The following is a 56,078-nucleotide window of genomic DNA, read 5'->3' on the forward strand; positions in this document are numbered from 1 at the left end:
CGCACCGGGTTGCCGGAGTGGAACTTGACGCCCTCGCGCATGGTGAAGGTGATGGTGCGGCCATCCTCGGAGACGGTCCAGCTTTCGGCCAGATCGGGCTGGAAGCCCGCGTCCAGATCGGCCGGGTCAAAATTGACCAGCTTGCCGTAGATGTTGCGGATCACGTCGGCACCTGCAAATTCAAAGCTTTGCGCGGGATCCAGGGTGGTTATGTCGTCGATGCGGTTGGCGATCACCAGCATGTTGTCCGGCGTCGCAGCCAGTGCAGGCATCGCGGTCACGCCCAGGGCAAGCCCCAGTGCGGCGGATCCGAGCAAGCGGTTGAATGCGTTCATTTCAATACTCCCTGTTTTGGTTATCTTGTTGGTTCGTTGTTGTGCCTGCCGACTCGCGGCAAATGCCCGCCCAGGGGCGGGTTAGCTCCAAGTCTTGTCCAGAACCCGCAGCCAATTCTCGTGGCAAAGCTTGGCCATCAGCGCATCGTCGTACCCATGCGTCCGCATCGCCTGCCGCAATTTTGGCAGCCCCGCGACGGTGCCGATTTCGGCGGGCACGGTGGCCCCATCGAAATCGGACCCCATGCCGACCCGGTCCTCCCCCAGCACGTCCATCAGGTAATCGAGATGCCGGATCATCTGCTCGATCGGCGTGTCGGCCTCCATTCGTCCGTCCTGACGCAGGAAGGCCACCGCGAAGTTCAGCCCGACCATGCCATCGCTGTCGCGGATCGCGTGCAGCTGGCGGTCGGTCAGGTTGCGGCTGTGCGGGCAGAGGGCATGGGCGTTGGAATGGGTGGCCACCAGCGGCGCATCGCTGTGTTCGGCAACGTTCCAGAAGCCTGCCTCGTTCAGATGTGACAGGTCCACCATGATCTTCATCTGGTTGCAGGCCTTGACCAGTCGGATGCCATCCTCGGTCAGCCCTGGCCCGGTGTCGCCGGTCGACGGATAGCGGAACGGCACCCCGTGGCCAAAGATCGTCGGGCGGCTCCAGACCGGGCCGAGCGAGCGCAACCCGGCGGCGTAAAGCACCTCCAGCATGTCGAAATCGCGGTCAATCGCTTCGGCCCCCTCCATGTGCATGACGGCGGCGAGGGTGCCTTTGGCCATCGCGGTGCGGATTGCATCGGTGCTGCAGCAGATGCGAAGCGCGCCGCTGCGATCCAGCCGGTGCAGGATTGCGGCCTGCGAGAGCGCGGCCCGTGTGGCGGCTGACAGCTCGACCATCGGGGGCAGCGGCAGGTCATAGGTTTCGGACATCATTTCTGAATCGTCCAGCGCCTTGTCCGGGCTGGGGACGTAGATCGCGAAGAACCCGCCGCCAAATCCGCCCGCCCGTGCTTTCACCAGATCGATCTGGTTGCCGCCGTCACCAAGAAACCCGTCTGTTTCGCCGGAGACGTCCCCGTTGTGAATGCGCAGCAGAAGATCATTGTGCCCGTCGAAAATCAGGGGAGCTTGCATCAAATCTATCCATTCCATTCAAACTGTCGGTCGCGCCCTCGGACCGCTGCGGCCCGGTAAAGCGAACAGTCATTCTCTAATTGCGACATAAAGTCTTACGCAGATCGGCAAACGGAGCAAGAGAGAGATGAAACTTGTTAAGTATCGTGAGGGGCTACGGACCAGCGCGAAACGATTTGCCTTGCTCCGGCGCAATTCGACACAGGAGCCCCGTGTCTGATGTCATCAGGGGGGCGGGCGGGTGGCCTTCGCAACAGCCTGTGACGAGGCGAGGTATGCAAATTTACCCGTGTGAACCCAATATCCGGGCAGGTTGTGACCGGTGCGTGATCGCACGCCTATCGCTAACGGCCTGCCGGACGTCAGATCCTGCAATTTGCTTGTTTTTCGGTGCGAGAGAATAAATGCGAATTTTGGTGTCTTTTGGGCTTGCGACTCCCTCGCGCTGCGCGTAAACCCCGCCGCAGTGGACCGATAGCTCAGCTGGATAGAGTACTTGACTACGAATCAAGGGGTCGGGGGTTCGAATCCTCCTCGGTCCGCCACTACCTCCCCTCCGAAAATTTAGTGACAGATGCACGCCACGTGCCGTTCGGTGCTCCGGGCATGCGCGTTTGTTGCGCTTTGCAGTGATGCCTTCTGCTGCCGGAAGGGCAGGGGCCTAGGGCTTGGCCACCGCTGGATTTCGTCACATGTGGGATTGACGGTGGGGTAAGCGACTGCTCACGCAGGGATATTTGACTACTGCATAGCTCCAATGCCTGCGCTGCATACCCTATGCGATATCGGCATTTCACATAATTTCTTCTGCGCAGTAGCGTGCCGTCATAATCACAGGGAGTATGCCTAATGACGAAACTTGTCAGAAGCCTGGCGGCCGCGGTCGCTGTGGCGGCGATGGTACCTATGGCTTATGCCGAGACCACCGTTCGCGTTGCCTATGACGCGGACCCGGTCTCGCTTGACCCGCACGAGCAGCTGTCTGGCGGTACATTGCAGATGTCGCACATGGTGTTTGATCCGCTGGTGCGCTGGACGCAGGATCTGCAGTTCGAGGCGCGCCTGGCCGAGAGCTGGGAGCAGATCGACGAAACCACCATGCGCTTCAAGCTGCGCGAGGGTGTGACGTTCCACAGCGGCAACACGCTGACGGCCAAAGACGTTGACTGGACCTTTGACCGCCTGAAGCGCAGCGACGACTTCAAGGGTATTTTCGCCCCGTTCACCGACGTGGAAGTCGTTGATGATCTGACTTTCGATCTCAAGACCTCGGAACCCTATCCGCTGGTCCTGCATACCGCGACCTACATCTTCCCGATGGACAGCGCCTTCTACACCGGCACCAGCGAAGACGGCAAAGACAAGTCCGAGCTGGTCAAACATGGCGACAGCTTTGCGTCGCGCAACGTTTCCGGCACCGGTCCGTTCGTGGTTACCGAGCGGGAACAGGGCGTGCGCGTCGTGTTCGAGCGTTTTGACGGTTACTGGGACGCGGATGCGGGGAACGTCGACAAGATCGTGCTGACCCCGATCAAGGAAGACCCGACCCGCGTGGCGGCCCTGCTGTCCGGCGACGTCGACTTCATCGCGCCGGTTCCGCCGACCGACCTCAAGCGGGTTGAAGGGGCCGATGGCGTCGAGCTGATCACCATGCCCGGTACGCGCATCATCACCTTCCAGATGAACCAGGAACGGGTCGAAGCCTTCAAGGACGCGCGCGTGCGCAAGGCGATCGACTACGCCGTCAACAATGCCGGCATCGTTGACCGCATCATGCGTGGCTTCGGAACCGTGGCAGGTCAGGCCAGCCCGGATGGCTACCTGGGCTACAACGAAGCCTATGCACCGCGCTACGACCTCGAAAAAGCCAAGGCCCTGATGGCCGAGGCAGGTTATGCCGACGGCTTCTCCATCACCATGATGGCGCCAAACAACCGCTACGTGAACGACGACAAGATCGCGCAGGCGGTGGCCTCGATGCTGGCGCAGATCAACATCAAGGTTGACCTGCAGACCATGCCCAAGGCGCAATACTGGCCCACGTTCGACGAGCGCGCGGCGGACATGATGATGATCGGCTGGCACGCGGACACCGAGGATTCGGCCAACTTCCACCAGTTCCTGACCGCCTGCCCGGACAAGGAAACCGGCAACGGCCAGTACAACTCGGGCAACTACTGCAACGAAGAAGCTGATGCGCTGATGAACCAGGCGAACGCGGAAACCGATCCGGACAAGCGCGCCGAGCTGCTGCAGAAGCTGGAAGGCATCCTGTACGACGAGGCCGCCTTCATCCCGCTGCACTGGCAGAACCTGGCCTGGGGCGCGAAGTCCGGCATGAACGCGGCAGAGATCGTGAACGCGCTGAACTTCCCCTACTTCGGCGACCTGGTCGTCGAGACCGGCAGCTAAGCCAGCCCTGCAAAAGACACACCGGGGCGGCGCCGCTGCCGCCCCGGCCACCCAGCCAGAAGAACTGCAGCCACCGGGCTGCGCATGCGGGAGCCGTGCCAGATGGCGCATCCTGCGTGCTGAACAAATTCTACAAAGGTCAGGAAGATGTTTGCCTATCTCGCCAAGCGAGTGATTCAGGCGATTGCCGTGATGTTCGTCATCTCGCTGATCGCCTTTGCCATCCAGGGCAACCTGGGCGACCCGCTGCGTGAGCTGGTCGGCCAGTCCGTCTCTGAGGAAGTGCGCCAGCAGCTGCGCGATGAGTTGGGGCTGAATGACAGCTTCGTGACCCAATACCTGCGCTTTGCCGGCAACGCCCTGCAGGGCGACCTCGGCACCTCGTATTTCTTCAAGGAACCGGCCCTGGACGTGATCCTGAAGAAACTGCCCGCCACGCTGGAGCTGGTGTTCGGCGCGACGCTGATCATCATCGGCTTCTCGGTGCCGCTCGGCGTCTATACCGCGATCAAGCCGGACACGATCATCAGCCGCATCATCATGGGCCTGTCGATCGTCGGCATTTCGATCCCGGTGTTCCTGACCGCGATCCTGATGATCTTTGTGTTCTCGGTCGAATACGGCTGGCTGCCGTCCTACGGGCGCGGCGATACCGTGCATGTCTGGGGCTATTGGGAGACCAATTTTGCCACCGCTGACGGCTGGACCCATATCATCCTGCCCTCCTTTGCGCTGGCGTCGATCATGCTGCCGCTGTTCGTCCGCCTGATCCGGGCCGAGATGATGGAAGTGCTGCAGTCGGAATACGTGAAATACGCCAAGGCCAAGGGCATCAAGCCGTGGCGGATCTACTTCGTGCACGCGCTGAAGAACACGCTGCTGCCGGTGATCACCGTGGGCGGCGTGCAGATCGGCACCATGGTGGCCTACACCATCCTGACCGAGACCGTGTTCCAGTGGCCGGGCATGGGCTTCATGTTCCTTGAGGCGGTGAACCGCGTCGATACCCCGTTGATCGTGGCCTACCTGATCGTCGTCGGCTTCATCTTTGTGGTCACCAACACCGTGGTCGACCTGATCTATGGCCTGGTCAACCCGACCGTGAACATCGCGAGGATGGGCGCATGAGCGAGACAGTGATCCCCAACGACCGCCCGTCGCGCTGGTCGCGGATGTGGAACTCCAACATGGGTTACAGCTTCCGCCGCAACCCGGTGGCGGTGGTCAGCATGATCGTCTTCCTGATGATCGCCTTCGCGGCCTTCCTGGCGCCGGTGATTGCACCTTATGATCCCTATGATCCCGCCAACATCGACATCATGAACTCGGAATACCCGCCGATCTGGGTGGATGGCGCGCTGCCGGAGTTCATGCTGGGCACCGACGACCAGGGCCGCGATCTGTGGTCCACCATCCTGTATGGCACGCGGCTGTCATTGCTGATTGGCATCTGCGCGGTTGCGCTTCAGGCCTTCCTCGGTATCTCGATTGGTCTGATTGCGGGCTACGTGGGGGGGCGCCTCGACAGCCTGCTGATGCGGCTGGCCGACATTCAGCTGTCCTTCTCGACGCTGATGGTGGCGATCATCTTTCTGGCAGTGACGCAGGCGATGTTCGGGTCGGATACCTTCAATCGCTACGCGGTGGTGTTCCTGATCGCGGTGATCGGCGTCGCCGAATGGCCGCAGTACGCCCGCACCGTGCGTGCAACCGTGCTGGCGGAGAAGAAGAAGGAATATGTCGACAGCGCCCGGGTGCTGGGCTTTGGCCCGCTGCGCATCATGGTGCGGCACATCCTGCCAAACTCGCTGTCGCCGATTTTCGTGATCTCCACCGTGCAGGTCGCCAATGCGATCATCTCCGAGGCATCGCTGTCCTTCCTTGGCCTTGGCATGCCGCCGAGCCAACCGTCGCTGGGCTCGCTGATCTCCTCGGGCTTTGACTATATCTTCTCGGGCAGCTGGTGGATCACTGCCATTCCCGGCGTGGTGCTGGTGGTGCTGGTCCTTGTCATCAACCTGCTGGGCGACTGGATGCGCGATGTCCTGAACCCGAAACTTTACAAGGGGTGACGTGATGAGCCTTCTTTCCGTACGTGACCTGACCGTGAAATTCGCCATGCGCGACCAGACGGTGACCGCGCTGAATGGCATCTCCTTTGACCTTGCCAAGGGCGAGCGCCTGGGCATCGTCGGCGAAAGCGGCGCGGGCAAGTCGATCACCGGCTTTTCGCTGATGAACCTGCTTAGCCGCCCCGGCTATATCGACAGCGGCAAGATCGAGTTCGAGGGCGAGGATGTCGTCAAGATGTCCGACAAACGCCTGCGCGATCTGCGCGGAAACCGCATGGCGATGATCTTTCAGGACCCGATGGTGACGCTGAACCCGGTGCTGACCATCGGCCAGCAGATGATCGAGACCCTCATGGCGCACCGCAAGCTCAGCCGTGAAGAGGCGCGTCAGATCGCCATCGTCAAGCTGCGCGAGGTCTATATCCCGTCGCCGGAGGAACGTCTGGAGCAATACCCGCACGAACTGTCGGGCGGCATGCGCCAGCGGATCATCATCGCGATTGCGCTGCTGCTTGATCCGCAGCTGATCATCGCGGATGAACCGACGACGGCGCTGGATGTGACCATTCAGGCCGATATCATGGAGCTGCTGCTGGAACTGTGCCAGTCCAACCAGGTGGGGCTGATCCTGATCACCCACGACCTCGGCGTGGTCAGCCAGATGACCGAGCGCACGCTCGTGATGTATGCCGGCCGCATCATCGAACAGGGCCGCACCCGCGAGATCATCAACGATCCGCAGCACCCTTATACGCAAGGGTTGATCAACGCGCTGCCGCAGCAGACGGTGCCGGGTCAGCGGCTGAAGCAGATCCCCGGCAACATGCCGGGGCTGGCCAGCATCCCCACCGGCTGCGCCTTCCACCCGCGCTGCAAATACGCCACCGATCTGTGCCGCAGCCAGATCCCCGAGGTGGTGCAATACGGCGACCTCAAGGTCGCCTGCCACGAGGTGCAGCGCCTGCAAGCAGATGAAGACCGCCAGGAGGTTCGCGCATGACGGCCGCCAAGACAGAGACCCCGCTGTTGGACATCCGCAACCTCGAGAAACGGTTCGACCTGGACCATGGACTGCTGGAGACGCTGAAGTTCCGCAAGGGAAAATTCGTCCGCGAGACCCGCTCGGTTCACGCGGTCAACAACATCTCGCTGCAGGCCCGCAAGGGCGAGGCGCTGTGCGTGGTGGGCGAATCCGGCTGCGGCAAGTCCACCGTGGCGCGGCTGGTGGCCGGCCTGCTGACCCCGACCGCGGGGGAAATCCACTATGACGGCCAACGCATCGACAACCTGTCGCGCGCGGGCATCCAGCCCCTGCGCAAGAAGATCCAGATGATCTTCCAGAACCCCTATGCCTCGCTCAACCCGCGCATGACCATCCGGCAGGCGCTGGAAGAGCCGGTGCGCCACCACAACCCCAACGCCTCGGCGGCGGAAGTGCGCGACAAGGTGACCGAGGTGATGCTGTCGGTGGGTGTCGACCCCAGCTGGGCCAAGCGCTACCCGCATGAATTCTCCGGCGGCCAGCGCCAGCGGATCGCAATCGCGCGCGCGCTGACGGTGGACCCGGAGTTCATCATCGCGGATGAGCCGATCAGCGCGCTGGACGTGTCGATCCAGGCGCAGGTGCTGAACCTGATGCTGGAGGCCAAGGAAAGCCGCGGCCTCACCTATCTGTTCATCACCCACGACCTCAGCGTGGTGGAGCATTTCGGCACCCGCGTTGCGGTGCTTTACCTCGGGTCGGTCTGCGAGGTTGCCGACACGGCGACCCTGTTCTCCAATCCCAAACACCCTTATACTCGGGCGTTGCTGTCCGCGGTGCCGCAGCTGAAGGACGACCGGCCGAACCATATCCGCCTCAAGGGCGAGATCCCGACGCCGATCAACCTGCCCAAGGGTTGCCCGTTCCAAAGCCGCTGCGCCTTTGCGGATGCACGTTGTAAAAGTGAAAAGCCCAACGCCATTCACCAGCCCGACGGCAGCATGGTCGCATGCCATGCCGTCGAGGAAAACAGGCTGGACGAGATGGCGGCCGGTTAAGACGGGACGCCCAGTTGGACATCATCTGGCTCAGAGATTTTGAGGCTTTGGTCGCGTGCAAGAATTTCTCGCGCGCGGCCGAAGAGCGCAATGTAAGCCAGCCTGCCTTCTCACGCCGGATCCGGGCGCTGGAGAATGAAATCGGCGTGCGGCTGATCAACCGCGAGACCCTGCCGCTGACCCTGACCCCGGCGGGGGAGGTGTTCCTGTCGCAGTCGCGCATCATGCTGCGCACCTACGAGGAAACCATCGAGCGCTGTCAGACCATCGATGCGGCAAGCGAAAACGTGATCCGATTTGCCGCCTCGCAGTCGCTGTACATGACGCACTACAAGACCCTGATCGCGCCGCTGGTCAGCGAGGATGGGCTGGAGACGGATCTGAACTCGACGTCCTGGGCGGCGGATCAGTTCGTCAGCGCGCTGCAACAGGGCTATTGCGACGTGATCCTGACCTACTGGCATCCATCGATGGACTTCCTCGGCCCGCTCGAAGTTGCCAATTTCGAATATCTGACGCTGTCCACCGACCGGTTTGTCCCCGTGTCCCGCACGCTGCCGGACGGCACCCCGGAATTCAATTTCTCGGCGTCGGGCAAGGACGCTGTGCCGTTGCTCTCTTATGGCGCCGTGTCGGCGTTGCGGTCGGTTCAGGAGTTTGCCTTGGAACAGCTGCTTCCGCGGCAAAAGGTCTTCGTGGTCAATCAGAACGCGCTGGCGAACAGTGTAAAGGCGATGATCGAAGAGGGCTTTGGCATGGGGTGGCTCCCGCTGAGCCTGTGCCGCCGCGAAATCGGCACCGGCCGTTTTGCGGTGGTTGATGATCGGCTGTCCACGGACCTTGAAATCCGGCTCTACCGCGATCCGCGCAGCACCAAGTCGACGCTGGACGTCCTGTGGAAACAGCTGCGTCAGGCGGCAGTGGACGCCGCCTGACGGCCCTTGCACAAATGCGATGAGTCGGGGCCTGTCGAACATCCTTAAACTCCGCGACATTTCTACCCAGGATTGATCTGGAGTAATTTAGCCAAATCTGGCATTGCTGAGTGAAGCAGTGGTTCGTGCTGCCAAGGCGGGCACGCCTTTCACCCGCTCCCGTGGGGCGTTTGCAAGGATGGAGCTGAATGCATTATCTCAAGCAAGAGTTGTATGATCTGGTCAAACGCGAGGACACGATCTTCGAGTTCCTGCAACTCGGTTCGCTTGACGGCTTGTGGTACTGGGACCTGGAAAACCCCGAGAACGAGTGGATGAGCCCCGAGTTCTGGCGCCTGTTTGGCATCGATCCGGCCACCCGGGAGCACCGGGCAGAGGAGTGGCAGGACCTGATCCACCCGGACGACCTTGCCCTCGCGTTGGACAATTTCAACAAACATCTGGCAGACCCGGATCACCCCTATGACCAGATCGTGCGCTATCGCCATGCCGAGGGCCATATGGTCACGGTTCGCTGCCGCGGTCTGGCGATCCGCGACGAGACCGGCAAACCCGTGCGGATGCTTGGTGCCCATAACGATCTGACACAGTTGCGGGCCAGCGAGGCCAGCGAGGCCCGGTTTGCCGAGTTGAATGCGATGCTCGCGTCCGAGGTGGTGCGGGCGAATACGGCGGTGGAGGCCCGGACCGCCTTCCTGGCAACCATGAGCCATGAAATCCGCACGCCGCTGAACGTGATTCTCGGGCTGTTCCACCTGATCAAGACTGACGAAAGCGCCTCGGACAAGACGCGGGAGCGGGCGGATGTCGGTCATCGGGCGGCGGAACTGCTGCTGTCGCAACTCGTCAACGTGCTGGAGGCTGCGCGTCTCGACTCCGATGCGCTGAAGTGGAACCCTCGCCCGACCATGGTCGCGGATCTGGCACGGCAATGGCGCGAGATGCTGACCGCAAATGTCAGTCGATACGGCAAACCGCTGGAAACCACGGTGGACGTGGTCGCAGGGGTTCCGACGCAGCTGGTCGTGGATCATGGGAAGGTGTCGCAGATCGTCAACAATCTTGCCGACAACGCGGTGAAATTTTCCGATCAGGGGCGGGTTTGTATCCGCGTGCAATATGAAGCGGGCGACCGTCTGCCGATCCGTGTCACCGTGCTGGACACTGGTCTGGGCATCGCCGTCGACGACCGCGAGCGTGTGTTCGAGCGCTTCACCCAGTTGGAAACAGCCCGTGTTCAGCATCGGGGTGGCTCCGGACTGGGGCTGTCCATCTGTCGCGAACTGGCGGCGCTGATGGGGGGCAGCCTGGAGATACGCGATGATCCAACGGGGGAGTTCAACCTCGCGGTCAGCCTGTTGCTGCCGGAGCCCGACAGGGCGCCGCCCACCGCCTGACGAGGCGCGTCAGCGTTTCAGCCAGCTCGCGGCCGAAATGGTGCCAAGCGCATTCCGTGAAAACAAAAAAGGCGCCCGAAGGCGCCTTGTTTTATTGGTCGGAGCGAGAGGATTCGAACCTCCGGCCCCTGCCTCCCGAAGACAGTGCTCTACCAGGCTGAGCTACGCTCCGACCGTGGAGGGCGAAATAGCTCAGGGCGGGCGATTTGACAAGGGTGATTTGACAGAAAGATGCCGATTTCGGCAAAAGATTTCGCCGCGCGCCATCAGGGAAGTGGGCCAACGCAAAAGCCCCGCACCGGCGACCGGGCGGGGCTTTCATGAGGTTGTGATTAGCTCTCTGATATCAGAGGCTTGCGTCCAGCGCTGCGACGATTGCGTCACCCATCTGGCTGGTGGAGACCGGCTCCACGCCTTCTTCTCCCAGAAGGTCGGCCGTGCGCACGCCGTCGGCCAGGACCTTTTCGACCGCGGCTTCGAGACGCGCGGCCTCATCGCCCAGATCGAAGCTGTAGCGCAGCGCCATGGCAAAGCTCAGGATGCAGGCAATCGGGTTGGCCTTGCCCTGGCCCGCGATGTCGGGCGCAGAGCCGTGCACCGGCTCGTACAGCGCTTTCGGACGGCCGTTGGCCATCGGCGCGCCAAGCGAGGCGGAGGGCAGCATGCCGAGCGAGCCGGTCAGCATCGCGGCGCAGTCGGACAGGATGTCGCCGAACAGGTTGTCGGTCAGGATCACGTCGAACTGCTTGGGCGCGCGCACCAGCTGCATGGCGCCGTTGTCGGCATACATGTGCGACAGCTCGACTTCCGGGTATTCCTGGCCGACGCGGGTCACCACCTCGCGCCACAGGATGCCGGATTCCATCACGTTGGCCTTCTCCATCGAGCAGAGTTTCTTGTTGCGGCGCATTGCCAGCTCAAAGGCCGAGCGCGCGGCGCGCTCGATCTCGCTCTCGGTGTAGCGCTGGGTGTTGATGCCGACGCGCTCGTTGCCTTCCTCGAAGATGCCGCGCGGCTCGCCGAAGTACACGCCCGAAGTCAGTTCGCGCACGATGACGATGTCGAGCCCGGCAACTACGTCTTTTTTCAGGGAGGAGAAATCCGCCAGCGCGTCAAAGCACTGTGCCGGGCGCAGGTTGGAGTAGAGGTCCATTTCCTTGCGCAGGCGCAGGAGGCCGCGCTCGGGCTTTACCGAGAAGTCCAGCGCGTCATACTTCGGGCCGCCGACGGCGCCCAGCAGAACCGCATCCACTTCCTGTGCCTTGGCCATCGTTTCGTCTGCCAGCGGCACCCCGTGTTTGTCGTAAGCTGCACCACCGACCAGGTCTTCGCTGACGTCGAACTCCACGCCGCGCTTGTCGCCGAACCAGGAGATGACCTTACGGACTTCGGTCATGACTTCGGGACCGATCCCGTCGCCGGGCAGAATCAGAATAGATGGGTTGGGCATGGATATCCTCCTAAAATCAGCTGTCACGGGCGTAGCGGCAGCGGGGGGCGGGGTCAAGAATATGGGGCTTGGGGATTGGCCTTTGCGCGATTTTCAGGCGGCAGGCCCGCCGGGCAGCATTCAGGGCAGGGTGATGTCGGTCCAGACCAGCCGGTGACGGCTGGCGCGGTGTGCCGCGTCCTGTGCGTCGTGTGGCCAGTCGACACCGGAGCCGGTGATACGCAGTCCGGCCGATGGCAGCACGTAGCTCACCCGCATCTTCCCGACGCTGGCCCAGTCCACGGTCGCTGTGCCCGCCTCGGCGCTTTCGGGTACCGGATCCTGCAGGCGCGGGTCGCTCAGCAGGTCACGGATCGCGGAGCGTCTTCCCGCGCCGCGGTCCGGGTCCAGGTTGGCATCGCCAACGATCACGAAGGGGGCGGGCGGCACCGGCCCCAACTCTCCATTCAGAAGCAGTTGCCAGAGGCGGATCTCGTCGTGGTTCCGCCTGCCGTTGCGGTCTTCGGGGCCATCAAAAACCGGAGGTGTCGCGTGAAAGCCCAGCACATGCAGCCGCGTGCCGTCCGGCAGCATGAGCGGCACAACCCAATGTCCGGTGTCCGACAGCCGCTGAACCTGCTGCGCGTCGCGACTGGGGTAGGGGGTTCCATCGGGGTGATGCGGCAGCTGTGCCTGGGGCAGTTCGCGCCACAAAAGATCCGACAAGTCGCGCACCGCCGTCACATCAATCGGCAGTTTCGACAGAAGTGCCATGCCGCCTTGTCCGCGGAAGCGGCCATAGCCCTGGTTGTCCCGCGGTTCGCCGCGTTTTCCGTCGCCGTCCAGATCCAGCGGTTGAGCGGGGGGGCGACCGGCATTGGGTTGCAGGGACAAAAGATGGGGGTAATCCGTGCCAGCCTCGGACAGGCGGCGGCGCAGTGCCTGCACGGCTCGGTTCTCCAGATCCCAGTCGATGCCTTGCAACAGCAACACATCGGCATTGTTCGCGGAGATGACGTCGATCACTGCGGCGATTTGGGGATCCTCGCCGCGGTCGATATCCCGCAGCAGCAAACCGGGGCCGTCGCGGGAAAGCTCGGTGTTGAAAGTTGCGATGCGCAGCTGTTGGGCAAGGCCCGGTGCGGCGGCCAGGAGCAGAACCAGTACCGCCGCCACCGCCTTCATGCGGTTTGCAGCGCGTCTTCTTCGGCCTCGTCCCGGCAGGCGGCCTGGCGCTTCTGGGCGATCAGACCGGCGATCCTCAGCATTGCCATGCCGCGCATCACCATGGACGCCGGTACCAGCGCCCAGCCGCCCGCGATCCAGATCAGCATCTGGGGCGAGGTCAACAGGGCGGGACCGACCCAACCGGCTGTCATCTGCACCGCAGCAGGCAGGGCAAAGGGCAGCAGAACGCCGCCGATGATGTTGATCCGCCCATCCCGTTGCAGCCGCTGCACCACGTCGCCGCCCGTGGTGGGGTCGAACAGGGGCAGATTGACCCAGACATTGAACGGGCCGTTGCCGATCGGCCAGTGACCGAAGCGGATGACCAGGGCAAAGATGCCTGTTGCCGTTGCGGCCAGCGTCGCCGCCAGCGCCGCCGCGTTCCGCACCATCACAACCGTGTCGAGGGGTACCTGTCGTGGCAGCATCAGCATCGTCAGCTGCACCGGGGAATAGGCAAAATCCAGCTGCCCGCCGAGCCAATGGGCAAGCTGCTGAACCAGCGCGGTCAGGCCGGTCGGGGCCAAAGGATGGGCCAGCAGCAGGCTGAGCCCGCCGATGACGGCGACTGCCATGGCAAACCGCAGCCGGTTTATGGGAGGCGCGTTCCGGAATTCCACGAAGCTGGGGAAATGGGCGGCATATTCCGTCACGACCAGCGCCGCCGCGAGCAAGGCGATAAAGAGGGTGATTTCCGGAGACGTGGTAACGCTGGCAGGCAGGATCAGTGCCGGCGTGGCAAACAGCAGTGCCACCATTGATCCGCGGAGAACCGCGCCTGTGATACGTGCAATCACCGTTTTCATCCCTTCAAACCGGAACGGGTATTTGTACCTCTGTGTCCGGCTGTGAAGCTCCCGGTCCAACTTGCCGGGGGCTCTGCCTCATTTTTGCCCCAATCTGCCGTTTGGCGGCTTTCCGCTCAAGAGGCGGACGGGATGGAGGGCGCAGGTTGGTGTCAGCACTGGTGCGAGATTGCATCAATATCCAGCGTCAGCACCGCGGCTGCGTCGGCTATGATACTAGATAGTGTGGATGGTCGGGCTTCCGCCACAATGGGCCAGATGCCGGGGCGCGGCGACCGAATTGTGTCAGAACTGCGGCAGAATCAACTGCGATGGCGGGCAGCCGCCCCGATCAACAGGGCGGCCACCTCTATTCTCAGACCCAGGGACGCGCTTGCGACGCCTGTTCTTCGAAGGTCTTGATTGCGTCGGCCTTCTCCATCGTGAGACCGATATCGTCGAGGCCATTCAGCAGGCAGTGCTTCTTGAAGGGGTCGACGTCAAACGTGATGACCACGCCGTCCGAGGTGGTGATCTCCTGTGCTTCGAGGTCCACGGTCATGCGGGCGTTGGCGCCTTTTTCGGCGTCGGCCATCAGGATGTCGACCTGTTCCTGCGGCAGCACGATCGGCAGGATGCCGTTCTTGAAACTGTTGTTGAAGAAGATGTCGGCAAAGGAGGTGGACACGATGCACTTGATGCCGAAATCTGCGATCGCCCAGGGCGCGTGCTCGCGCGAGGAGCCGCAGCCGAAGTTGTCGCCCGCGATCAGGATCTCCGCGTTGCGGTACTGCGGCTTGTTCAGGACGAAATCCTCGATCTCGGTGCCGTCGCGGTTATAGCGCATCTCGTCGAACAGGTGCTTGCCAAAGCCGGTGCGCTGAATAGACTTCAGGAACACCTTGGGGATGATCATGTCGGTGTCGATGTTCACCAGCGGCATGGGCGCGGCGATGCCGTGAAGTTTCTGGAACTTTTCCATTACTCGTTTCCTTGTTTCTGGTGCTTCAATCCGCTGAGGTCAAAACCGATTTCCTGTGCGAAGCGGTAAATGAAGCTGTGTTTTTCGGGCCGGTGCGCCTTGTGATAGCGGCGCACCATGGAGGCATAGAGGTGGATGGCCAGGGTATTCTGCGTCAGCCAGCCGTCTTCCTGGCAATGGCCGCTGAAGAAGACGTCCGTCAGTACGCCGCGGATCGGGTAGAACACGTCCGGCTGGCGGACGTGCTGCACCTCGCCGGTCAGGTTCAGCGTATGATCCAGCGCCCGTGGCCCCAGCGAAGGGCGTTGCAGCTCAAAGGCCTTGAGCAGCCGCTTGCCGGGCGGGGCGGCCTCCACTTCCTTGCGGATCTTGCGGGGCAGCCATGGCGGCACGAACTCGGGATCCTCGAACCAGTCCAGCAGATGGTTCAGCGTCGCCGATCCCTTGGGCAATCGCAGCACCGCGCCGTTGATCGACCGCGTGGGCTCATACCCCACGTGGTAGTCCGCGTCCGGCAGCGGCCGGTAGCAGAGCATGTCGGTGTCGATCCAGATCATCTCTGTCTGCTTCAGCAGATAGAGCCGGAACAGATCCGACAGCATCGAGGCAGGCGCCTCTCCATGGCCCGCGGCAGCGGCATCCCAGATCTCTGGCGCCGGACAGGTGCGGACACCTGCCGGAACCGGCGGCGGGGAAGGGGCGGTGTGGAACAGGACAACCTCGTGGCCGCGCTGCACGAAACTGGCCAGAGACAGTTCGTGCAGCCAGTTGAGGCGATCCCCGATCCACAGGCTGGCTACCGCAGGAAGAGAGGTGCTGGACGCCATGGTCTGGCCTCTCCTGCTCAGATCAGCTCACGTACGTCCGTCAGCTTGCCGGTGAGAGCTGCTGCGGCTGCCATTGCCGGGCTGACCAGGTGGGTGCGCCCCTTGTAGCCCTGACGGCCCTCGAAGTTGCGGTTCGAAGTGGCCGCGCAGCGCTCGCCGGGGGCCAGCTGGTCGGGGTTCATCGCGAGGCACATGGAGCAGCCCGCGAGGCGCCATTCGAAGCCGGCGGCCTCAAAAATCTCGGCCAGGCCTTCTTCCTCGGCCTGCGCCCGCACCAGGCCGGAGCCGGGAACGATCATGGCGCGCATGCCGTCCTTGATCTTCTTGCCCTTCACCACTTCGGCCACGGCCCGCAGGTCTTCGATGCGACCGTTGGTGCAGGAGCCGATGAACACGGTGTCGATCTCGATGTCGGTCAGCTTCTGGCCCGGGGTCAGACCCATGTATTCGATCGAGCGGCGCGCCGCCTCGACCTTGCCACCGGTGAAGTCCTCGGGGTTCGGCACCACGCCGGTGATCGGCAGAACGTCCTCGGGGCTGGTGCCCCAGGTCACGACCGGCTCGATGTCTTCGCCCTTCAGGGTGACGACCTTGTCGAAATGGGCCCCTTCGTCGGTGTAGAGCGTCTTCCACCAGTTCAGCGCGGCTTCCCACTGCGCGCCCTTCGGCGCGTGCGGGCGGCCCTTGACGTATTCAAAGGTGGTCTCGTCCGGGGCGATCAGGCCCGCGCGGGCGCCGCCTTCGATTGCCATGTTGCAGACGGTCATGCGGCCTTCCATCGACATGTTGCGGATCACTTCGCCGCAGTATTCGATGACATAGCCGGTGCCGCCGGCGGTGCCGGTGGCGCCGATCACGGCCAGCGTCACGTCCTTGGCGGTGACGCCCGGCTTCAGCTTGCCGGTGATCTCCACCTTCATGTTCTTGGACTTCTTCTGGATCAGCGTCTGGGTGGCCAGCACGTGCTCCACCTCGGAGGTGCCGATGCCATGCGCCAGCGCGCCGAAGGCGCCGTGGGTGGCGGTGTGGCTGTCGCCGCAGACCACGGTCATACCGGGCAGGGTCCAGCCCTGTTCGGGGCCGACGATGTGCACGATGCCCTGGCGGATGTCATCCACCGGGTAGTAGTGCACGCCGAACTCCTTGGCATTCCGGTCGAGCGCTTCGACCTGAATGCGGCTTTCCTCGTTCTCGATGCCTTTGGCGCGGTCGAGCGTGGTGGGGACGTTGTGGTCCGGCACCGCGATGGTCTTGTCCGGGGCATGCACCTTGCGGCCGGCCATGCGCAGACCCTCGAAGGCCTGCGGGCTGGTCACCTCATGGACCAGGTGGCGGTCGATATAGAGCAGGCAGGTGCCGTCCTCTGCTTCATGCGCGACATGCGCATCCCAGATCTTGTCATAGAGTGTTTTGGGGGACATGGGTCCACTCCCGTAATGTATTGGGTATGCTGGCTGTTGGGCTGGGCAAACGCCTTATAGGCGCGCCAGGACCGTGCGGGCGGCGCCAAAGAACCGTTCGCGTAGCCGGGCGCGGTCTTGCAGTTCAATCTTTTGGGCCAATACGAGGGTCATGGCTGTCAGATACATCCGCGCGGGCCGGCAATCAAGATTCGTTCTCTCTGACGCCCGTTCGGCGGTTCCGTTCCATCGCGGCCTGTCCCCGTCTTTTCTTGATCCCGACCGGTCACAACGGCAGACTGTCTGAAAAGGGGAGGCATGATGGAGCCCGAGGAGCAGGTCCAACCCAAGGATGCCCTGGCAGAGGGGGCCGCAGAGGCGATTGCGCTTGGTCAGCAGCTGTGGACCTTCGCCATCGACACGATCGAGCACCTGCTGCGGCCGTGGAATGCCTACCAGATCGGTATCGCGGTGGGGCTTTTTGTCCTCGCCACACTGGTCGCGCGCCCGCTGAGTGCTGCGTTCCACAACTGGCTGCGCAGCCGCGAAGGCTGGCCGCGCTGGCGGATGCGGGCAGGGCTGGTGCTGCACAAGCGGATCCGCGGCATCGTTTTCGTGGTGCTGATCTGGCTGGTGGTGCTGATCATGCAGGAGGTCACCTGGCCCAGTCGCTCGCGGTTGCTGACGGTGATCGCCAACCTGTCCCTGGCCTGGCTGATCGTGTCTTTCGCCACCCGGCTTGTGGCCAATCCACTGCTGCGGAATCTGGTCAAATACGGCGCCTGGATCTGGATCACCTTGCGCATCCTCGGGGTCACGGAGGAGGCGACTGCCCTGCTGGATGGCGTCGCCATCGATTTCGGAGACCTGAGGATCTCGCTGTATCTGGTGGTGCAGGCGGCGGTGATCCTGGGGGTCATGCTGACGCTGGCACGGGTGATTTCCTCGGTGGCGGCGAACCGCATCCGTGGCAACCCCGATATTTCGCCATCCATGCAGGTTCTGGGGGCCAAGCTGGCGCAGATCCTGCTGTTCGGTGCGGCGTTCTTCATCGGGCTGAAGGCGATCGGTATCGACCTGACCGGGTTGGCGGTGCTGTCAGGGGCCATCGGCGTGGGGCTTGGCTTTGGCCTTCAGAAGGTGGTCTCGAACCTGGTGTCGGGCCTGATCATCCTGTTGGACAAGTCGATCAAGCCCGGCGACGTGATCTCGCTGGGCGACACCTTCGGCTGGATCAACGCTTTGGGCGCGCGCTATGTCTCCGTGGTCACCCGCGATGGGCGCGAATACCTGATTCCGAACGAGGATCTGATCACCTCGCAAGTGGTGAACTGGTCGCATTCCAACAAGTTTGTGCGGCTCGACCTGCATTTCGGCACCGGCTACGGCGATGATCCGCACCGGGTGCGCAACATCGCGATCGAGGCCGCGCTCGGAGTGGACCGGGTGCTGCAGGCGGGCAACCGCCGCCCGGTGTGCCACATCACCGGCTTCGGCGACAGCAGCGTCGACTACGTGCTGCGCTTCTGGATCGACGATCCCACCGGCGGGCTGACGAATATTCGCGGCAATGTCTACCTGGCGCTGTGGGACGCCTTCCAGGCTGAGGGCATTTCCATCCCCTTCCCGCAGCGCGAGGTGCGGATGCTGAACGACGAACTTCCGGTCAGGGTTGCGCCTGCGGGCAAGGAGGGATAAAGCACATGGCTTGCATCACAGGTGGGGGATTCATTGAAATTTTACCCACTGGTTGCTACATTATTAATAGGCCCGGCGCCGGGGCTTGGCGGCGCGTTGTAAGGAGGACTATGTCCTGTCACCCGTACCTCAAGCGGCGGATGCCGCTGTTTCTGGGGCAGCCGTGATGGCCGCCCAGTCCCAGCCCACCAGCGAACAGCTGCTGGAGCGGATTCTCTCCTCACTCAGCGATGACAAAGCCGAAGATGTTGTGCAGATCGACCTGCGCGGCAAGACTTCGATCGGGGATTACATGGTGCTGGCCTCGGGCCGCTCCACCCGTCAGGTCGCGGCCATGGCTGAAAAACTGACCGACCGGCTCAAGCAAGAGTACCGGATTGTCAGCAAGGTCGAAGGCAAGGATGCCGGCGACTGGGTTCTGATCGACACCGGCGATGTCATCGTGCATATCTTCCGCCCGGAAGTGCGCGAGTTCTATCAGCTGGAAAAGATGTGGATGCCCGCAGGCACTGCCGCCGCCGCTCAGACCGGCGACGACTGAGCCGGGGCACTTGCCTCTGATTGCGGCCCGCGCAAAGGGTGCGGGCCATATGGTGTGGAGCCTCTATGCGTCTGCATATCTGTGCGGTTGGCCGCCTGCGCGCTGGCCCCGAAAAATCCCTGATCGATGATTACCTTACCCGGTTCGACCGGACCGGCCGCGCCCTTGGCCTGGGCCCGGCCCGTGTGGTTGAAGTCGAGGACAAGAAGAACGGCGGCATGGCGGCCGAGGCGGCGCTGTTGCGCAAGGCCTTGCCGCGCGGCGCGGTGATCTGCACCCTGGATGAGCGTGGCAAGGTGATTTCCTCCCCGGATTTTGCCGACAGGCTGGCCGGTTGGCGCGACAGCGGGCGGCAGGATCTGGCGCTGATCATTGGCGGTGCAGACGGCATCGATCCCGGCCTGCGCGCCGAGGCCGATTTCTCGATCTCCTTTGGCAAGATGGTCTGGCCGCATATGCTGGTTCGGGTCATGCTTGCCGAACAGGTCTACCGTGCCGCGACAATCCTGAGCGGCAGCCCGTACCATCGGGTGTGACGCCACCCCGATCGCGTCGTTTCGACCTTTTTCACACTACGTGCCAGCGGCCTAGGGCAGGTTGAGCGGATAAGTCACCTGCGCCCAGCCGTCGATCAGGCAGCGGGCCTGAATCTTTACCTGAGTGGTCTGGGCCGGGATCTGAATGTTGCTCAGTGAACGGGTGAAGGGTTGTTCGCGCACGTGCGGATGGGCCAGCACCCGCAGGCCCAGTTCATTGCCATCCATGTCAAGCACGCGCCAGCCATCGGCATAATGGTCCCAGCCAGTGTCGGGATGGGACAGGGTCACGCTGATTGTCCAGCCTTCTGCCGATGCGCGCGCGCTTGCGTCCTCAATCACCGGGGGGTCCGCCTTGGCGGCAGGGGGCGCCAGAAAGAGCGGGCAAACGGCAAGGGTGGCGAGTCGCAGGAGCATGGCGCCAGTCTGACACTGGCTCAGCGCATTGGTATAGTCACGATGCCGTGTCACCCTTGCTTTCGGGCGGGGTGCGCAAAAGGATGCTACGCGATTGCGAGGCAAACTCGCGCCGGTACAACACTGCCATGGTGATGAGCGCCGCGGCTGCCAGCGCGGCTGCACCGGCCAGCCAGGCCACGGCTGCCAGCGCAAAATAGGTGGCCCGCATGCCGCGATTGAAACTGCGCGCGGCGGTGATGTTGATCTCGGCGGCCTGTGCCGCCCGCGGATAGGCCTGCGGATCCGCCCGGTCGTTCGGCACCGCCGCCATCAGCACCGCGCAATAGCCGAACAGACGGTGTGACCAGACAAACTTCAGGAAGGCGTTGGAAAGGAACAGGACCACCAGCAGCACCTTGATCTCCCAGACGAAAGCGGGGGCGCTGTCCTGCATCAGGTCTTCGGCCACCCCTGCCAGCTGCTCTGTATTGCCGATCAGCGCCAGCCCGCCGCCGATGGCGATCATCGCGGCAGAGGCGAAAAAGGCGGTGGCCTGGCGCAGGTTGCCCACCAGCTGGGCGTCAAAGATCCGCGGGTCGCGTTCGACCATGCGTTTCATCCAGTCGCGCCGGAAATCCGCCATCAGCCACGACACCGAAGGTCGCCCCTTGGGCGGGTTTTCGATCCGCCAGCCGATCCACAGCCAGCCGCAGACCAGCAGCGCCAGCGCGGCCAGGTCAAAGAGTGAAAAAAGTGTCAAACGGTCGATCCAGGTCATGGGCGCACCCTAGCGCGGCAATCCGCCACTTGCCAGATGGGGTAAATTGGTAATATTAATTGACCAAAGAGGAGAGCCCCATGCAGATGCCATCCCCGAACCCCGCCATTCTGGCCCGCAAGGACGCGCTTGTGGCGCGGTTGGCAGAGGTGCTGCCTGCCGATGCGATCATCCAGGATGAGGCCGAGACCCGCGTCTACGAATGTGATGCGCTGACGGCCTACAAGTGCCCGCCGTTGCTGGCGGTGCTGCCGCGCAGCACTCGGGAGGTTTCGGACGTGCTGCGCATCTGCCACGAAGAGGGGGTGCCGGTGGTGCCGCGCGGGGCAGGCACCTCGCTGGCGGGTGGGGCCTTGCCGACGGCCGACTGCGTGATCCTCGGCGTTGCCCGCATGAACGAGGTGCTGGAGACGGACTATGACAACCGGTTCATCCGGGTCCAGGCGGGCCGCACCAACCTCAGCGTGTCCGGCGCCGTTGAGGAAGAGGGGTTCTTCTACGCCCCGGACCCGTCCTCGCAGCTGGCTTGTGCGATTTCTGGCAATATTGCGATGAACTCCGGCGGGGCACATTGTCTGAAATACGGCGTGACCACCAATAACCTGCTCGGTGTGACCATGGTGATGATGGACGGCTCGGTGGTCGAGATCGGCGGTGCGCATCTTGATGCAGGCGGTCTCGATTTGCTGGGCGTGATCTGTGGCAGCGAAGGGCAGCTGGGTGTGGTCACCGAAGCAACCCTGCGCATCCTGCACAAGCCCGAGGGCGCGCGGCCGGTTCTGATCGCGTTTGACAGCAACGAAGTGGCCGGAGCCTGTGTCAGCGATATCATCAAGGCGGGTGTCCTGCCGGTTGCGATCGAATTCATGGACCGCCCCTGCATCGAGGCTTGCGAGGCCTTTGCGAAGGCAGGCTACCCGATGTGCGAGGCGCTTCTGGTGATCGAGGTGGAGGGCAGCGCGGCGGAGATCGACCACCAGCTGGCGCTGATCGCGGAGATCGCTCGCGCGCACAACCCGGTGGAGCTGCGCGAAGCCCGCGATGCCGATGAGGCCGCCCGCATCTGGCTGGGCCGCAAGTCGGCCTTTGGGGCGATGGGGCAGATCAACGATTACATGTGCCTCGACGGCACGATCCCGGTTTCGGCCTTGCCGACGGTGCTGCGCCGGATTGGAGAGTTGAGCAAGGAGTTCGGGCTGGATGTGGCCAACGTCTTTCATGCAGGCGACGGCAACATGCACCCGTTGATCCTCTTTGACGCCAACAAACCGGGTGATCTGGAAACCTGCGAGGCCTTTGGTGCCGAGATCCTGAAGCTTTGTGTCGAAGTGGGCGGCTGCCTGACCGGTGAGCACGGTGTCGGTATCGAGAAACGCGACCTGATGCTGCATCAGTACAGCGCTGCCGATCTGGAGGCGCAGCTGAGGGTCAAGGACGTGTTCGATCCGAAGTGGTTGCTGAACCCGGCCAAGGTCTTCCCCCTGTCGGTGACCGAAAGCCGTCGCGGCGTGGTGATGTCCGCTGCATAATTGGGGCTTTGCCCCAAACCCCAGAGTATTTGGACAAAGATGAAGATGATGACACCAGAGACAGAGGCGGAGCTGGCCGAAGCCATCGCCAACGCCGAGGGTCCTTTGACCATTCAGGGCGGCGGCAGCCGCGGGCTGGCGGTGGCGGGCGATGTGCTCAGCACCCAAGGGCTGACCGGCGTGGAGCTGTATGAGCCGGGCGCGCTGACGCTCGTGGTGCGGGCGGGAACGCCGGTGGCCGAGGTCGAGGCGCTGCTTTCTGCGGAGAACCAGCAACTGGCGTTTGAGCCGATGGATCATCGTGGTCTTCTGGGCACGGCCGGTGCGCCGACGATTGGCGGGGTGATTGCCGCGAATGTGTCAGGTCCGCGCCGCATTCAGGCGGGGGCTGCACGGGACCATCTTCTGGGGGTGCGGTTTGTCGACGGAAGCGGGCAGGTCCTCAAGAACGGCGGCCGGGTGATGAAGAATGTCACCGGTTATGACCTGGTCAAACTGATGTGTGGTGCCCATGGCACGCTGGGGATGCTGAGCGAGGTGTCCCTGAAGGTGCTGCCGCGGCCCGAAGCTGTCGTCACCGTGGCTGTCGAGGGCGGCGATCTGTCGTCTGCCGTGGCGGCCATGTCGGCAGCCTTGGGGTCGCCCTATGATGTGACCGGGGCGGCCTATGATCCCGATCGGTCGGTCGCTTACGTGCGCGTCGAAGGCTTTTCCTCCTCGGCGGCCTACCGGGCCGAACGGCTGGTGGCGGAACTGGGCCGGTTCGGCTCGACAAGGCTGGCGGAGGACAGCGAGGCAGTGTGGCAGGGCATCCGTGACGTTGCGGCGTTCCACGGGCGCGCGGGCGATGTCTGGCGGATTTCGGTCAAACCGTCGGATGCCGTGGCGCTGGCCCCGCAGTTGCAGGCCGAGGCGCTGCAGTTCGATTGGGGCGGCGGGCTGATCTGGGCGCTGGTGCCGGAAGGCACCGATCTGCGTGCCTGCATCACCGTGCCGGGCCATGCAACGCTGGTGCGCGCCAGCGCCGAGACCCGCGCCCGGCTCGGGGTCTTCCAGCCGCAGTCCGGGCCGCTGGCGGCGCTGTCGGCGGGACTGCGGCAGCAGTTCGATCCGCGCGGCATTCTGAACTCAGGCCTGATGGGGTAGGACATGCAGACCACTTTCACCGAAGAACAACTGCAGGATCCCGGCATCGCGCGGTCCAATGAAATCCTGCGCTCCTGCGTGCATTGCGGGTTCTGCACCGCCACATGCCCCACCTACCAGGTGCTGGGGGATGAGCTGGACAGCCCGCGCGGCCGGATCTACCTGATCAAGGACATGCTGGAAAACGAGCGGGTGCCGGACGCCAAGACCGTCAAGCACATCGACCGCTGCCTGTCTTGCCTTGCCTGCATGACCACCTGCCCCTCGGGTGTGCATTACATGCATCTGGTGGATCACGCCCGCGCCTATATCGAGAAGCATTACGACCGCCCCTGGAGCGACCGCGCCCTGCGCTGGCTGCTGGCGCGAATCCTGCCCTATCCGACCCGCTTCCGGCTGGCGCTTCTGGGGGCAAAGCTGGCGCGGCCCCTGCGCGGGCTGATGCCGGATGCGCGGCTGCGGGCGATGCTGGACATGGCGCCGAAACAGATCCCTCCGGTCAGCCGCAATGACGATCCGCAAAGCTTTGCCGCCGCCGCACCGCGCCGGAAACGGGTCGCGCTGATGACCGGCTGTGCCCAGAAGGCGCTGAACACCGACATCAATGACGCCACCATCCGCCTGCTGACCCGGCTGGGCTGCGAGGTTGTGGTGGCCGAGGGCGCAGGCTGCTGCGGGGCGCTGACCCACCACATGGGGCGCGAAGAAGAAAGTCACGCGACAGCGGCGAAAAACATCCGCGCCTGGACCGCCGAGATGGACGGGCAGGGGCTGGACGCCATCGTCATCAACACCTCCGGCTGCGGCACCACGGTCAAGGACTATGGCCATATGTTCCGCAACGACGCGCTGGCGGCGGATGCCACGCGGGTGTCGGGGATTGCCATGGATATTTCCGAGCTGCTGATGCAGCTGGAACTGCCGGAGGGCACGGAGAAGGGGCTGACTGTGGCCTATCACGCGGCCTGCTCGCTGCAACACGGCCAGCAGATCAAGACCCACCCCAAAACGCTGCTGAAGCGCGCCGGTTTCACGGTGGTGGAGCCTGCTGACAGTCACCTGTGCTGCGGCTCGGCGGGCACCTACAACCTGATGCAGCCGGAAATCTCGGGCCAGCTGAAGGCGCGCAAGGTGAAGACGCTGGAGGCAAAGCAGCCCGACCTGATCGCCGCGGGCAATATCGGCTGCATGATGCAGATCGGCTCCGGCACGCAGCTGCCGATTGTCCACACGGTCGAGCTGCTGGACTGGGCCACCGGCGGGCCGCAACCACCCGCGTTGACAGCGCCCGGCAAGATCGTGCCGGAGGTGCCGATCCTGCGCTGAACAAATGAAAAGAATCCCCTCATACGGGGCTGCCTTTGTCCGCCGCTTGCCGTAATTTCGCCTGAAGAGACAGGTAATCTCCCGGTTGGTGGACAAGAGGAGACGCGAGTGAGGCAGTGGGTTCTGGCGGGTCTGGCAGCGGTGCTGCCAGCCGTGTCTTTGGCGCAGGACAGCCGTCTGCAGCGGATGGATACGCTGGATGCAGGCCGCAAGTGGGAAGCCGTCGGGCGGCTGGACGTCAATGGCGAAGGTTTTTGCACTGGCGCGCTGATCGCGCCCGATCTGGTGCTCACGGCGGCGCATTGCCTTTACGACAGCCGCACCAAGGAACGGATCGACCCCTCGACGATCGAATTTCTCGCAGGGTGGCGCAACGGTCGCGCCTCGGCGTACCGCTCGGTGCGCCGGGCGGTCGAGCATCCTTCCTACGTGTTCGACGGTGCCCTTTCGACGGATCGCGTGCGCAATGACCTGGCACTGCTGCAATTGCAACGCCCGATTCGAAACACCACCGTCACCCCTTTCGAAACCGATGCCCGCCCGCGCAAGGGGGCCCGGATCGGCGTGGTGTCCTATGCCCACGACCGCTCGGAAGCGCCCTCCCTGCAGGAGGTCTGCGCGGTGATGGCGCGGCAGGAGGGGGTGCTGGTGATGTCCTGTGATGTGGACTTTGGCTCCTCCGGGGCGCCGGTGTTTTCCTTTGACGGGGATAAGCCGCGGATCGTTTCGGTGGTGTCGGCCAAGGCCGAGGTCAGTGGCAAGCGGGTCTCGCTTGGCTCTGCGCTGGCGGAGGAGCTGGCCCTGTTGCAGGCACAGCTGACCGGCGTTGCCACTAGCAGCCGCATGCCGCCCGGCGTCGGTCGGGTACGGGTCGGTGAGGGGCGTGGCACCTCCGGCGCCAAGTTCATCCGGCAATGAGCTGGCGGGGGCTGATGCTGGCGCTTGTCGCCTGCGGCGTCAGCGCGGCAGCGATGGCCCAGGACACCGGCCTGCGGCGATTGACAGACCGCGAGGACGTGTTGGGCTGGGAAGCCGTGGGGCGGCTGGAGCTGAAGGGGCAGGGGTTTTGCACCGGGACCCTGATTGCGCCGGAACTGGTGCTGACCGCGGCGCATTGCGTTTATGGGCGCGACGGGATGCTGCGACCGGCAGAGCAGATCATCTTTCGCGCCGGGCTGCGCGACGGTGTGGCCATTGCCGAGCGGCAGGCGTTGCAGATCGCCGCGCATCCGGGTTTTGACCCACACCGTCGGTTGGACATGAACAACATTCGCCACGATGTTGCGTTGATCCGTCTGGCGCAGCCCATTCACAGCCACGAGGCCGATGCCTTTGCGCTGCACGCGGCGCGAGATTATGGCCAGGACATATCCGTTACCTCCTATGGCATGGGGCGGGCCGAAGCGCCGTCACGGCAGCGTCACTGCAACCTTCTAGGGGAGCAGAACGACGTGATGGTGATCGATTGCAACGTGACCTTCGGGTCTTCTGGTGCGCCGGTGTTCTCGCAGGTGGGCGGGCGGGGACGCATCCTGGCGCTGGTTTCGGGCGGCGGCAGCTACAATGGCCGAAAGGTTGCCTTTGGCATGAAGCTGCCAGAGCGCGTCGCGGAATTGAAGGCGCAGCTGCGCCGCAATCCGGTGGCGCCGCCAGGCCCACGGATCAAGCGTATCCGGGTCGGCAATGGAAGCTCATCCGCGGGCGGGGCAAAATTTGTCCGCCCCGAAGGCTGACATCCCTCTTGAACCCCTCTTCTGCTTTCCTATCTCAGCATTGTCGGGGCCGCCGCTGATCGGGGCCCGGACGTGACCCGCCTGTCCCAAAAGGGAAGGCACCCTTGAAATCGCTCAACTTATGAGGATGACACATGCGTACCTTCGATTTTACCCCGCTGCACCGGGCCACCATCGGCTTTGACCAGATCGCAAATCTGATGGACCGCGCCTTGAGCGCCGATTCCACCCAGTCCAGCTACCCGCCCTACAACATCGAAAAGACCGATGCCGACAGCTATCGCATTTCGGTGGCCGTTGCCGGTTTCTCCGAAGACGACCTGAGCGTCGAGGTCAAGGAAAACGCGCTGGTTGTTTCGGCCAAGAAGGCTGACACGGACGACGAAGAGCGGACGTTCCTGCACCGTGGCATTGCCACCCGTGCCTTCGAGCGTCGCTTCACCCTTGCCGACCACGTGCGGGTGACAGGCGCCACCCATGAAAACGGCATGCTGCATATCGACCTGTATCGCGAGGTGCCCGAAGCACTGAAACCGCGGCGGATCGAAATTGCCTCGTCCCGCACCAAGCATCCCGAGATCGAGGCCAAATCGGTCAACTGATCCGGTCGATGCATCACGGAAAAGCCCGCCAGAGATGGCGGGCTTTGTTGCTTTTGGCGGTTCCTGCGCGGGCTTAGCTGGGCTGGCCCGCCGTGCCGATGGAAAAGAACATGGTCTCGCCCGAGCTGTCATCGACGCCGTCATTGTCGGTGGAGACATAGATCTCGCCCGAGGGCAGAATCGCCAGGCCTTCGACCTTGTCCAGCACGTAGCCGCCGGTGGATTTCAGATCCGGCAGCAGATCGCGCACCAGCTCCTTGGTGACCACGGGCAGCTCGCCGCCCAGCGGTGCGGGCACCATCTCCGACAGTGGAATGCGGTAGACCTTCTTGGTCACGGCGCGCATGTCATGCTGGTTGTCGCGTTCCACCACATAGGCATAGCCGTCATGGGCGGCGATTTCCGACAGGCCGACCCAGCCGGTCTGCGGCTCTGCCTTCTGGTAATGCACTGCGCTCCATTCCTTGGTGTCGAGGTTATAAGCCACCAGTTTGACGTGGTTCTTCGGATCATCCTTCCATTCGCGCTGGACGGCCATCCACAGGGTGTTGCCGACCTTGGTGATGCCCTCAAAGCCAAAGCGCCGCTCCACCGCCTGCAGCTCCGGCGGCAGGGCGATTTCGCCCGATTTCGCCTTGATCAGGCCGTTTGCGTCCACGTGGTAGATCGCATGCGGGACAAGCCGGTCGCTGCGCCCCTCCGAGGCCACGTAGAAACCGCCTTCGCCATCAAGGGTGATGCCTTCCAGATCCAGTTTCTGCGCCGGGTTGCCGTCGGCGCGGTGGATGCGGATCACGTCGACAATGCGGGCCGGGGTCTGGCTGGGATCAATTTTGAAGATCGAGGGCTGAAAGCCGTAGAAGCTGTCGTTCACCGCCCAGATCATGCCGTCCTGATCGGCCACCATGCCGGAGATCGCGCCCCAGCCGATCAGCTCGTCCGCGCCGGCGGAGGTCAGATGCGGATAGGCGGCCGGTGCGTTTTGCAGCTCGAACAGGCTGACATGCGCCCGCGCGCCGCCGTCCTCGATCAGGTCTTTTTCATTGGCCGAAACCAGCAGGTTGCGCTCCGGGATCACCGCGTAGCCTTCAGGGCCAACACCCGAGGGGAGCAGCTGCTTTAGCACCGGTGCGGCGGGATCGCTCACGTCATAGACGCCGACGACCGAGGCACGCTCGGCGCCGACAAACACATAGGGCGTGCCGTCAAACTTGCCGAAGGTGACCGATTCCGGCTCCACGCCCTTGGCGTCCGAGCGTTTGTCCGGGTAATGGCCGATCTGCACGATGGCATGTTCAAAGCTGGTGCCGCTGTCGTAGACCACGGTGCCGTCCTTGCGGAAGATCGTCCAGCCGCGCGAGCCGCCCTGGTAGTCGCCTTCATTGGCGGTGGCGAAATGGTCGTCATCGATCCAGGCAACCGCATCGGGCTCGCGCAGGCGGCCCTTCTGGCTCTCGTCAAAGATCAGCGCGCCGCGTTCGTCCGTGGCGTCGATGCCCTCTAGGTCCACCGCCCCGGCGGAGAAATGGCTGACGACGCTGCCATCGCGCGCGACCACGACGATGTGGTTGTTCTCCTGCAGGGTGACGACCGTCTCCCCAAGGCCGTTGATCGAGACATATTCCGGCTCCGGGTCGGAACCGGCAATCTCGGCCAGTCCGGTCAGGCCGACCACCTTCATCGACGCGCAGTCGAGGCTGTCCTCGGCCAGCTCCAGCATCACCAGATTGCCCGCAGGCATCTGCGGGATCTGGCCGCCGTTCAGATCTTCGTCGCGCTCATTCTCGATCGCCACGGCGATAAAGCTGCCGTCCGGCGCCTGTGCCACGCTGTCCGGCTGACCGCCCAGATCGCAGGAGGCCAGCGTGTCGCCGCTGGCGATGTCGATGGCCATCAGCATTCCCGACGGCGCGGTATAGCTTTCCGATGTGTTCACCCCGACAAATGCGGTCTGGCCCTTGATGGCAACCGAGGTCGGCTCTCCCGGCAGGGCGATGTTGCCCAGCGGCTTGGGATTGGCGGGATCGGTGATGTCGATGCGGCCCAGTGCCTTCAGCGGGCTGTCGGTATAGGCCAGCGTCAGCCCGTCCGCGGTGGCGGCGATGATCTCGGGCGAGGTCTCGCGGCTGGTGTCTTCGCCAGCGGCCATGTTGGCGACCACGGGGAAAGAGGCGATACGGTTGAAATTCATCTCGGCCAAGGCCTGACCGGCGCTCAGGGCGAGGGCGGAGGTCAGGCAGATCATGCGCAGCGGCATCGGGTGTCTCCCAGTCAAAATTGATGGGCGGAACAGACCCGCTGCGCGTCACAGGCGCATGACGGCGGCGTTGCGGTTTTATGACAGCGGGGGCGGTGCCGTGGCCCGCCCCCCCGTGCAAGCGCGGTCAGACCGACATGCAGATGTATTTCATCTCCAGGTAGTCCTCGATGCCGTGGTGGCTGCCTTCGCGGCCGAGGCCCGACTGTTTCACGCCGCCAAACGGCGCCAACTCGGTCGAGATGATGCCGGTGTTGACCCCGACGATCCCGTATTCCAGCGCTTCCGCCACCTTGTAGACACGGCTCAGATCCTTGGCATAGAAGTACGACGCAAGGCCGAAGATGGTGTCATTGGCCATCGCGATCACCTCGTCCTCGTCCTCGAACTTGAACAGGGGTGCCATCGGGCCGAAGGTCTCATCGGTGGCAAAGACCATGTCGGTGGTCGCGCCGGTGATGATCGTGGGCTCAAAGAAGGTGCCGCCCAACTCGGACGGGTTGCCGCCGAGGATTACCTCTGCGCCCTTTTCCTTGGCATCGGCAATATGGGCCTGCACCTTTTCCACGGCTTTCTGGTTGATCAGCGGGCCGAATTGCACGCCCTCTTTCAGCCCGTCGCCAACGGTCATCTTCTCAACCGCGGCCTTCAGCTTGGCGGCGAATTCGTCATAGACCCCGGCCTGCACGTAGATCCGGTTGGCGCAGACGCAGGTCTGGCCGTTGTTGCGGAACTTGCACATGATCGCGCCCTCGACCGCGGCGTCCAGATCGGCATCGTCAAACACGATGAAAGGCGCGTTGCCGCCCAGCTCCATCGAGCATTTCATGACAGTGTCCGCCGCCTGCCGCATCAGGATGCGGCCGACCTCGGTGGAGCCGGTAAAGGTCAGCTTGCGCACCGCGCTGTTCTCGCAGAATTCCTTGCCGATTTCCGACGCGTTGGAGGAGGGCACAACGTTGAACACGCCTGCGGGAATGCCCGCACGGTCCGCCAAGACCGCCAGCGCGGTGGCTGACAGCGGTGTCAGCTCCGCCGGGCGCGCCACAAAGGAACAGCCCGCCGCCAGCGCCGGGCCCGCCTTGCGGGTGATCATCGCGTTGGGGAAGTTCCAGGGCGTGATCGAGGCGGCGACGCCGATGGGCTGCTTCAGCACGGTGATGCGCTTGTCACGCTGGTGGCCGGGGATGGTCTCGCCGTAGACGCGCTTGGCCTCTTCGGCGAAGAATTCGATGAAAGAGGCGCCATAGGCGATTTCGCCGCGCGCCTCGGCCAGCGGCTTGCCCATCTCGGCGGTCAGGATCACCGCCAGGTCTTCCTGGTTCTCCATCATCAGGTCAAACCACTTGCGCAGCACGCCCGCGCGCTCCTTGCCGGTCCATTTGGCCCAGTCCTTCTGCGCGGCTTCGGCCTGGGCGATGGCGCCGGCCACCGCGGCGCGGTCCAGATCGGCCACCTGCGCGATCACGTCGCCGCGGGCGGGATTTGTCACGTCAAAGGTGCTGCCGCCCTCGACGAACTTGCCGCCGACATAGGCGCGGGTTTCCAGCAGGCTGGGATCGTTCAGCAGGGATTTCAGGTCAGTGGTTGCGTCAAGCATGGCAGGCCTCCCGGGTTTCTGTGTCGCTGGAATGCAAATCAGCTGCGCCCAGTTATGTCCAGAGGGAACCATAAGTCCAGAATTTGATCAAATGATGGGCGCGCGAAAACCATGCGGAATTTGACACGGGCTGTGCGACACTGTCAGGTAGCCGCAAATAAAAACTTCAGGGGAGACCGGGCATGGAATTGGATGATGCCTATGCCAATGGCGCGTATATCGAAAATGCGGCGGACTACCCGCCGCGCTGGGCGGCGTCGGCCGAGGATTTCCGCAACAGTCTGCATGAACGGGCCCGGCTGGACATAGCCTATGGCGAAGGCGAGCGGCACAAGTTCGACTTGTTCCTGCCCGAGGGGACGCCGAAGGGGCTGTTCATCTTTGTGCATGGTGGCTATTGGCTGGCCTTCGACAAAAGCAGCTGGTCGCATCTGGCCCGCGGCGCGCTGAAGCACGGCTGGGCGGTGGCGATGCCGTCCTATGACCTGTGCCCTTCGGTGCGGATTGCCGACATAACCCGCCAGATTGCTGCCGCAGTGACCCGCATCGCGGCTGAGGTCGAGGGGCCGATCGCCCTGGCCGGGCATTCCGCCGGCGGCCATCTGGTGGCGCGGATGCTGGACAAGACGCTGCTGCCAGCGGAGGTGGGCACGCGGATCAAGACGGTAATCCCGATTTCGCCGCTGTCCGACCTGCGCCCCCTGCTGCGCACCTCGATGAACCAGAAGTTCAAGATGGATTCCGCCGCGGCGATCGCGGAAAGCCCGGTGGAGATGCAGGACCGCTACCCGGCGGAGGTCACCGTCTGGGTCGGTGGCGAGGAACGGCCTGCGTTTCTGGACCAGGCGATCTGGCTGGTTGAGGCCTGGGACGCGGATCACGTCATCGCCTTTGGCAAGCATCATTTCAACGTGATCGAGCCGCTGGCGGACCCCGAAAGCGATCTGGTGGCGCTGATCGTGAACTGAGCCGCCCCTTCCGCCCGTCAGACCGGACGGCACGCGCCACTCCCTCGCATGGGGGAGGGCGCTTTTCGTTTCTCGGCGCAGACTGCGGCGCGGTCCTTGGCGACGATCTGCAGAAGCCGTCCGTCTTTTTTCTTGCCAGCCACGCGATTTCGCCCCATCTTCGCGGCATGGGCCGGGCGATGGCGTCGCCGCATGGGATTCATGGTGCCCTGACATTCCAAAAACTGTCCTGAACGCCGGGACCTTTCTTGTAAGAAGGAAGGGTCTGATATGACTTCACGTCCTGACATGTACCGTTTTCACAATGGCGAAAAGGCGCCGTTGCAGTTTTCCGTTTCGGAGTATGAGGCGCGCATCGCGGGCCTGCGCAAGATCATGGCGGACGCTGGGGTGACGGCTGCGGTCTTCACCTCGATGCACAATATCTCCTATTACTCGGGCTTCACCTACTGCGCGTTTGGCCGCCCCTACGGCCTGGTGGTGACCGAGACCGAGGCAGTGACGATCAGTGCCGGCATTGATGCGGGCCAGCCCTGGCGGCGGTCGTTCTGCGACAACATCACCTATACCGACTGGCAGCGCGACAATTTCTGGCGTGCGATCAAATCGGTCAGCGGTGAAAATGCCGTCGTCGGATACGAGAGCGATCACCTGACGCTGCTGCAAAAGGACAAGCTGGAGAGCTTCCTGAAACCTTCGAGACTGGTTGACCTCTACCTGCCGACGATGGAGCAGCGGATGCGCAAGTCGGCGGCCGAGATCGAGCTGATTCGCGCCGGTGCCGCGGTGGCCGACGTCGGCGGTTTTGCGATCCGTGATGCGGTCAGGGAAGGCGTGCGCGAGATCGACGTGGCGATGGCCGGGCGCGACGCGATGGAACTGGAAATCGCCAAACGCTTCCCCGATGCGGAATACCGCGACACCTGGGTCTGGTTCCAGTCCGGTATCAACACCGATGGGGCGCACAACCCGGTGACGAGTCGCCGCCTGCAGCGCGGCGATATCCTGTCACTGAACACCTTCCCGATGATCTCGGGCTACTACACCGCCCTGGAGCGGACCATGTTCGTCGGCGAAGTCGACGATGCCAGCCTCGAGATCTGGGAGGCCAATGTGGCGGCGCATGAATATGGCATATCGCTGCTGCAGCCGGGCGCCAGCTGTGCCGAGATCACCCACAAGATCAACGCCTTCTTCGAAGAGCGCGACCTGCTGCAGTACCGCACCTTCGGCTATGGCCACTCCTTTGGCGTGCTGTCGCATTACTATGGGCGCGAGGCTGGGTTGGAGCTGCGCGAGGACATCGACACGGTGCTGGAGCCGGGCATGGTGATCTCGATGGAGCCGATGCTGACACTGGCGGAAGGGCAGCCTGGGGCCGGTGGCTATCGGGAGCACGACATCCTGCTGATTCAGGAAGACGGCAACGAGAACATCACCAAGTATCCCTACGGCCCGGCGTTCAACGTGGTGGGGTGATGGCTGCGTACGGTCAAGGGCAGGGGGACGCGTCCCCCTGCGGCTGCGCGAAAATGCACTTAGTGGTAGGGTTGCACCGGGGGTGTGACCGTCTCGCCTGAAGGCAGCCAAACGGGGGCCTCCGGCGCTGCGGGCGTTGGATGCGGCTGGCGGGTGAGCCATGCATGGTTCATGCGCATTGCCGTGGTCTGCGCATTTGCGATTTCCGGATGCACCGAAAGGCTGAGATTCGCGGCGTCATGCTGCGCGGTGACCGTAACGCGGTCGCCTGGGAGGGCCTGACGCGGCTGGTCCAGCAGGAACGTCGTGCGCCCCCAATGGCCGTCTGAGGTGAGGCCATTGTCCACCGCAATGCCCGCGGCCAGCTGCATTTCAAAACTGACCAGCACCGCCTGCAGCGTACCGCCGAGGTCGCAGGCCAGCTCGCGGGTGATGCGACCGGGATCGATGGTCGGGCGGGTGAAATCAAAGCGGAACAGGTCGCAGTCTGGCCCGAGCGCCCGCATGCCGCTGGCGGCAAAGTCGCCCGGTGTGATCTGAGCCACCCGCGCAAACTGGTGAAACGCGCTGAGGTCGAACCCCTCGGCCTGCGCCGGGCGCCATTGGTTCATCAGCCCGTCGCATTGCACCAGGCGAGCGCGGAGCGTGCCATGTTCCGGCACCGCGCGAGCCCCCGGCTTGGCCAGGGCCGCCATCGCGTGGGTCAACGTGGCCAGCGCGCCTTCGCCCAGCAGGACGGTGTCCACGATCTCCGAGATCACCACGTCGGCGGGTTCTGGCATATCTTCGCCGATGACGATGTCATGGGACCACTTCGAGATGACGGTAACCCGGTCGGCAAGGCCATTGTCGGCGATCACCCGCCGTGCCGCTTCGGCAATCAGCGGCTGTTGTTCGCAGGTATAGACATGTTTCGCGCCGGCGCGCGCGGCCAGCATCGCGGTCAGCCCGGCCCCGCAGCCAATGTCCAGAACGATGTCGCCGGGCCGCACTTTGGCGGCGATTGCCTCGGCATAGGCGCGATTGCGGGCGGTGTCGGCGAGCATCGGGAAATGCCACCGCGGCACGAAGGTCTGGTGCAGGCGCTCGCGCAGCACCTGCGCCTCGTGGTGGTGTGGGTCCTGCTGCAACGCCCGCGACAGCAGGCAGGCGGTGCGGATGCCGCCATCGGCCAGGGATTCGGACTTGGCCAGGGTGACAAAGCCTTCGGCCTCCGGCGCTGCCTGAGGCTGGGATGTGCGGTCGGAGACGGGAGATTGGCGGTCAGGCAATTTTTAGTTTTCCTCATTTGAAGCAAATGCTGCTGATTGGACTATTCACCGGACGGCTCTAAGAATTGGTAAAGGACAGGCCAGCGCGCAGGCGGTGTTCGGGACGTTGCGCCGGAGCGGGTCTTGGGGCATATGTGCCCATAGGCCGAAAGTCTGCTTCCTGCTTGTCACTGGCCGCACCGTGCCCTGCGCCCGGCAGGAAATGCTCGGCGAGCAAGAGAGAGCCACCGCCATGTATGACGCCCAGGAAAAAAAGAAATCGGAGTTCGCGCTGATCCAGCTGATGCCGAACATGATGACCATCGGTGCCATTTGCGCCGGTCTGACGGCGATCCGCTTTGCGATCTTCGGCAGTTTCATGCCAGCGGTGCTGATGATCATTCTGGCCGCGCTTCTGGACGGTCTGGACGGGCGGCTGGCCCGCGCGCTGCGCAGCCAGAGCAAGATGGGCGCGGAGCTGGATTCGCTGGCGGATTTCCTCAATTTCGGGGTGGCGACGCCGATGGTCATCTACCTGTGGGCGTTGCAGGACGTGCGCGGCGCAGGATGGATCTCGGTGCTGGTGTTCTCGGTCTGCTGCGTGGTGCGCCTGGCCCGGTTCAATGTCAGCGCCAAGTCCGAGGAGGAAGCCAAGGTGCGCAGTGGCTTCTTCGAGGGCATCCCGTCCCCGGCCGGTGCGCTGCTGGCGCTGCTGCCGATGTTCATTTCTTTTGCCTTCGACGGGGAAATGGTCCTGCCGGGGCTGCTGATCTGCCTGAACATGGTGGTGATCGGTCTGTTGATGATCAGCCACATTCCGACCTGGTCGCCCAAGGCCATGAAAATTTCGCGCGAACATGTCAAATATCTGCTGGTGGGCTTCGCGTTCATGGCTGCGGCCTTGCTGACCTATGCGTGGACCGTGCTGGTGGTTCTGTGTCTTGGGTATGTTGCCATCGTGATTTGGGGGCTGATCTTTCAGTCGCGCGAATGACAATTTTTCGAGGAGGTACTTTTGGATATCAAGGCTGTCGAGGAATCCTACGCGCGCTGGGCGCCGGTATATGACAGAACATTCGGCGCGGTGACCCGCGCTGGTCGTCGGCGCGCAGTGCAGTTCATCAACGCGCGCGAAGGCAATGTGCTGGAGGTCGGCGTCGGTACCGGACTGTCGCTGCAACATTATGCGCCGCATCTGAAGGTCACCGGCATCGATTTCAGCCATGACATGCTGAAAAAAGCCGAGGCAAAGGTACAGGAGATGAACCTGAGCCACGTCGAGGTGCTGCGCCAGATGGACGCGCGCCAACTGGATTTCCCGGACAATGCCTTCGACACGGTTGCAGCAATGCACGTGCTGTCGGTGGTGCCGGAGCCGGAACAGGTCATGCGCGAGATCGCCCGCGTTCTGAAGCCCGGTGGCAAACTGGTTGTCACCAACCATTTCAAGAGCGGCAAGGGGGTGCGTGCATCGCTGGAGCGGCTGTCCGCCCCGCTGGCCAATGTGATCGGCTGGCATTCCGATTTCGAGCTGGAAACCATCCTGAAGGACGACCGGCTGCGCATCGAGCAGCAGGAAAGCTTGCCGCCGTTGGGCATGATGACCTTTCTGGTGCTGGAAAAGCATCAGAATAACTGACCTCTCGTCGCCGCCCCAGCCTGTCGGTTGCGGGCGGCGAGCTTCGTCTCTGTCCTCGAAAAGCTCCAGGAGATTTTGCCGAAGGGCGGTTCGTGGCGCCGAAGATTGGGCGGGGAGGGGATGTAAGTCGCGTTCACATGCCCATATCATTATATGGCATCTTGGCATGATGGGACGGGCATATGAGCGTTACCCGGTTTGAACGGACACGGCTGTCCCCGGGCGGGCCGACGCGCGCGCCCGCGTCGGGGCACTGTGATGCCTGCACGCTGGGAGGCTTTTGAATGTTCGGTTTTCTGCGCCTGATCCTGATTCTGCTGGTGGTTCTGACCCTGGTCTACGGGGCGGTGTCACTCTACTCCCGCGAAGCGCGGCGGGCGAAGCTGAAGCGTCGCTGGAAAGACAAGGGGTTGACCGGAGACCGCGCGGCCTTCATCCAGCGGGGGCTGAAACAATACGACCGGTCCTTTCGCCGCCGACTGATCCTGCTGGTTTACATCGTTCCGCTGGGGGCGCTGGCGCTCCTGATCTACGTCATTAACTTCATGTGAGGCTCCTCCCATGCGTTTCATCAAATGGGCATTTCTGATCACCTTCTGGGGGCTGTTTGGCGCCTTCCTGCATTATACCTTGCCGCAGTATGATGTGGTGCGCATAGTCAACACCTACGAGGAACGTCAGGAGCTGAACGACTGGACACGCATTTTCTGGTCCAGCCCGGATGATCGCTCGGCGCAGCTGATCAATCGCGATGTGCAGTTCATCCAGGGCGTGCGGCCGAATGGCCGCGCCATCGTCTACCGCAACGAGGATACCGGCTGGAACTGGCCGCCGTATTTCAAGTTCGACACCGCCAACCTTTACACCGACGCCAACGACAGCATTTCGACCAAGGCCAACCCGGAATGGGTGGCGGTGCTGCATTATGGTTGGCGCAACGAATTCCTGTCGGCCTTTCCCAATGCGGTCTCGATCAAACCGGTGGCCGGTCCGGATGATAAGCCAACCAATTGGTTCACAATCATCTTCCTTGTGTTCCTGGCGGCGTTTCTCTGGGCGATATGGGTGCGCTGGCGGCGCTTCCGCCGGGCGCGCATCGATCCGATGCTCGAGAGCGCAGAGGACAGCCTGTATGCCGCGGGCGATGCTTTTGCCGAGCGGCGCGGTCGGTTCCGGCGCTGGCTGCAAAGCTGGAGATCAAATTGACCAAGGGCCGCCGTCGAGGCGGCCCTTTTTGCTTTCCGGGCCGGGAATGCAACGCGCCGTGCAGTCGGGATTCGCCACAGGTCAGGCGGCGGTCCCCTTGGCCAGATACAGGTCCTGACGCATTTCGAACGCGTCGCACGTTTTGCGGCATTGGACAGGTTTGTCCGCGCCAAGGGTTCTGGCATGCATGTCTTTTTCCGGTTTTTGCGGGTCGGTTTTGGTTCCGCTGGATAGTCGCAAATCGGGCAGTTTCCGCTTCAGCAAGGTGCCGTCCTTCGGGGCGGAAAATTGGGAAGCTGGTGGAACAACGACACTGCCTGCGCAACGAAGACCCTGTTTGGGGCATGGCTGAAAGCCGCTGAAGGAGCCTTCAGACAGCTGCCATGCGCCATCGGTCGAAACGCTGCGGGCCGTCCGACCACCTGCCTTGCCAGAAACGTCAACCGCGGATGCGGCAGGACGGTTGCGGGCGTGTGGCCAGCAATCTCTCCAGTCGTGCCCGCACCCAAGCCAACCCGCCGCGGGGCCGCGGCGAAGGAGAGAGACAGATGCTTCAGGACAGCGAAATTCTGGCCAAGCTGATGGCCCGGCAGGAAAATCATTCCCTGGAACAGGCGTTCTACACCGATCCGGGTGTTCTGGATCTGGACATGCGGCAGATTTTCTACCGCGAGTGGCTGTTTGCCATCCCCGCCTGTGAAGTCCCGAAACCCGGAAATTACGTCACCCACCAGGTCGGCAGCTACAACGTTATCATCGTGCGCGGCACCGACGGCGAGGTGCGGGCCTTCCACAACTCCTGCCGCCACCGCGGTTCGGTGGTCTGCAAGGCCAAGAAGGGCAATTCGCCGAAACTGGTCTGCCCCTACCACCAGTGGACCTATGAACTGGACGGCTCACTGCTGTGGGCGCGCGACATGGGGCCGGATTTCGACGCCTCCAAGCACGGGCTGAAGCCGGTGCATTGCCGCGACCTCGCAGGGCTGATCTACATCTGTCTCGCGGATGAGGCTCCGGATTTCGACGCCTTCGCCGACGTGGCCCGCCCCTATCTGGAGCCGCACGACCTGGCCAATGCCAAGATCGCCCATGAAAGCGCGATCATCGAGAACGGCAACTGGAAGCTGGTCTGGGAAAACAACCGCGAGTGCTATCACTGCGGTGGCAACCACCCGTCGCTGTGTCGCACCTTCCCCGAAGATCCTTCGGTCACCGGGGTGGAGGGCGGCGAGACCCCGCCGCATCTGCAAAAGCATTTCGACCGGATCGAGGCCGCAGGCTGCCCGGCGCAGTTCCGCATCGATGCGCGCGGCCAGCACCGGCTGGCACGGATGCCGCTGAACGAGGGCGCCGAGAGCTACACCATGGACGGCAAAGCCGCCGTCGCCAAGCCGCTGGGCCGGGTGCCCTTTGCCGACGCAGGCACGCTGTTGAAATTCCACTACCCGACCACCTGGAACCACTTCCTGCCAGATCACTCCATCGTCTTCCGCGTCACCCCGATCAGCCCGACGCAAACCGAGGTCAGCACCAAGTGGCTGGTCCACAAGGATGCGGTGGAAGGTCAGGACTATGACCTGAAGCGGTTGACCGAGGTCTGGATCGCCACCAATGACGAGGACCGCATCGTGGTCGAGGACAACCAGCGTGGCATCAACTCGCCCGCGTACCAGCCTGGCCCGTATTCCAAGGTACAGGAAAGCGGCGTGATCCAGTTCTCCAACTGGTATGCCGAGCATCTGACCCGCGCCCTGACCGGGCGCCATCTGGTGGCGGCGGAGTAAACCGATGGGATTGCAGGCCAACTTCGAGACCCTCGATGAAACCCTCGCGTGGAAGGACGACGAGATGCTGGAATGCGTCTCGGTGGTGCCGGAAGCGCCGAACACCGCGACCTTCAGCTTCCGCGCGCCCTCTGGCGCGTGGTTCAAGTACCAGCCCGGCCAGTTCCTGACGCTGGAACTGCCGGTGCCGGGAGAAACCGTCTGGCGGACGTATACGATCAGCTCGTCGCCGTCGCGGCCGCTGTCGATCTCGGTCACCGTGAAGGCGCAGGCAAACAGCATCGGCACTCGCTGGATGCTGGACCATCTGCGCCCCGGCATGAAGCTGCGTGCCTCTGGTCCGGCGGGGGTCTTCACCCTGCCCAAACGCCCCAGCGGCAAGTTCCTGTTCATCTCGGCCGGCTCCGGCATCACCCCCAGCCTGTCGATGACACAGTACCTGTTTGACCGTGGCCAGTCGCCCGACATCTGCTTTATCAACTGTGCCAAGCGCCCGAGCGAGATCATCGCGCGCCAACAGTTGGAGAGCATGGCCTCGCGGGTGCCGGGCATCAAGCTGCACTTCGTGGTCGAGGAGGACGACCCCTACCAGGTCTGGACCGGGTATCGCGGGCAGCTGAACCAGATCATGCTGGGCCTCATCGCGCAGGACTACCTGGAGCGCGAGGTCTATTGCTGCGGGCCGGAACCTTTCATGCAGGCTGTGCGCGACATGTTGAACGGCCTCGGCTTCGACATGGAAAACTACAACCAGGAAAGCTTTGGCGCGCCGGTGGAAACCGCTGCGGATGCGCCTGAACTGGACGATGTGGTGCCGGAGGAAACCGCCGCCGCAGAGATCCTGTTTGCCGCTTCCGGCGTCACCTCTGCCTGCACCGAGACCGATACGGTTCTTGCCGTGGCCAAGGCGTCCGGCCTCAACATCCCCTCCGGCTGCACCTTTGGCATCTGCGGCACCTGCAAGGTCAAGAAGACCGCGGGCGATGTGCATATGGTGCACAATGGCGGCATCTCGGAGGAAGACGTGGAGGCAGGCTATATCCTCGCGTGCTGCTCCAACCCCATCGGCCGCGTCGAAGTGGACATCTGAGCTGAGCGGCGCGCATCCAAGCGGTTGCGCGCCGTCGACTTGTCCTGGCCTGTGGCTGTCAGATGCCGATCAGTCGCAGAACAGGTGATCGACGCGAAGTATCTCTGTCGCCTGTTCCTGCGGAACACTCAGAAACCGGGCAAGCTGGGCAGCGTTCTGCTCTGTCGTCGCATTCTCGTTCAATTGCGAAAGATGATCGAACCCGGCGTCGCGGATGCTGTCGGCCTCGTACGTAATGTCGTTGCGGATGGTCGGCAGCAGAGTGTTCAACGCGGTTTTCGGCGTGCGCTCACCGGCAAGCCCGACCCGTTGCGCATGGCCGACCAGATAGTCGTCGCTGAAATTGCACTCGATATGCAGGAAACGGGTGGTGCAGCGGTCGGAATGGAAGTCGTGCATCAACTCGATCGCCGAAGGGTCGAGGCAGATCAGCAACCTGTCTGACTGGTAGTAGTCATACAGCATGCGCAGCAGGGCCCGACGGTGGCGTGTGCGCTTGAACAACGCGGCTTCGATGCCGCCCAGGTCCGGCAGCGGCGTGTGTTCCTCGTGAAACAGGTAGTCGATGGCGGGGATGTTCGTCGCGTGGCGGATTTGCTCCAGCAGACGCTTGGCGACATGCCATTTCTTGCAGGTCACGACCAGCAATTCGCGCTCGCGACCCAGGCTGCTTTCGGTCTCCCAGAACCGGGGCGCAAACCTGCGCCCGGCGCGGCCCCGCTGGGTGAGGAATTTGTAGAGGTTGCTTCCCTCGTTGGAAATCTGGAAGTCCACGTCCTCGGCCGCATAAAGCCGCCCCAGGCGCGATTTCAACTCGCGGGCTTCCGGGCTGATCTTGCGGGCAAAGAGGAAATCCTGGCTAAGCAGCAGATCATAGTGGTCGTTGTAGAAATTCACCGGCATGCCGTAGTCGGTGAACATCAGAAAGGTAAGCGTCCGCGTCTCGATCTCGGCTTCCGGGATCAGGTGGCGCACCAGGGTCTGGAAAAACGTCTCGTCCGGGATCCAGGTGGTGCGAAAGAAGCGCAGCACATCTTCGCGCTGCCGAATGAACTTCAGAAGGGTTTCGACGGTTCTGCGGCGCAGGCACCACCATTGGCTACCGATCTGTACCTGGATGTCGGCTGGCAGTCGGCGTTGCAACCCCAGCCGCTTTTGAACCTCGTGGCACAGGTAGAACAGACGCTTGTGTTTGCGCTCGTTGAAATAATGGCGGTAGATCAGCCGGTCTTCCTTCATGCCGGTCTTGATCCAGTCGCTTTCGAAGAAATCGAAACTCTCGATGAAGTCGCAGTCGTGGCTGTCCAGAAAATGGTGGGCGTATTCGGCGGTTTTGATCGGCATGCAGTCGCCCGACAGCATGTAGAAATGCGTGGCGCGCGGGAAGGCGGCAACAGCACTGCGGAGGGAGTGTAGCGTGGCTTCGACCAGGGACCACTCGCCCCAGCCGCATTTGACCCGCCGATTGGCGAAGGTCACGTTGGGGTTGTCGTCCAGGGCTGCGCGGATCTGTTGATAGTCCTGCGCCGCGGCGCGGCCGTCAAAATGGATGGCCACGCAGTCGCCGACGGCCGTCAGCCGTTCCGCCTGCTGAATGATGGCCTCCGGGTCTTTATGGCACAGCAGGATGTACGCGATTTTTGCCATACTCGTGACGGTCCGCCTTGTCTTGCCTGATTGTATCTCTTGATACGCATGCAATCCCTGCGAATAAACCAGATAGTTCCGGTTTTCGTAAACTTGTGCCATTACTGGGGCCGATGACAGTGCAACAGAGAGAAGACAGTACATGGGGTTCCCGGGCACCTGGATGACGGAAAGTGAGAGCGTGGTGTATCGGGTGGTGCCAAAATGCGCCTGCTCGACGATCGGGCAGATCCTCTACTACTCGGACCATGGCAGGTTCTACGACGGCGACATTCACGACTCGACGACCGGGTTGCACAAATGGGCGCAGGAGCACAGCCAGGAGCCGATCACCCGGAACGTGCAGGCGCAACGGTCTTATGCCTTCACCTGCGTGCGCAACCCCTACACCCGTATCCTGTCGTCGTTTTTCGACAAGATCTGCGGCATCCAGCGCAACGGCAAACGCTATCGGGGCAACCTGGTTCCAAAGCTGGCCTATGACTATGGCATTGAAGTCGGCGGCGAGGATGGCAGGCAGGAGTTCGACCAGATCGCCAGCTTCCGTCGGTTCCTGCTGTTCGCGCGCGACACTATCCGCTGGCGCCGCCCGATGGACCCTGACATCCATTGGTCGGCCATGTCGGGACATGTCTCGACCTTTATCCTGAACGGCGGCCGGTACAACAAGATCTTCTGGACAGAGGCGTTCAATGACGGGATGCAGCAGGTGCTCGACGCCGTCGACACGCCGCATCCGGTAAACCTGGACGCGATCCCCCGCTTCAACGAAAGCGAAGGCCACGGCCCCAAGCGCGCGCACGCCGTAGAGGACTATTTCGACGACCTGTCGATGCACCTGGTCTATGAGATCTACAAGCGCGATTTCGAGCTGTTCAAATATGATTTCGAAAACCCGGCCAACAAGATGCCGGTCGGAGAGATTGACCTCGACGAGGTCCACGCCAAACTGGGGGAGTAGGCGGATCGGCGCCAGGGAGAGCTCCCGCGCCTTTGCGCAGCATCAAAGATGCAGCGTAAAGCCTTGGGCCGGGCGCCGCTGGCGCGGCGCGGGCGGGTGCCTCATCTGGCAGAGCAGTTTCTCCTTTCCTGAAATACTCCCGCCGGAGGCGCGCCGTGCCTCGGCACGGCGCCAAGCCCAACGCCGCGTGGCGTGCTGGCGCCAGCCAGCGGGCCGACGCGGGGGCGGGAGAGCCGCGCAGATGAAGGAAGTTTGCTGAGAAGCGGTTCAGGGGCAGGTACGCGCCTGGTCCATTGTATGGCGCCTGAAACCGCCTCAAGGGCAAGCGGCTGCGCCGCCGCGCCCTGCGCGGCCCTTGACCCGGTTTCAGGCTCGGGCGCTACAAGAAAACCCGCCGCGTGAGGGCGGCGGGTTTGGCATTTTTCTGGGCGTGTCCGGCCTCAGTCCTCGTCGGGCAGCGCGCGTACGGCCCCCTTGGCGGCGGAGGTGGCCAGCATGGCGTAGGCTTTCAGCGCCTTGGAGACCTTGCGCTTGCGCGGCTCGGCGGGTTTCCAGCCCTTGGCGTCCTGCTCCTCGCGCCGCGCCGCCAGCTCCTCGTCGGAGACCGCGAGGTGGATGGTGCGGTTCGGGATGTCGATCTCGATGGTGTCGCCGTTGCGCACCAGGCCGATTTCGCCGCCCTCGGCCGCCTCGGGCGAGACATGGCCGATCGACAGGCCCGAGGTGCCGCCGGAGAAGCGCCCGTCGGTCAGCAGCGCGCAGGCTTTGCCCAGCCCCTTCGACTTCAGGTAGGAGGTCGGATACAGCATCTCCTGCATGCCCGGACCGCCGCGCGGGCCTTCGTAGCGGATTACCACCACGTCGCCTTCCTTGACCTTGCCGGTCAGGATGTCGTTCACCGCCTGGTCCTGGCTCTCGCAGACATAGGCCGAGCCGGTGAACTTCAGGATGTTTTCGTCCACGCCCGCGGTCTTCACGATGCAGCCGTCCCGGGCAATGTTGCCGAACAGCACCGCAAGGCCGCCGTCCTGGCTGAAGGCGTGTTCCTTGGCGCGGATCACGCCGTTCTCGCGGTCGGTGTCCAGCTCCTTGTAGCGGTTGGCCTGGCTGAACGCCTGCGTGGTGCGCACGCCGCCGGGGGCGGCCTTGAACAGCTCCAGCGCCTTGGGGTTGTCGGTCACCTTGATGTCCCATTTGGCGATCGCTTCGCCGATGGTCGGGGTGTGCACGGTGTGGCAGTCCTCGTGCAGGAGGCCCGCACGGCTCAGCTCGCCGAGAATCGAGAAGATGCCGCCCGCGCGGTGCACGTCTTCCATGTGAACGTTGTGGATGTTCGGCGCCACCTTGCACAGGCAGGGCACGCGGCGGCTCAGCCGGTCCATGTCGGCCATGGTAAAGTTGACTTCGCCCTCGTTGGCAATCGCCAAGAGGTGCAGAACCGTGTTGGTGGAGCCGCCCATGGCGATATCCAGGCTCATCGCGTTCTCGAAGGCCTCAAACGTGGCGATCTCGCGCGGCAGGAAGCCTTTTTCCTCGTCCTGGTAGTGGCGCTTGGTGATCTCGACGATCTTGCGGCCCGCTTCAAGGAACAGCTCCTTGCGGTCGGCGTGGGTGGCCAGCGTCGAGCCGTTGCCCGGCAGCGCCAGACCCAGCGCCTCGGCCAGGCAGTTCATCGAGTTGGCGGTGAACATGCCCGAGCACGACCCGCAGGTGGGGCAGGCGTTTTCCTCGATGTGCTTCACCTGCTCGTCGGTGAACTTGTCGTCCGCGGCGGCAACCATCGCGTCGACCAGGTCGATCTTCTTCATGTCGAGATCGGCGATGTCGATCTTGCCCGCTTCCATCGGCCCACCGGAGACGAAGATCGCCGGGATGTTCAGCCGCATCGCGGCCATCAGCATGCCGGGCGTGATCTTGTCGCAGTTGGAGATGCAGACCATCGCGTCCGCACAATGCGCGTTGACCATGTATTCGACGCTGTCGGCGATCACCTCGCGCGAGGGCAGCGAGTAGAGCATGCCGTCATGGCCCATGGCGATGCCGTCATCCACCGCGATGGTGTTGAACTCCTTGGCGACGCCGCCGGCGGCTTCGACCTCGCGGGCGACCATCTGGCCGAGGTCCTTGAGGTGGACGTGGCCGGGCACGAACTGGGTGAAGGAGTTGACGATGGCGATGATCGGCTTGCCGAAATCATCGTCCTTCATGCCGGTTGCGCGCCACAGTCCGCGCGCGCCCGCCATATTGCGGCCATGGGTGGAGGTTCTGGATCGGTACATCGGCATGGTAGCGCTTCCCTTTGAATTTGGCCCTAGGGACACGATTTGCGCAATAAAGGCAACCGGCCAGGGGTGGGTTGGGTAATTTATGGCGCATTTTGCGCCGGATTTGGAGGGTCTGATGGTTTCTCTTCAGGGTGATTTTGGCGGCTCAGGCCCGTGCTGGCGCAGGGACGGGGCGGCGTAGCCAGTGATTCACCGCCAGCCCCAGCAGCAACGCCCAGAGTGGCGCGCCGATACCGGCAAAGCTGATGCCGGACACCGTGACCATGAAGGTCACCAGCGCGGCCTCGCGCCCGTTCGGCGCTGCCAGCGCTGCGGAGAGGCTGTTGCCGATGGTCGACAGCAGGGCCAGCCCGGCGACCGTCGCCACCAGCGCCGCGGGCGCGATCAGGAACAGGCTGATGACGGTGGCACCGCCCAGCCCGACCAGACTGTAGACCAGCCCTGTCATCACCCCGGCCAGATAGCGCGTGCGCGGGTTTTCATCCGCCTCGGGTCCGGCGCAGATCGCGGCGGTGATGGCGGCAAGGTTGAAGGCAAAGCCCCCGAACGGTGCCAGCAGCAGCGAAGCCAGACCGGTCACGGTCAGGCAGGCCGAGACCGGCGGCTGGTAGCCCGCGGCCCGCAGCGCCACGACGCCGGGCATGTTCTGCGAGGACATGGTGACGATATACAGCGGCAGCCCGATGCCGATCAGCACCGGCAGTGAAAAGGCGGGCATCACGAACTCGGGACGCGCCAGCGTCAGGTCCAGCGCCTCCAGGCTGCCAAAGCTGTCGGTGGCGGCGCAGTACAGTACGCCCGCGGCCAGAACGGCGGGGATGCAGTAGCGGGCAAACAGGCGGCGGCCTGCCAGAAAGGTCAGACCCATCACCGCCACCAGCGCCGTGTCGGTCTGCAGCGCGGTAAAGGCCGAGAGGCCGAACTGGAACAGGATGCCCGCCAGCATCGCGCTGGCCAGGCTGTCGGGGATCAGCCGCGACAGGGCGGCGAACCAGCCGGTCACCCCGGTCAGCACCAGCAGCGCGGCGCACAGCAGGAACGCGCCCACGGCCTGCTCCATCGGCACCCCGGGCAGGCTGACCGCCAGCAGCGCCGCGCCCGGTGTCGACCAGGCCGTCAGGATCGGCATCCGGGAGAGCAGCGACAGGATCAGGCAGGTGATCCCCATGCCCAGCCCCAGCGCCAGCATCCAGCTGTTGGCCTGCGCCTGGCTGGCGCCCGCCGCCTCGATCGCCTGGAAAATGATCGCGACAGATCCGGTATACCCCACCAGCACCGCCACCGCGCCGGAGACAAGATGCGAGAGTTTCAGATCCTTGAGCATGTGGGTTTTCCTTGGCTGCCGGGTGGCATAGGGTGGCCGTGCGTTATAGCGCACACTGGCACACGTGCGTTATAGCGCACAAGCGTTTTCTGGCGGCGGCGGTTGGGGGCAGGCAAGGACCATGAGTGACGACAGCATTACCCTGAATTTGCGGGATATTCGCACGGCAGCGGGGCTGAGCCTGTCAAAGGCGGCCGAGGTGACGGGCGTCAGCAAGGCGATGCTGGGCCAGATCGAGCGCGGCGAATCGAGCCCGACCATCGCCACCCTGTGGAAGATCGCCAAGGGGTTTCACCTGCCGCTGACCGCGCTGATCGGCCAGGCGACCCGGCCCGCGGGCGAGGGCGACGGGGTCTACGAGACGGTGCAGTTCCCCGGCAGCATCGCGGTCAAGATGGTGTTCCCCTTCGATCCCTTGCTGGGGGCCGAGACCTTCCAGGTGACGCTGAAGCCGGGCCAGTGCCACCAGTCGCAGCCCCATGATGCCGGCGTCACCGAAGAGGTGTTCGTGCTGCAAGGCCGGATGGAGCTGCTGCGCGATGGCGCCTGGGTGGCGCTGGACACCGGTCAGGGGCTGCGCTTTGCCGCCGACCAGCCGCATGGCTACCGCAGCGGAACCAGCGGCGCGGTGTTTCTGAACATGCACCACTACCGTCAGGCGGGTTTGCCGCAGCCGGGCTGACATCGCTTCACTTGTGAATTTTCTGCGCGGGGCCTACCAATCGGTGCAGACATTCAGTTGAAGTGATTTTTGCGGAAAGGTCTTGCATGGATACGCTGCGCGGAAGCCTGTTGATGGTGCTGGCGATGGGGGCCTTTGCGCTGGAGGACATGTTCCTCAAATCCGCCGCCGCCGCGTTGCCGGTGGGGCAGATCCTGATCCTGTTCGGCCTGGGCGGCATGGCAGTCTTTGCCGCGATGGCGCGTGCGCAGGGGCACCGCCCGTGGCACCCGGCCTTCGGCACGCGCCCGATGCTTCTGCGCTCGGTTGCGGAGGTGGTCGGGCGGCTGTGCTTCACGCTGGCGATCGCGCTGACGCCCTTGTCCTCGGCTTCTGCCATCCTGCAGGCAACGCCGCTGGTGGTGGCAGCCGGGGCGGTGGTGTTCTTTGGCGAGACCGTGGGCTGGCGGCGCTGGCTGGCAATCGGCCTCGGCTTTGTCGGCGTGCTCCTGATTCTGCGGCCGGGTCTCAGCGGGTTTGAGCCCGCCTCGCTGTTTGCGGTGGCTGGCACGCTGGGCTTTGCCGGGCGCGACCTGGCCACCCGGGCCGCCCCGCAGGACATGCGCAACAGCCAGCTGGGGTTCCTCGGCTTTGCCATGCTGGTGGTGGCGGGCGCGCTGGCGCTGGGCTGGACCGGCGGCGCGGTCTGGCCGGAGCCGCGCCAGTGGCTGCAGCTGGCCGCCGCCACGGTGATCGGCGTGATTGCCTATAACGCGCTGTCGGGCGCGATGCGGGCGGGCGAGATCGCGGTGATCGCACCGTTCCGCTACACCCGGCTGGTCTTTGCCATGGTGCTGGGCGTGCTGGTATTCGGCGAGCGCCCGGACCTGCTGACCCTGATCGGCAGCGCGGTGATCGTCGGCAGCGGCGTGTTCACCCTGCTGCGCAGCGCCAAGGCGTGACGGGCCATCTTGCGCCTGCCGCCCGCCCGCCTTACATCTGCCTCCCATGGCCAAGAAAAAACAGACATCAGACCCGAACTACAAGGTGATCGCCGAAAGCCGTCGCGCGCGCTTCGATTACGCGATCGAGGACGATATCGAATGCGGCATCGTGCTCGAAGGGTCCGAGGTCAAGGCGCTGCGCGGCAATGGCACCAATATCGCCGACAGCTATGCAGCCGTCGAAGATGGCGAGCTGTGGCTGGTGAACGCCTACATCCCGCCCTATGAGCAGGCCAAGGTGTTCAAGCACGAGGAGCGCCGCCGCCGCAAGCTGCTGGTGTCGCGCAAAGAGCTGTCCGATCTGTGGAACCTGACCCAGCGCAAGGGGATGACCCTTGTCCCGCTGGTGATGTACTTCAACCACAAGGGACGCGCGAAGGTGAAACTGGGCATCGCCAAGGGCAAGAAGCTGCACGACAAACGCGAAACTCAGGCCAAGCGTGACTGGGGGCGTCAGAAACAGCGGCTGCTGAAGGACGCCCGATAACACAGGCCAGAGCGGCATCATCGCTGTCCCCGACCCGTTGTCCAGCAGCTGCTGATGGCCTCTGGCTAACGGGTGCGGCCTTGGCAGTCTTGCGGCGCTTTATTGGGGGCTTGCAAATCCTGACAATATGAGTCAGATACTACTCGCCCAGCAGATACCCTCGTGGATCAAGCCCGGTTCCTCCCTGCGGCACTCGCGCCGCTGTTCTCTTGGTGACTGGATCTGCTGATGACTGTTTCTGTATTTGATGCTGCCCCGCAGCGCGCTGACTCCCCGTCTGTTTCGGCACAGGATGCCGCTTCGCTGCCCGCGCCGGTTGCGTCGCTGGGGGTCGATGAGTTTGAGCAGGGGCTCCTGCCAGTGCTGCGCCATTTTCTGCTGGCGCATGCTGATCCTCGGCAGCAGGCATGGCAAAGCGCCTATACGATTGCGGCTGAACGCTGGGGAGAGACCCTGGGGTTGGCGGCTGCCCATATGGCGATGAAACTGCTGCGGGCCGTGCTGGAGTGCCGGGACGGGCAGTTCGCCTGCATCAGCCCCTTTGATCTGGAGAACCGTGCCTGCGTCACGGCGGATGAGGCGGCGTTGCTGCGGATGCTGCATTACATGCGCCGGGACGAGACCCCGCCGGCGCGGGACGCGGTGGTTGAGGTGACTCAGGGCCAGATGGACCCGCATGTGATTCGTGCAGGCCTGGCCCTGGCGCACCGCTTTGCCGTGGGACGGCCGGGCAGGCGACCGCAGGCCCCAAGGCTGCAGGTGGTCGGATGAGCCGCGTGGTTTAGAACTGCGCTCCGAAATGGGCGCGGATCTGCTCCTGCCCAAGCAGGCGCTTGGGCTTGCCGTGGCCGGTTCCGGTCACCAGGATGCGCAGGCTGTCCATCTCGACGACCGGCGCCAGGGTTTCTCTCGGCAATCCGACAGCGCGCAGAATGGCCAGGTTCTTCAGACCGGTCAGGGGCGACAGGTCGCTCACGGCGGTGCCGGACAGGCAAAAATCCCGAAGCTCCGCCAGATGCTCCACCCCGGAGAGGTCGCCCAGCGTGCTTTGGGTTACCGACAGTTTCCGGATGCCACTGCCCGCCAGCGGTTCAAGACTGCTGATCGGTGTGCCCGTCAGGTCCAGCTTGCGCAGAGAATGCAACCCTGACAGCGGCGCCAGATCCTGCACCTCCGTTCGGTTCAGCGCCAGTTCCCGCAGGCTTGTCGCTCCGGCCAGCGGGCCGAGATCCGCAACCGGCGTGTCGGACAGGATCACGGTGCGCAGCGCCGGTTTGTTGGCCAGCCCGTCCAGCGACTGCAACCGGGTGCCCTCGGCGCGCAGCATCTCGAGGCGTGTTGACCCCGCCAGCGCAGCCAGGCTGGTCACCGGAGAGTTCGAGATCCAGGCGACCCGCAGGTTCGCCGCCGCCAGCGGCGACAGGTCGGTGATCTCGGTGTTGAACGCCAGGAAGACCTCCAGCGTGTCGAGGCCGGTCAACGGTGACAGGTCGGTGACACCGGAATCCGCGATGTTCAGGCTCTGCAATTGGCGCAGGTCGCGGGCGAATTCCAGGTCGGTTACCGCGTCGATCCCCCAGACAGACAGGTGTTCCAGGGAGGTCAACCTGGCAAGGGGCGTGAAATCCGGCGCGGAGACGGAATCAAGACTGAGGCGTTTCAGCTTGGGCAATTGCAGCAGCGGTGACAGATCCACCGCATGGATGCCGACAAGGGCCAGCTTTTCCAGGTTCGGCAACGCGGCCAGCGGAGTGAGATCAACGGGCATCTCGTAATGCAGCTCGGCGATCAGGGTCAGATCTTGCAGGTTCTGCAGGGCTGGCAGCGCGTTCAGGCTTGGGGTCTGCGGGCCGATGCGCAGTTGCTGGGTATGCGCGTCATCCGGAATACATTCCTGGCCGACCGGCGCGCATGTGTCGTCGGCAAAGGCGGCGCTGGCCAGCGAAAGCGCCGCTGCGAGGATCGCAAGTAAGATGCGTAAGTTTATCATCAATGACGCCTGTAGTCTGGCCTTGGAAAAATGCCGGTATTTGAGCAGGGGTGCGATCATTCGCCGCCAGCACCCTCGCAACAAACTCGTAACAGACCGTAAAAATCGCGGATGGCTTGCACCGATGGGCTGGCGGCTGTACGCATGGCGCCAGCGCTGACAGGGAGACGCTTCGATGCTGGATGATCCGAAAACGCTTGTGTCCACGGGCTGGCTGGCTGCTCATCTGAAGGACCCGGATCTGCGGATCCTGGACGCCTCATGGTATCTGCCGCAGGAAGGGCGCGACCCGCGGGCGGAATACGAGGCCGCGCATATCCCCGGCGCGCGTTTCTTTGATATCGAAGAGATTTCCGACCACCGCTCGGACCTGCCGCACATGATGCCGCCGGTTGAGAAGTTCATGTCGCGGCTGCGCGCCATGGGCGTCGGCGACGGCCACCAGGTGGTGATCTACGACGGCAAGGGGTTGTTCTCCGCGGCCCGCGTCTGGTGGATGTTCCGCCTGATGGGGCAGACCAATGTCGCGGTGCTGGATGGCGGCCTGCCGAAATGGCAGGCCGAAGGGCACCCGGTCGAGGATCTGCCGCCGGTGATCCGGGACCGCCACATGACGGTGCGGGTGCAGAACCAGCTGGTGCGCGATGTGACCCAGGTCTCCGCCGCATCCAAGCTGGGCGATCACGAGATCATCGATGCGCGCTCCGCCGAGCGGTTCCGCGGCGACAAGCCCGAGCCCCGCGAAGGTTTGCGCGCCGGGCATATTCCCGGCTCCAAGAACGTCCCCTTCACGACCCTGCTGAACGCGGATGGCACCATGAAGGATGCCGACGGCATCCGCGCGGCCTTCGCCGCTGCCGGGGTCGACCTGAACAAACCTGCCATCACCACCTGCGGATCGGGTGTCACAGCCGCCGTCCTCAGCCTTGCCATGGAGCGGATCGGCAAGACCGATCACGCGCTTTATGATGGCTCCTGGGCGGAATGGGGTGCCTTCCCGACCCTTCCCGTTGCAACCGGAGAGAACTGATGTTCGAGACCCTCAAACCCCAGCCAGCTGACAAGATTCTGGCGCTGATGCAGATGTACCGCGACGATCCGCGCGCCGAGAAGGTCGACCTAGGTGTCGGCGTCTACAAGAATGCCGAGGGCGTCACCCCGGTGATGCGCGCCATCAAGGCGGCCGAACACAAGCTGTGGGAAGAGCAGACCACCAAGGCCTATACCGGCCTGGCGGGCGATCCGGCCTATGCGGACGCAATGATCGGGCTGATCCTCGGCGATGCGGTCGCGCGCGAAAACATCGCTGCCGCTGCCACGCCCGGCGGCACCGGCGCGGTGCGCCAGGCCTTCGAGATGATCCGCATGGCCAACCCCAAGGCGCGCGTCTTCGTCTCGGATCCGACCTGGCCGAACCACATCTCGATCCTGAAATACGTTGGCATCGAGACCGTCACCTACCGTTACTTCGACCGCGAAACCCGCGGCGTGGACTTCGACGGCATGATCGAGGACCTGAAGGGCGCCGAGAAGGGCGACGTGGTGCTGCTGCACGGCTGCTGTCACAACCCGACCGGCGCCAACCTGAACGAGACCCAGTGGAAAGAGGTCATCGCGCTTCTGAACGAACGCGGCCTGATCCCGATGATCGACATTGCCTACCAGGGCTTTGGCGACGGTCTGGAAGAAGACGCCAAGGGCGTGCGCATGGTCGCCGCGGGCTGCCCCGAGGTGCTGATCGCAGCCAGCTGCTCGAAGAACTTCGGCATCTACCGCGAGCGCACCGGCCTGCTGATGGCGGTGAGCCAGGACAAGGGCGCGCAGGCGCTGAACCAGGGCACGCTGGCCTTTCTGAACCGGCAGAACTATTCCTTCCCGCCGGACCACGGTGCGCGCCTGGTGACCATGATCCTGAACGACGAGGCACTGCGCGCCGATTGGGCCGCGGAGCTGGAGGAAACCCGTCTGGGCATGCTGGCCCTGCGCCAGCAACTGGCCGATGAACTGCAGCGCCTGACCGGTTCGGACCGCTTCGGCTTCATCGCCCAGCACCGCGGCATGTTCTCGCTTCTGGGCACCACGCCCGAACTGGTCGAGAAGATGCGCGTCGACAGCGGCATCTACATGGTTGGCGACAGCCGCCTGAACATTGCCGGTCTGAACACCAAGACGGTTCCCGTGCTTGCCAAGGCGATCGTCGACGCGGGCGTTTAAGCTTCAGGCCGCCAACGAAGGGTCGCGCCTTATGGCGCGGCCCGCGTGGAGGCTGGATTATCCGGCGGGGCGGATTACTTCCAGTTCACATCCTGCCGATCAATTAAGTTGAATAGTATTTGGTTGGGTCCGGCATAGATTTCGGCGATTTTCTGCGAGATGTTCTCGTCCGGGACGTATTTTTTCAGCGGTGGCCCCCTCAGAATTTTTGAGGCGAACCGCGCGCCCCGTTTGAACGATTTCACATTCGGAAACGGATTGAGGTAGTTCAGATAGGCTTGGGAGACCCGTATGGGGTCAAAGGAATTAATTTCCTTCTCGGGATTCATCTCCGGATGTCCGGGATCAATGTCCAAAAACCGGCATATGTCTTCCAAAGTCTTATCTGCGGCGCCTTTGATGTCGGTTTCGGTAATAATCACCTTCAGAAGGCTTCGATCAAATAACTGATAATAGGCCTCAAGGTGTTTTGCATATAGCCCCATGTCTATCAGGCCGTATTTCTCACCTAGATGCGCCTTGCGGCCGAAGACGACATCTTCCAAATCCCAATACGGTGAAAACTGGCCGCTTCTGCGGTAATGATTAAAGGCCGAAACCAAGCGGTCTACCGGGTCGCGTAGCACAAAGATCAGCTTTACGTCCGGCAGCAGGCGATGAATGGCCTTATGTATATTCGGAAGATGAGTGCCAAAGCGGCTTTCGTGCGGGGCTGGCGTAATCCACATATAGTTGGGAGTTTTCTCGCCAATCGCGCGCCGCCCTCTCCCTGGGTCGAACTTCCGGCAGTACCAGCCAAAGCCGCGAGCGAAATTTTCTTTGATATTGAAAAAATGCAGCTCGCTCCGGGGCAGGTAGGTATCGGGGTGGCGTTTGAGTGCATTCACCAGCCAGGAAGTCGCAGACTTTGGAGCACCGGCAATGATAAAATTGGGTTTCATATTCGAGCCTCCACGACCCGCTGCGGGATCTGCCCTCGCCGGAATTGCCTATTGGCAGTCGGCAGCGAGGCCGGATGATCCGTTCCTCAAAAAAACTGCCGTGCCTTCGGGCATTCGAGGGAACGGCTGTAGCTAACGTGTAAACCAAGGTCATCGCGCCTCTGGCCCAAAGAAGTAATGCGGAGCGGCTCCGTGGCAAGAAACCGACTTCCGGCTTCGAACTCCGCCCTTAATACGCCAAAAACGTGCGCCCGATCCGTGGTGGATGATGCGACTTGGGCCGCTGAGTAAGTGTCTACGTCCAAAGCGAAACGCGGCGCCTGAAGCAGGCGCCGCGCTTTTGTTTCAAGGGCTGAAAAGTCAGCTCGGAGAGAACTCGGGGTAGGCTTCCATGCCCAGCTCCGCCATGTCCAGACCGTTGACCTCGTCTTCCTCGTCGACCCGGATGCCGAGGGTGGCCCGCAGGATCAGCCAGACGACGGTGGAGGCGACGACGGTGAACACGCCGATGGTCACGATGCCGGTCAGCTGGGTCATCAGCGAGGCGTCGGGGTTGGACAGCACAACCGCGATGGTGCCCCAGATGCCGCAGATCAGGTGGACCGGGATCGCGCCGACCACGTCGTCGATCTTCAGCTTGTCGAGGAAGGGCACCGCGAAGACCACGATGATGCCGCCGATTGCGCCGATCAGGGTGGCCATGCCCAGGCTCGGGGTCAGCGGCTCTGCGGTGATCGACACGAGGCCGGCCAGCGCGCCGTTCAGGATCATGGTCAGGTCAGGCTTGCGGAACAGCACCTGGGTCAGCACCAGCGCTGCCACGGCACCGCCTGCGGCTGCGGCGTTGGTGTTGGAGAAGATGCGGCTGATGTCCGCCACGTCACCGACCGTGCCCATCGCCAGCTGCGAGCCGCCGTTGAAGCCGAACCAGCCCATCCACAGGATGAAAGTGCCCAGGGTCGCCAGCGCCAGGTTGGAGCCGGGCATCGGTACGGTTTTGCCGTCCTTGTACTTGCCGATGCGCGGGCCGAGGATCAGCGCGCCGGTCAGAGCCGCCCAGCCGCCCACGGAATGCACCACGGAGGAACCGGCGAAGTCCAGGAAGCCCATCTGGTCGAGGAAGCCGCCGCCCCATTTCCAGCTGGCCTGCAGCGGGTAGATCACGGCGGTCAGGATCACGGTGAAGATCAGGAAGGGCCACAGCTTGATGCGCTCGGCCAGGGTGCCCGACACGATCGAGGCGGTGGCCGCACAGAACATCAGCTGGAAGAAGAAGTCCGAGCCGGTGGCGGCATAGGAATAGTCATCCGCCGCATCGGCGGTGATGCCGACCGCTTCCAGAACACCGGGGCCAAAGACGCCGGACAGAACCCCGTCCATCGCCCAGTTGCCCAGCGGATACATCAGGTTGTAGCCGATCAGCCAGTAGAACACGGCCGCCAGCGAGAACAGCGCCATGTTCTTGGTCAGCTGCATGGTCACGTTCTTCGAGCGCACCAGACCTGCTTCCAGCATCGCAAAACCGGCGGCCATCCAGAACACCAGGCAGCCCCCGATCAGGAACAGCAGCGAGTTCAGGATGAACACCGTGTCGGTCGCGGGGTTCACGCCGGCCACCGGGCCGTCCTGGGCCAGCGCCAGGCCCGGCAGGGCTGCCAGCGCCAGCACCGCAAGGGGGAGTTTCAGGTTCTTCATAAGTCTTTCCTCCATGGCGGGCGCCTTACAGCGCCTCGAGGTTGGTTTCGCCGGTGCGCACCCGCACAGCCTGTTCGACATCCAGCACGAAAATCTTGCCGTCACCGATCTTGCCGGTGCGGGCGGTTTCGGCGATGGCGCTGACGGCGGGCTCGGCCAGCTCGTCCGGGACCACCAGCTCCAGTTTCACCTTGGGCACGAAGTTCACTTCGTATTCGGCCCCGCGGTAGATTTCTGTATGCCCGGCTTGCGCGCCGAAGCCCTTGATTTCATTCACCATCAATCCGCTGACGCCCAGTCCAGTCAGTGCCTCTCGGACCTCGTCCAGCTTGAAGGGCT

Annotated in this window: 52 protein-coding genes and 2 tRNA genes (2 of these 54 cut by a window edge); 32 read left to right on the forward strand and 22 right to left on the reverse strand. The window is 63.4% G+C overall.

Annotation, left to right across the window (positions count from 1 at the left end; translation table 11 throughout):
- Window positions 1–335, reverse strand: partial view of an ABC transporter substrate-binding protein gene (locus ACZ52D_RS10220; protein ID WP_464441238.1) — the 5' end (the start) only. It extends 1,261 nt beyond the left edge of the window; only the first 335 of its 1,596 coding nucleotides appear in the window; the start codon lies at window positions 333–335; its stop codon lies off the left edge, out of view.
- Window positions 336–416: 81 nt separating this feature from the next.
- Window positions 417–1,463: a dipeptidase gene (locus ACZ52D_RS10225; RefSeq protein WP_464441239.1), complete on the reverse strand. Its 1,047-nt coding sequence runs from the start codon at window positions 1,461–1,463 to the stop codon at window positions 417–419.
- Between the two features lie 468 nt (window positions 1,464–1,931).
- Between ACZ52D_RS10225 and ACZ52D_RS10230 the strand changes: the two genes are divergently transcribed.
- From ACZ52D_RS10230 to ACZ52D_RS10265, 8 genes are all read left to right on the forward strand, one after another.
- Window positions 1,932–2,008 (forward strand) — tRNA-Arg (locus ACZ52D_RS10230).
- A 304-nt stretch (window positions 2,009–2,312) separates the two neighbouring features.
- Complete coding sequence (locus ACZ52D_RS10235; RefSeq protein WP_222454790.1) at window positions 2,313–3,875, forward strand: ABC transporter substrate-binding protein; 1,563 nt, start codon at window positions 2,313–2,315, stop codon at window positions 3,873–3,875.
- A gap of 147 nt (window positions 3,876–4,022) precedes the next feature.
- Window positions 4,023–5,003, forward strand: coding sequence for an ABC transporter permease (locus tag ACZ52D_RS10240; RefSeq protein ID WP_222454791.1), 981 nt, complete (start codon window positions 4,023–4,025; stop codon window positions 5,001–5,003).
- Entirely contained in the window at window positions 5,000–5,947 is a 948-nt protein-coding gene (locus tag ACZ52D_RS10245) for an ABC transporter permease (RefSeq protein WP_222454792.1), read from the forward strand. The genes ACZ52D_RS10240 and ACZ52D_RS10245 overlap by 4 nt, the downstream gene beginning before the upstream one ends.
- Window positions 5,948–5,951: 4 nt before the next feature.
- Window positions 5,952–6,947 (forward strand): ABC transporter ATP-binding protein, encoded by a 996-nt coding sequence (locus ACZ52D_RS10250; RefSeq protein ID WP_222454793.1) that lies wholly within the window; start codon window positions 5,952–5,954, stop codon window positions 6,945–6,947.
- Window positions 6,944–7,987 (forward strand): ABC transporter ATP-binding protein, encoded by a 1,044-nt coding sequence (locus ACZ52D_RS10255; protein WP_464441240.1) that lies wholly within the window; start codon window positions 6,944–6,946, stop codon window positions 7,985–7,987. The genes ACZ52D_RS10250 and ACZ52D_RS10255 overlap by 4 nt, the downstream gene beginning before the upstream one ends.
- Before the next feature lie 14 nt (window positions 7,988–8,001).
- Window positions 8,002–8,922, forward strand: a complete 921-nt coding sequence (locus tag ACZ52D_RS10260) for a LysR family transcriptional regulator (protein WP_464441241.1) — start codon at window positions 8,002–8,004, stop codon at window positions 8,920–8,922.
- Window positions 8,923–9,110: 188 nt separating this feature from the next.
- On the forward strand, window positions 9,111–10,319 hold the full coding sequence (locus ACZ52D_RS10265) for a PAS domain-containing sensor histidine kinase (RefSeq protein WP_464441242.1): 1,209 nt from the start codon (window positions 9,111–9,113) through the stop codon (window positions 10,317–10,319).
- A gap of 95 nt (window positions 10,320–10,414) precedes the next feature.
- Here ACZ52D_RS10265 and ACZ52D_RS10270 read toward each other — a convergent pair.
- The 7 genes from ACZ52D_RS10270 to leuC form a co-directional block, all read right to left on the reverse strand.
- Window positions 10,415–10,491 (reverse strand) — tRNA-Pro (locus ACZ52D_RS10270).
- A 174-nt stretch (window positions 10,492–10,665) separates the two neighbouring features.
- The gene (gene leuB, locus ACZ52D_RS10275; protein WP_417473036.1) at window positions 10,666–11,769 is read right to left on the reverse strand and encodes a 3-isopropylmalate dehydrogenase; all 1,104 of its coding nucleotides are present in this window, start codon (window positions 11,767–11,769) and stop codon (window positions 10,666–10,668) included.
- Window positions 11,770–11,889: 120 nt separating this feature from the next.
- Window positions 11,890–12,933, reverse strand: coding sequence for an endonuclease/exonuclease/phosphatase family protein (locus ACZ52D_RS10280; protein ID WP_464441243.1), 1,044 nt, complete (start codon window positions 12,931–12,933; stop codon window positions 11,890–11,892).
- Window positions 12,930–13,772: a hypothetical protein gene (locus ACZ52D_RS10285; protein WP_464443132.1), complete on the reverse strand. Its 843-nt coding sequence runs from the start codon at window positions 13,770–13,772 to the stop codon at window positions 12,930–12,932. The genes ACZ52D_RS10280 and ACZ52D_RS10285 overlap by 4 nt, the downstream gene beginning before the upstream one ends.
- A gap of 364 nt (window positions 13,773–14,136) precedes the next feature.
- Window positions 14,137–14,742 (reverse strand): 3-isopropylmalate dehydratase small subunit, encoded by a 606-nt coding sequence (gene leuD / locus ACZ52D_RS10290; protein WP_222454800.1) that lies wholly within the window; start codon window positions 14,740–14,742, stop codon window positions 14,137–14,139.
- Window positions 14,742–15,569, reverse strand: coding sequence for a glycosyltransferase family 32 protein (locus ACZ52D_RS10295; protein ID WP_369928694.1), 828 nt, complete (start codon window positions 15,567–15,569; stop codon window positions 14,742–14,744). The genes leuD and ACZ52D_RS10295 overlap by 1 nt, the downstream gene beginning before the upstream one ends.
- A gap of 17 nt (window positions 15,570–15,586) precedes the next feature.
- Window positions 15,587–16,990, reverse strand: a complete 1,404-nt coding sequence (gene leuC, locus ACZ52D_RS10300; protein ID WP_369928692.1) for a 3-isopropylmalate dehydratase large subunit — start codon at window positions 16,988–16,990, stop codon at window positions 15,587–15,589.
- 300 nt (window positions 16,991–17,290) lie between these two features.
- Between leuC and ACZ52D_RS10305 the strand changes: the two genes are divergently transcribed.
- The 3 genes from ACZ52D_RS10305 to rlmH all read left to right on the forward strand — a co-directional run bounded on the left by ACZ52D_RS10305 (window position 17,291) and on the right by rlmH (window position 19,744).
- On the forward strand, window positions 17,291–18,667 hold the full coding sequence (locus ACZ52D_RS10305) for a mechanosensitive ion channel family protein (protein ID WP_369928867.1): 1,377 nt from the start codon (window positions 17,291–17,293) through the stop codon (window positions 18,665–18,667).
- Between the two features lie 166 nt (window positions 18,668–18,833).
- Window positions 18,834–19,208: a ribosome silencing factor gene (gene rsfS, locus ACZ52D_RS10310; RefSeq protein WP_222454804.1), complete on the forward strand. Its 375-nt coding sequence runs from the start codon at window positions 18,834–18,836 to the stop codon at window positions 19,206–19,208.
- Window positions 19,209–19,273: 65 nt separating this feature from the next.
- Entirely contained in the window at window positions 19,274–19,744 is a 471-nt protein-coding gene (rlmH, locus tag ACZ52D_RS10315; protein ID WP_222454805.1) for a 23S rRNA (pseudouridine(1915)-N(3))-methyltransferase RlmH, read from the forward strand.
- 51 nt (window positions 19,745–19,795) lie between these two features.
- On the opposite strand, the gene ACZ52D_RS10320 is transcribed toward rlmH, so the two are convergent.
- Both ACZ52D_RS10320 and ACZ52D_RS10325 read right to left on the reverse strand, forming a co-directional pair.
- Window positions 19,796–20,161 carry a hypothetical protein gene (locus ACZ52D_RS10320; RefSeq protein WP_464441244.1) on the reverse strand — a complete coding sequence of 122 codons (366 nt, stop codon included), beginning with the start codon at window positions 20,159–20,161 and terminating at the stop codon, window positions 19,796–19,798.
- Window positions 20,162–20,198: 37 nt separating this feature from the next.
- Window positions 20,199–20,921, reverse strand: a complete 723-nt coding sequence (locus ACZ52D_RS10325) for a DUF599 domain-containing protein (protein ID WP_222454807.1) — start codon at window positions 20,919–20,921, stop codon at window positions 20,199–20,201.
- Between the two features lie 80 nt (window positions 20,922–21,001).
- Between ACZ52D_RS10325 and ACZ52D_RS10330 the strand changes: the two genes are divergently transcribed.
- From ACZ52D_RS10330 to ACZ52D_RS10355, 6 genes are all read left to right on the forward strand, one after another.
- Window positions 21,002–22,450, forward strand: coding sequence for an FAD-linked oxidase C-terminal domain-containing protein (locus ACZ52D_RS10330; RefSeq protein ID WP_464441245.1), 1,449 nt, complete (start codon window positions 21,002–21,004; stop codon window positions 22,448–22,450).
- A 48-nt stretch (window positions 22,451–22,498) separates the two neighbouring features.
- On the forward strand, window positions 22,499–23,596 hold the full coding sequence (locus tag ACZ52D_RS10335) for an FAD-binding protein (RefSeq protein WP_464441246.1): 1,098 nt from the start codon (window positions 22,499–22,501) through the stop codon (window positions 23,594–23,596).
- A 3-nt stretch (window positions 23,597–23,599) separates the two neighbouring features.
- Window positions 23,600–24,922, forward strand: coding sequence for a glycolate oxidase subunit GlcF (gene glcF, locus ACZ52D_RS10340; protein ID WP_464441247.1), 1,323 nt, complete (start codon window positions 23,600–23,602; stop codon window positions 24,920–24,922).
- 108 nt (window positions 24,923–25,030) lie between these two features.
- Entirely contained in the window at window positions 25,031–25,840 is an 810-nt protein-coding gene (locus ACZ52D_RS10345; RefSeq protein WP_464441248.1) for a trypsin-like serine peptidase, read from the forward strand.
- Entirely contained in the window at window positions 25,837–26,655 is an 819-nt protein-coding gene (locus ACZ52D_RS10350) for a trypsin-like serine peptidase (protein ID WP_464441249.1), read from the forward strand. Before ACZ52D_RS10345 ends, ACZ52D_RS10350 begins: the two co-directional genes overlap by 4 nt.
- Before the next feature lie 134 nt (window positions 26,656–26,789).
- The gene (locus tag ACZ52D_RS10355) at window positions 26,790–27,257 is read left to right on the forward strand and encodes an Hsp20 family protein (RefSeq protein ID WP_222454813.1); all 468 of its coding nucleotides are present in this window, start codon (window positions 26,790–26,792) and stop codon (window positions 27,255–27,257) included.
- Between the two features lie 73 nt (window positions 27,258–27,330).
- Here the strand turns inward: ACZ52D_RS10355 and ACZ52D_RS10360 are convergent, their stop codons facing one another.
- Both ACZ52D_RS10360 and ACZ52D_RS10365 read right to left on the reverse strand, forming a co-directional pair.
- On the reverse strand, window positions 27,331–29,514 hold the full coding sequence (locus tag ACZ52D_RS10360; protein ID WP_464441250.1) for an esterase-like activity of phytase family protein: 2,184 nt from the start codon (window positions 29,512–29,514) through the stop codon (window positions 27,331–27,333).
- A 127-nt stretch (window positions 29,515–29,641) separates the two neighbouring features.
- Window positions 29,642–31,114, reverse strand: coding sequence for an NAD-dependent succinate-semialdehyde dehydrogenase (locus ACZ52D_RS10365; protein ID WP_464441251.1), 1,473 nt, complete (start codon window positions 31,112–31,114; stop codon window positions 29,642–29,644).
- Window positions 31,115–31,296: 182 nt separating this feature from the next.
- Between ACZ52D_RS10365 and ACZ52D_RS10370 the strand changes: the two genes are divergently transcribed.
- Together ACZ52D_RS10370 and ACZ52D_RS10375 are read left to right on the forward strand one after the other, a co-directional pair.
- Entirely contained in the window at window positions 31,297–32,082 is a 786-nt protein-coding gene (locus tag ACZ52D_RS10370) for an alpha/beta hydrolase (RefSeq protein WP_417473012.1), read from the forward strand.
- A gap of 270 nt (window positions 32,083–32,352) precedes the next feature.
- Window positions 32,353–33,561: a M24 family metallopeptidase gene (locus ACZ52D_RS10375; RefSeq protein WP_369928674.1), complete on the forward strand. Its 1,209-nt coding sequence runs from the start codon at window positions 32,353–32,355 to the stop codon at window positions 33,559–33,561.
- A 59-nt stretch (window positions 33,562–33,620) separates the two neighbouring features.
- On the opposite strand, the gene ACZ52D_RS10380 is transcribed toward ACZ52D_RS10375, so the two are convergent.
- Complete coding sequence (locus ACZ52D_RS10380) at window positions 33,621–34,832, reverse strand: 50S ribosomal protein L11 methyltransferase (protein ID WP_464441252.1); 1,212 nt, start codon at window positions 34,830–34,832, stop codon at window positions 33,621–33,623.
- 232 nt (window positions 34,833–35,064) lie between these two features.
- On the opposite strand from ACZ52D_RS10380, the gene ACZ52D_RS10385 reads away from it, so the two are divergent.
- The 4 genes from ACZ52D_RS10385 (at window position 35,065) to ACZ52D_RS10400 (ending at window position 37,656) form a co-directional block, all read left to right on the forward strand.
- The gene (locus ACZ52D_RS10385; protein ID WP_222454818.1) at window positions 35,065–35,805 is read left to right on the forward strand and encodes a CDP-alcohol phosphatidyltransferase family protein; all 741 of its coding nucleotides are present in this window, start codon (window positions 35,065–35,067) and stop codon (window positions 35,803–35,805) included.
- 21 nt (window positions 35,806–35,826) lie between these two features.
- Window positions 35,827–36,450, forward strand: a complete 624-nt coding sequence (locus ACZ52D_RS10390) for a class I SAM-dependent methyltransferase (RefSeq protein ID WP_464441253.1) — start codon at window positions 35,827–35,829, stop codon at window positions 36,448–36,450.
- A gap of 284 nt (window positions 36,451–36,734) precedes the next feature.
- Entirely contained in the window at window positions 36,735–37,001 is a 267-nt protein-coding gene (locus ACZ52D_RS10395) for a hypothetical protein (RefSeq protein WP_464441254.1), read from the forward strand.
- 10 nt (window positions 37,002–37,011) lie between these two features.
- Window positions 37,012–37,656 carry a DUF1523 family protein gene (locus ACZ52D_RS10400; RefSeq protein ID WP_222454821.1) on the forward strand — a complete coding sequence of 215 codons (645 nt, stop codon included), beginning with the start codon at window positions 37,012–37,014 and terminating at the stop codon, window positions 37,654–37,656.
- An 81-nt stretch (window positions 37,657–37,737) separates the two neighbouring features.
- Here ACZ52D_RS10400 and ACZ52D_RS10405 read toward each other — a convergent pair whose 3' ends face one another.
- Window positions 37,738–37,920: a hypothetical protein gene (locus tag ACZ52D_RS10405; RefSeq protein ID WP_464441255.1), complete on the reverse strand. Its 183-nt coding sequence runs from the start codon at window positions 37,918–37,920 to the stop codon at window positions 37,738–37,740.
- A gap of 284 nt (window positions 37,921–38,204) precedes the next feature.
- On the opposite strand from ACZ52D_RS10405, the gene ACZ52D_RS10410 reads away from it, so the two are divergent.
- Together ACZ52D_RS10410 and ACZ52D_RS10415 are read left to right on the forward strand one after the other, a co-directional pair.
- Entirely contained in the window at window positions 38,205–39,440 is a 1,236-nt protein-coding gene (locus ACZ52D_RS10410) for an aromatic ring-hydroxylating oxygenase subunit alpha (RefSeq protein ID WP_369928664.1), read from the forward strand.
- A gap of 4 nt (window positions 39,441–39,444) precedes the next feature.
- Complete coding sequence (locus tag ACZ52D_RS10415; protein WP_464441256.1) at window positions 39,445–40,530, forward strand: FAD-binding oxidoreductase; 1,086 nt, start codon at window positions 39,445–39,447, stop codon at window positions 40,528–40,530.
- Between the two features lie 69 nt (window positions 40,531–40,599).
- Here the strand turns inward: ACZ52D_RS10415 and ACZ52D_RS10420 are convergent, their stop codons facing one another.
- A complete protein-coding gene (locus tag ACZ52D_RS10420) occupies window positions 40,600–42,177 on the reverse strand; it encodes a DUF5928 domain-containing protein (RefSeq protein ID WP_464441257.1) in 1,578 nt (525 codons plus the stop codon).
- A 142-nt stretch (window positions 42,178–42,319) separates the two neighbouring features.
- Here ACZ52D_RS10420 and ACZ52D_RS10425 point away from each other — a divergent pair, with 142 nt between their 5' ends.
- Window positions 42,320–43,138 carry a sulfotransferase family protein gene (locus ACZ52D_RS10425; RefSeq protein ID WP_464441258.1) on the forward strand — a complete coding sequence of 273 codons (819 nt, stop codon included), beginning with the start codon at window positions 42,320–42,322 and terminating at the stop codon, window positions 43,136–43,138.
- Window positions 43,139–43,578: 440 nt separating this feature from the next.
- Here ACZ52D_RS10425 and ilvD read toward each other — a convergent pair whose 3' ends face one another.
- On the reverse strand, window positions 43,579–45,423 hold the full coding sequence (ilvD, locus tag ACZ52D_RS10430) for a dihydroxy-acid dehydratase (RefSeq protein WP_417473002.1): 1,845 nt from the start codon (window positions 45,421–45,423) through the stop codon (window positions 43,579–43,581).
- A gap of 145 nt (window positions 45,424–45,568) precedes the next feature.
- On the reverse strand, window positions 45,569–46,747 hold the full coding sequence (locus ACZ52D_RS10435; RefSeq protein WP_464441259.1) for a benzoate/H(+) symporter BenE family transporter: 1,179 nt from the start codon (window positions 46,745–46,747) through the stop codon (window positions 45,569–45,571).
- Between the two features lie 121 nt (window positions 46,748–46,868).
- Between ACZ52D_RS10435 and ACZ52D_RS10440 the strand changes: the two genes are divergently transcribed.
- The 4 genes from ACZ52D_RS10440 (at window position 46,869) to ACZ52D_RS10455 (ending at window position 49,670) form a co-directional block, all read left to right on the forward strand.
- Window positions 46,869–47,429 (forward strand): helix-turn-helix domain-containing protein, encoded by a 561-nt coding sequence (locus ACZ52D_RS10440; RefSeq protein WP_464441260.1) that lies wholly within the window; start codon window positions 46,869–46,871, stop codon window positions 47,427–47,429.
- An 86-nt stretch (window positions 47,430–47,515) separates the two neighbouring features.
- Window positions 47,516–48,370: a DMT family transporter gene (locus ACZ52D_RS10445; protein ID WP_222454830.1), complete on the forward strand. Its 855-nt coding sequence runs from the start codon at window positions 47,516–47,518 to the stop codon at window positions 48,368–48,370.
- 46 nt (window positions 48,371–48,416) lie between these two features.
- Window positions 48,417–48,899: an SsrA-binding protein SmpB gene (gene smpB / locus ACZ52D_RS10450; RefSeq protein WP_222454831.1), complete on the forward strand. Its 483-nt coding sequence runs from the start codon at window positions 48,417–48,419 to the stop codon at window positions 48,897–48,899.
- A gap of 228 nt (window positions 48,900–49,127) precedes the next feature.
- Window positions 49,128–49,670 carry a hypothetical protein gene (locus ACZ52D_RS10455; protein WP_464441261.1) on the forward strand — a complete coding sequence of 181 codons (543 nt, stop codon included), beginning with the start codon at window positions 49,128–49,130 and terminating at the stop codon, window positions 49,668–49,670.
- A gap of 10 nt (window positions 49,671–49,680) precedes the next feature.
- On the opposite strand, the gene ACZ52D_RS10460 is transcribed toward ACZ52D_RS10455, so the two are convergent.
- Window positions 49,681–50,889, reverse strand: a complete 1,209-nt coding sequence (locus tag ACZ52D_RS10460; RefSeq protein WP_464441262.1) for a leucine-rich repeat domain-containing protein — start codon at window positions 50,887–50,889, stop codon at window positions 49,681–49,683.
- Between the two features lie 175 nt (window positions 50,890–51,064).
- On the opposite strand from ACZ52D_RS10460, the gene sseA reads away from it, so the two are divergent.
- Together sseA and ACZ52D_RS10470 are read left to right on the forward strand one after the other, a co-directional pair.
- A complete protein-coding gene (gene sseA, locus ACZ52D_RS10465; RefSeq protein WP_222454834.1) occupies window positions 51,065–51,919 on the forward strand; it encodes a 3-mercaptopyruvate sulfurtransferase in 855 nt (284 codons plus the stop codon).
- On the forward strand, window positions 51,919–53,103 hold the full coding sequence (locus ACZ52D_RS10470) for an amino acid aminotransferase (protein WP_222454835.1): 1,185 nt from the start codon (window positions 51,919–51,921) through the stop codon (window positions 53,101–53,103). Before sseA ends, ACZ52D_RS10470 begins: the two co-directional genes overlap by 1 nt.
- A 74-nt stretch (window positions 53,104–53,177) precedes the next feature.
- Here the strand turns inward: ACZ52D_RS10470 and ACZ52D_RS10475 are convergent, their stop codons facing one another.
- From ACZ52D_RS10475 to ACZ52D_RS10485, 3 genes are all read right to left on the reverse strand, one after another.
- Window positions 53,178–54,044 (reverse strand): sulfotransferase domain-containing protein, encoded by an 867-nt coding sequence (locus ACZ52D_RS10475; protein WP_464441263.1) that lies wholly within the window; start codon window positions 54,042–54,044, stop codon window positions 53,178–53,180.
- A 360-nt stretch (window positions 54,045–54,404) separates the two neighbouring features.
- Complete coding sequence (locus ACZ52D_RS10480; RefSeq protein WP_369926885.1) at window positions 54,405–55,739, reverse strand: ammonium transporter; 1,335 nt, start codon at window positions 55,737–55,739, stop codon at window positions 54,405–54,407.
- A 25-nt stretch (window positions 55,740–55,764) separates the two neighbouring features.
- Window positions 55,765–56,078: the 3' portion of a P-II family nitrogen regulator gene (locus ACZ52D_RS10485; protein WP_222454837.1), read on the reverse strand. Its footprint extends 25 nt past the window's final position; the window shows 314 of its 339 coding nt (coding positions 26–339); its start codon lies off the right edge, out of view; its stop codon occupies window positions 55,765–55,767.

The sequence above is a fragment of the Leisingera sp. S2M4 genome (assembly GCF_055398055.1).

Bases quoted from the DNA above. Each gene is read 5' to 3' on its own strand.
- ACZ52D_RS10225 (WP_464441239.1), bottom strand. From the start codon at position 1,463: ATGCAAGCTCCCCTGATTTTCGACGGGCACAATGATCTTCTGCTGCGC.
- ACZ52D_RS10235 (WP_222454790.1), top strand. From the start codon at position 2,313: ATGACGAAACTTGTCAGAAGCCTGGCGGCCGCGGTCGCTGTGGCGGCG.
- ACZ52D_RS10240 (WP_222454791.1), top strand. From the start codon at position 4,023: ATGTTTGCCTATCTCGCCAAGCGAGTGATTCAGGCGATTGCCGTGATG.
- ACZ52D_RS10245 (WP_222454792.1), top strand. From the start codon at position 5,000: ATGAGCGAGACAGTGATCCCCAACGACCGCCCGTCGCGCTGGTCGCGG.
- ACZ52D_RS10250 (WP_222454793.1), top strand. From the start codon at position 5,952: ATGAGCCTTCTTTCCGTACGTGACCTGACCGTGAAATTCGCCATGCGC.
- ACZ52D_RS10255 (WP_464441240.1), top strand. From the start codon at position 6,944: ATGACGGCCGCCAAGACAGAGACCCCGCTGTTGGACATCCGCAACCTC.
- ACZ52D_RS10265 (WP_464441242.1), top strand. From the start codon at position 9,111: ATGCATTATCTCAAGCAAGAGTTGTATGATCTGGTCAAACGCGAGGAC.
- leuB (WP_417473036.1), bottom strand. From the start codon at position 11,769: ATGCCCAACCCATCTATTCTGATTCTGCCCGGCGACGGGATCGGTCCC.
- ACZ52D_RS10280 (WP_464441243.1), bottom strand. From the start codon at position 12,933: ATGAAGGCGGTGGCGGCGGTACTGGTTCTGCTCCTGGCCGCCGCACCG.
- leuD (WP_222454800.1), bottom strand. From the start codon at position 14,742: ATGGAAAAGTTCCAGAAACTTCACGGCATCGCCGCGCCCATGCCGCTG.
- ACZ52D_RS10295 (WP_369928694.1), bottom strand. From the start codon at position 15,569: ATGGCGTCCAGCACCTCTCTTCCTGCGGTAGCCAGCCTGTGGATCGGG.
- leuC (WP_369928692.1), bottom strand. From the start codon at position 16,990: ATGTCCCCCAAAACACTCTATGACAAGATCTGGGATGCGCATGTCGCG.
- ACZ52D_RS10305 (WP_369928867.1), top strand. From the start codon at position 17,291: ATGGAGCCCGAGGAGCAGGTCCAACCCAAGGATGCCCTGGCAGAGGGG.
- rsfS (WP_222454804.1), top strand. From the start codon at position 18,834: ATGGCCGCCCAGTCCCAGCCCACCAGCGAACAGCTGCTGGAGCGGATT.
- rlmH (WP_222454805.1), top strand. From the start codon at position 19,274: ATGCGTCTGCATATCTGTGCGGTTGGCCGCCTGCGCGCTGGCCCCGAA.
- ACZ52D_RS10320 (WP_464441244.1), bottom strand. From the start codon at position 20,161: ATGCTCCTGCGACTCGCCACCCTTGCCGTTTGCCCGCTCTTTCTGGCG.
- ACZ52D_RS10325 (WP_222454807.1), bottom strand. From the start codon at position 20,921: ATGACCTGGATCGACCGTTTGACACTTTTTTCACTCTTTGACCTGGCC.
- ACZ52D_RS10330 (WP_464441245.1), top strand. From the start codon at position 21,002: ATGCAGATGCCATCCCCGAACCCCGCCATTCTGGCCCGCAAGGACGCG.
- ACZ52D_RS10335 (WP_464441246.1), top strand. From the start codon at position 22,499: ATGACACCAGAGACAGAGGCGGAGCTGGCCGAAGCCATCGCCAACGCC.
- glcF (WP_464441247.1), top strand. From the start codon at position 23,600: ATGCAGACCACTTTCACCGAAGAACAACTGCAGGATCCCGGCATCGCG.
- ACZ52D_RS10350 (WP_464441249.1), top strand. From the start codon at position 25,837: ATGAGCTGGCGGGGGCTGATGCTGGCGCTTGTCGCCTGCGGCGTCAGC.
- ACZ52D_RS10355 (WP_222454813.1), top strand. From the start codon at position 26,790: ATGCGTACCTTCGATTTTACCCCGCTGCACCGGGCCACCATCGGCTTT.
- ACZ52D_RS10360 (WP_464441250.1), bottom strand. From the start codon at position 29,514: ATGCCGCTGCGCATGATCTGCCTGACCTCCGCCCTCGCCCTGAGCGCC.
- ACZ52D_RS10365 (WP_464441251.1), bottom strand. From the start codon at position 31,114: ATGCTTGACGCAACCACTGACCTGAAATCCCTGCTGAACGATCCCAGC.
- ACZ52D_RS10370 (WP_417473012.1), top strand. From the start codon at position 31,297: ATGGAATTGGATGATGCCTATGCCAATGGCGCGTATATCGAAAATGCG.
- ACZ52D_RS10375 (WP_369928674.1), top strand. From the start codon at position 32,353: ATGACTTCACGTCCTGACATGTACCGTTTTCACAATGGCGAAAAGGCG.
- ACZ52D_RS10385 (WP_222454818.1), top strand. From the start codon at position 35,065: ATGTATGACGCCCAGGAAAAAAAGAAATCGGAGTTCGCGCTGATCCAG.
- ACZ52D_RS10395 (WP_464441254.1), top strand. From the start codon at position 36,735: ATGTTCGGTTTTCTGCGCCTGATCCTGATTCTGCTGGTGGTTCTGACC.
- ACZ52D_RS10400 (WP_222454821.1), top strand. From the start codon at position 37,012: ATGCGTTTCATCAAATGGGCATTTCTGATCACCTTCTGGGGGCTGTTT.
- ACZ52D_RS10410 (WP_369928664.1), top strand. From the start codon at position 38,205: ATGCTTCAGGACAGCGAAATTCTGGCCAAGCTGATGGCCCGGCAGGAA.
- ACZ52D_RS10415 (WP_464441256.1), top strand. From the start codon at position 39,445: ATGGGATTGCAGGCCAACTTCGAGACCCTCGATGAAACCCTCGCGTGG.
- ACZ52D_RS10420 (WP_464441257.1), bottom strand. From the start codon at position 42,177: ATGGCAAAAATCGCGTACATCCTGCTGTGCCATAAAGACCCGGAGGCC.
- ACZ52D_RS10425 (WP_464441258.1), top strand. From the start codon at position 42,320: ATGGGGTTCCCGGGCACCTGGATGACGGAAAGTGAGAGCGTGGTGTAT.
- ilvD (WP_417473002.1), bottom strand. From the start codon at position 45,423: ATGCCGATGTACCGATCCAGAACCTCCACCCATGGCCGCAATATGGCG.
- ACZ52D_RS10435 (WP_464441259.1), bottom strand. From the start codon at position 46,747: ATGCTCAAGGATCTGAAACTCTCGCATCTTGTCTCCGGCGCGGTGGCG.
- ACZ52D_RS10440 (WP_464441260.1), top strand. From the start codon at position 46,869: ATGAGTGACGACAGCATTACCCTGAATTTGCGGGATATTCGCACGGCA.
- ACZ52D_RS10445 (WP_222454830.1), top strand. From the start codon at position 47,516: ATGGATACGCTGCGCGGAAGCCTGTTGATGGTGCTGGCGATGGGGGCC.
- smpB (WP_222454831.1), top strand. From the start codon at position 48,417: ATGGCCAAGAAAAAACAGACATCAGACCCGAACTACAAGGTGATCGCC.
- ACZ52D_RS10455 (WP_464441261.1), top strand. From the start codon at position 49,128: ATGACTGTTTCTGTATTTGATGCTGCCCCGCAGCGCGCTGACTCCCCG.
- ACZ52D_RS10460 (WP_464441262.1), bottom strand. From the start codon at position 50,889: ATGATAAACTTACGCATCTTACTTGCGATCCTCGCAGCGGCGCTTTCG.
- sseA (WP_222454834.1), top strand. From the start codon at position 51,065: ATGCTGGATGATCCGAAAACGCTTGTGTCCACGGGCTGGCTGGCTGCT.
- ACZ52D_RS10470 (WP_222454835.1), top strand. From the start codon at position 51,919: ATGTTCGAGACCCTCAAACCCCAGCCAGCTGACAAGATTCTGGCGCTG.
- ACZ52D_RS10475 (WP_464441263.1), bottom strand. From the start codon at position 54,044: ATGAAACCCAATTTTATCATTGCCGGTGCTCCAAAGTCTGCGACTTCC.
- ACZ52D_RS10480 (WP_369926885.1), bottom strand. From the start codon at position 55,739: ATGAAGAACCTGAAACTCCCCCTTGCGGTGCTGGCGCTGGCAGCCCTG.